46 protein-coding genes and 1 pseudogene are annotated in these 57,671 nt (G+C 68.0%); 30 read left to right on the forward strand and 17 right to left on the reverse strand.

What is annotated here, in order from left to right:
• The first annotated feature begins 235 nt into the window (after positions 1-235).
• Together ACZ63D_RS14040 and ACZ63D_RS14045 are read left to right on the forward strand one after the other, a co-directional pair.
• Positions 236-643 (forward strand): pyridoxamine 5'-phosphate oxidase family protein, encoded by a 408-nt coding sequence (locus ACZ63D_RS14040; RefSeq protein WP_465354679.1) that lies wholly within the window; start codon positions 236-238, stop codon positions 641-643.
• Positions 640-1,887, forward strand: a complete 1,248-nt coding sequence (locus ACZ63D_RS14045) for a cation:proton antiporter (protein ID WP_465354680.1) — start codon at positions 640-642, stop codon at positions 1,885-1,887. The genes ACZ63D_RS14040 and ACZ63D_RS14045 overlap by 4 nt, the downstream gene beginning before the upstream one ends.
• A 171-nt stretch (positions 1,888-2,058) precedes the next feature.
• Here the strand turns inward: ACZ63D_RS14045 and ACZ63D_RS14050 are convergent, their stop codons facing one another.
• Genes ACZ63D_RS14050 through ACZ63D_RS14060 form a run of 3 tightly spaced genes read right to left on the reverse strand, consistent with a single transcriptional unit; the run spans position 2,059 to position 4,910 of the window.
• Entirely contained in the window at positions 2,059-2,961 is a 903-nt protein-coding gene (locus ACZ63D_RS14050) for a hypothetical protein (protein WP_465354681.1), read from the reverse strand.
• A 20-nt stretch (positions 2,962-2,981) separates the two neighbouring features.
• Positions 2,982-3,719, reverse strand: a complete 738-nt coding sequence (locus ACZ63D_RS14055; protein WP_465354682.1) for a class I SAM-dependent methyltransferase — start codon at positions 3,717-3,719, stop codon at positions 2,982-2,984.
• Between the two features lie 42 nt (positions 3,720-3,761).
• The gene (locus ACZ63D_RS14060; protein WP_465354683.1) at positions 3,762-4,910 is read right to left on the reverse strand and encodes a nucleotide disphospho-sugar-binding domain-containing protein; all 1,149 of its coding nucleotides are present in this window, start codon (positions 4,908-4,910) and stop codon (positions 3,762-3,764) included.
• Between the two features lie 129 nt (positions 4,911-5,039).
• Between ACZ63D_RS14060 and ACZ63D_RS14065 the strand changes: the two genes are divergently transcribed.
• Positions 5,040-5,750: an SDR family NAD(P)-dependent oxidoreductase gene (locus ACZ63D_RS14065; protein ID WP_465354684.1), complete on the forward strand. Its 711-nt coding sequence runs from the start codon at positions 5,040-5,042 to the stop codon at positions 5,748-5,750.
• On the opposite strand, the gene ACZ63D_RS14070 is transcribed toward ACZ63D_RS14065, so the two are convergent.
• Positions 5,691-6,656 (reverse strand): NAD-dependent epimerase/dehydratase family protein, encoded by a 966-nt coding sequence (locus tag ACZ63D_RS14070; RefSeq protein WP_465354685.1) that lies wholly within the window; start codon positions 6,654-6,656, stop codon positions 5,691-5,693. The genes ACZ63D_RS14065 and ACZ63D_RS14070 overlap by 60 nt on opposite strands.
• 235 nt (positions 6,657-6,891) lie before the next feature.
• Between ACZ63D_RS14070 and ACZ63D_RS14075 the strand changes: the two genes are divergently transcribed.
• Positions 6,892-7,638 carry a tyrosine-protein phosphatase gene (locus ACZ63D_RS14075; RefSeq protein ID WP_465354686.1) on the forward strand — a complete coding sequence of 249 codons (747 nt, stop codon included), beginning with the start codon at positions 6,892-6,894 and terminating at the stop codon, positions 7,636-7,638.
• A 55-nt stretch (positions 7,639-7,693) separates the two neighbouring features.
• Here the strand turns inward: ACZ63D_RS14075 and ACZ63D_RS14080 are convergent, their stop codons facing one another.
• The 4 genes from ACZ63D_RS14080 to ACZ63D_RS14095 form a co-directional block, all read right to left on the reverse strand.
• Positions 7,694-10,144: a PEP/pyruvate-binding domain-containing protein gene (locus ACZ63D_RS14080; RefSeq protein ID WP_465354687.1), complete on the reverse strand. Its 2,451-nt coding sequence runs from the start codon at positions 10,142-10,144 to the stop codon at positions 7,694-7,696.
• A gap of 97 nt (positions 10,145-10,241) precedes the next feature.
• Positions 10,242-10,814, reverse strand: a complete 573-nt coding sequence (locus ACZ63D_RS14085) for a PadR family transcriptional regulator (protein WP_465354688.1) — start codon at positions 10,812-10,814, stop codon at positions 10,242-10,244.
• Between the two features lie 162 nt (positions 10,815-10,976).
• A complete protein-coding gene (locus tag ACZ63D_RS14090; RefSeq protein ID WP_465354689.1) occupies positions 10,977-11,984 on the reverse strand; it encodes a methyltransferase in 1,008 nt (335 codons plus the stop codon).
• Positions 11,975-12,991: an LLM class flavin-dependent oxidoreductase gene (locus ACZ63D_RS14095; RefSeq protein ID WP_465354690.1), complete on the reverse strand. Its 1,017-nt coding sequence runs from the start codon at positions 12,989-12,991 to the stop codon at positions 11,975-11,977. The genes ACZ63D_RS14090 and ACZ63D_RS14095 overlap by 10 nt, the downstream gene beginning before the upstream one ends.
• Positions 12,992-13,059: 68 nt before the next feature.
• Between ACZ63D_RS14095 and ACZ63D_RS14100 the strand changes: the two genes are divergently transcribed.
• Genes ACZ63D_RS14100 through ACZ63D_RS14130 form a run of 7 tightly spaced genes read left to right on the forward strand, consistent with a single transcriptional unit; the run spans position 13,060 to position 20,277 of the window.
• Positions 13,060-14,247, forward strand: coding sequence for a cytochrome P450 (locus ACZ63D_RS14100; protein ID WP_465354691.1), 1,188 nt, complete (start codon positions 13,060-13,062; stop codon positions 14,245-14,247).
• Positions 14,248-14,267: 20 nt separating this feature from the next.
• Complete coding sequence (locus ACZ63D_RS14105) at positions 14,268-14,636, forward strand: SchA/CurD-like domain-containing protein (protein WP_465354692.1); 369 nt, start codon at positions 14,268-14,270, stop codon at positions 14,634-14,636.
• Positions 14,603-15,097, forward strand: coding sequence for an anthrone oxygenase family protein (locus ACZ63D_RS14110; RefSeq protein WP_465354693.1), 495 nt, complete (start codon positions 14,603-14,605; stop codon positions 15,095-15,097). The genes ACZ63D_RS14105 and ACZ63D_RS14110 overlap by 34 nt, the downstream gene beginning before the upstream one ends.
• 19 nt (positions 15,098-15,116) lie before the next feature.
• Positions 15,117-16,322, forward strand: a complete 1,206-nt coding sequence (locus ACZ63D_RS14115; RefSeq protein ID WP_465354694.1) for a cytochrome P450 — start codon at positions 15,117-15,119, stop codon at positions 16,320-16,322.
• A gap of 29 nt (positions 16,323-16,351) precedes the next feature.
• A complete protein-coding gene (locus tag ACZ63D_RS14120) occupies positions 16,352-17,788 on the forward strand; it encodes a peptide MFS transporter (RefSeq protein ID WP_465354761.1) in 1,437 nt (478 codons plus the stop codon).
• Between the two features lie 24 nt (positions 17,789-17,812).
• Positions 17,813-19,216, forward strand: coding sequence for an NAD(P)/FAD-dependent oxidoreductase (locus tag ACZ63D_RS14125; RefSeq protein WP_465354695.1), 1,404 nt, complete (start codon positions 17,813-17,815; stop codon positions 19,214-19,216).
• The gene (locus ACZ63D_RS14130; protein WP_465354696.1) at positions 19,213-20,277 is read left to right on the forward strand and encodes an NAD-dependent epimerase/dehydratase family protein; all 1,065 of its coding nucleotides are present in this window, start codon (positions 19,213-19,215) and stop codon (positions 20,275-20,277) included. The genes ACZ63D_RS14125 and ACZ63D_RS14130 overlap by 4 nt, the downstream gene beginning before the upstream one ends.
• A gap of 665 nt (positions 20,278-20,942) precedes the next feature.
• Here ACZ63D_RS14130 and ACZ63D_RS14135 read toward each other — a convergent pair.
• A complete protein-coding gene (locus ACZ63D_RS14135) occupies positions 20,943-22,214 on the reverse strand; it encodes a vanadium-dependent haloperoxidase (protein ID WP_465354697.1) in 1,272 nt (423 codons plus the stop codon).
• 113 nt (positions 22,215-22,327) lie between these two features.
• Between ACZ63D_RS14135 and ACZ63D_RS14140 the strand changes: the two genes are divergently transcribed.
• Genes ACZ63D_RS14140 through ACZ63D_RS14160 form a run of 5 tightly spaced genes read left to right on the forward strand, consistent with a single transcriptional unit; the run spans position 22,328 to position 25,338 of the window.
• Positions 22,328-22,909, forward strand: a complete 582-nt coding sequence (locus tag ACZ63D_RS14140) for an RNA polymerase sigma factor (RefSeq protein ID WP_465354698.1) — start codon at positions 22,328-22,330, stop codon at positions 22,907-22,909.
• Positions 22,906-23,586, forward strand: a complete 681-nt coding sequence (locus tag ACZ63D_RS14145) for a QcrA and Rieske domain-containing protein (RefSeq protein ID WP_465354699.1) — start codon at positions 22,906-22,908, stop codon at positions 23,584-23,586. The genes ACZ63D_RS14140 and ACZ63D_RS14145 overlap by 4 nt, the downstream gene beginning before the upstream one ends.
• A gap of 38 nt (positions 23,587-23,624) precedes the next feature.
• Entirely contained in the window at positions 23,625-24,029 is a 405-nt protein-coding gene (locus ACZ63D_RS14150; RefSeq protein ID WP_465354700.1) for a cupredoxin domain-containing protein, read from the forward strand.
• The gene (locus ACZ63D_RS14155; RefSeq protein ID WP_465354701.1) at positions 24,026-24,964 is read left to right on the forward strand and encodes a metallophosphoesterase family protein; all 939 of its coding nucleotides are present in this window, start codon (positions 24,026-24,028) and stop codon (positions 24,962-24,964) included. Before ACZ63D_RS14150 ends, ACZ63D_RS14155 begins: the two co-directional genes overlap by 4 nt.
• Positions 24,961-25,338, forward strand: coding sequence for a hypothetical protein (locus ACZ63D_RS14160; protein ID WP_465354702.1), 378 nt, complete (start codon positions 24,961-24,963; stop codon positions 25,336-25,338). Before ACZ63D_RS14155 ends, ACZ63D_RS14160 begins: the two co-directional genes overlap by 4 nt.
• 863 nt (positions 25,339-26,201) lie before the next feature.
• Here ACZ63D_RS14160 and ACZ63D_RS14165 read toward each other — a convergent pair.
• Positions 26,202-29,297, reverse strand: coding sequence for an RICIN domain-containing protein (locus tag ACZ63D_RS14165; RefSeq protein WP_465354703.1), 3,096 nt, complete (start codon positions 29,295-29,297; stop codon positions 26,202-26,204).
• Between the two features lie 445 nt (positions 29,298-29,742).
• Here ACZ63D_RS14165 and ACZ63D_RS14170 point away from each other — a divergent pair, with 445 nt between their 5' ends.
• The 6 genes from ACZ63D_RS14170 to ACZ63D_RS14195 all read left to right on the forward strand — a co-directional run bounded on the left by ACZ63D_RS14170 (position 29,743) and on the right by ACZ63D_RS14195 (position 44,155).
• Complete coding sequence (locus tag ACZ63D_RS14170; RefSeq protein WP_465354704.1) at positions 29,743-30,627, forward strand: hypothetical protein; 885 nt, start codon at positions 29,743-29,745, stop codon at positions 30,625-30,627.
• A 154-nt stretch (positions 30,628-30,781) separates the two neighbouring features.
• On the forward strand, positions 30,782-35,017 hold the full coding sequence (locus tag ACZ63D_RS14175) for a DNA/RNA non-specific endonuclease (protein WP_465354705.1): 4,236 nt from the start codon (positions 30,782-30,784) through the stop codon (positions 35,015-35,017).
• 43 nt (positions 35,018-35,060) lie between these two features.
• Positions 35,061-35,654, forward strand: a complete 594-nt coding sequence (locus tag ACZ63D_RS14180) for an SMI1/KNR4 family protein (protein ID WP_465354706.1) — start codon at positions 35,061-35,063, stop codon at positions 35,652-35,654.
• A 1,001-nt stretch (positions 35,655-36,655) separates the two neighbouring features.
• The gene (locus ACZ63D_RS14185; RefSeq protein WP_465354707.1) at positions 36,656-37,831 is read left to right on the forward strand and encodes a hypothetical protein; all 1,176 of its coding nucleotides are present in this window, start codon (positions 36,656-36,658) and stop codon (positions 37,829-37,831) included.
• Positions 37,828-42,510, forward strand: a complete 4,683-nt coding sequence (locus tag ACZ63D_RS14190; RefSeq protein ID WP_465354708.1) for a hypothetical protein — start codon at positions 37,828-37,830, stop codon at positions 42,508-42,510. The genes ACZ63D_RS14185 and ACZ63D_RS14190 overlap by 4 nt, the downstream gene beginning before the upstream one ends.
• 1,069 nt (positions 42,511-43,579) lie before the next feature.
• Entirely contained in the window at positions 43,580-44,155 is a 576-nt protein-coding gene (locus ACZ63D_RS14195; RefSeq protein WP_465354709.1) for a TetR/AcrR family transcriptional regulator, read from the forward strand.
• Positions 44,156-44,168: 13 nt separating this feature from the next.
• Here ACZ63D_RS14195 and ACZ63D_RS14200 read toward each other — a convergent pair whose 3' ends face one another.
• The 5 genes from ACZ63D_RS14200 to ACZ63D_RS14220 form a co-directional block, all read right to left on the reverse strand.
• Entirely contained in the window at positions 44,169-45,275 is a 1,107-nt protein-coding gene (locus tag ACZ63D_RS14200) for an alpha/beta hydrolase (RefSeq protein ID WP_465354710.1), read from the reverse strand.
• Positions 45,276-45,589: 314 nt separating this feature from the next.
• A complete protein-coding gene (gene mhpA / locus ACZ63D_RS14205; protein WP_465354711.1) occupies positions 45,590-47,095 on the reverse strand; it encodes a bifunctional 3-(3-hydroxy-phenyl)propionate/3-hydroxycinnamic acid hydroxylase MhpA in 1,506 nt (501 codons plus the stop codon).
• Positions 47,092-48,978 carry an acyl-CoA synthetase gene (locus tag ACZ63D_RS14210; RefSeq protein ID WP_465354712.1) on the reverse strand — a complete coding sequence of 629 codons (1,887 nt, stop codon included), beginning with the start codon at positions 48,976-48,978 and terminating at the stop codon, positions 47,092-47,094. The genes mhpA and ACZ63D_RS14210 overlap by 4 nt, the downstream gene beginning before the upstream one ends.
• The gene (locus ACZ63D_RS14215; protein WP_465354713.1) at positions 48,975-49,910 is read right to left on the reverse strand and encodes a fumarylacetoacetate hydrolase family protein; all 936 of its coding nucleotides are present in this window, start codon (positions 49,908-49,910) and stop codon (positions 48,975-48,977) included. The genes ACZ63D_RS14210 and ACZ63D_RS14215 overlap by 4 nt, the downstream gene beginning before the upstream one ends.
• Positions 49,907-51,031, reverse strand: a complete 1,125-nt coding sequence (locus tag ACZ63D_RS14220; RefSeq protein WP_465354714.1) for a VOC family protein — start codon at positions 51,029-51,031, stop codon at positions 49,907-49,909. Before ACZ63D_RS14220 ends, ACZ63D_RS14215 begins: the two co-directional genes overlap by 4 nt.
• A gap of 119 nt (positions 51,032-51,150) precedes the next feature.
• Between ACZ63D_RS14220 and ACZ63D_RS14225 the strand changes: the two genes are divergently transcribed.
• Together ACZ63D_RS14225 and ACZ63D_RS14230 are read left to right on the forward strand one after the other, a co-directional pair.
• On the forward strand, positions 51,151-51,807 hold the full coding sequence (locus ACZ63D_RS14225; protein WP_465354715.1) for a TetR/AcrR family transcriptional regulator: 657 nt from the start codon (positions 51,151-51,153) through the stop codon (positions 51,805-51,807).
• 281 nt (positions 51,808-52,088) lie between these two features.
• Complete coding sequence (locus tag ACZ63D_RS14230) at positions 52,089-52,292, forward strand: hypothetical protein (protein ID WP_465354716.1); 204 nt, start codon at positions 52,089-52,091, stop codon at positions 52,290-52,292.
• Positions 52,293-52,312: 20 nt separating this feature from the next.
• Here ACZ63D_RS14230 and ACZ63D_RS14235 read toward each other — a convergent pair whose 3' ends face one another.
• Positions 52,313-52,492, reverse strand: coding sequence for a hypothetical protein (locus tag ACZ63D_RS14235; protein WP_465354717.1), 180 nt, complete (start codon positions 52,490-52,492; stop codon positions 52,313-52,315).
• A gap of 373 nt (positions 52,493-52,865) precedes the next feature.
• Between ACZ63D_RS14235 and ACZ63D_RS14240 the strand changes: the two are divergent.
• A pseudogene (locus ACZ63D_RS14240) lies at positions 52,866-52,946 on the forward strand (hypothetical protein); the annotation flags it as partial.
• Positions 52,947-53,351: 405 nt separating this feature from the next.
• Here ACZ63D_RS14240 and ACZ63D_RS14245 read toward each other — a convergent pair.
• The gene (locus ACZ63D_RS14245) at positions 53,352-54,005 is read right to left on the reverse strand and encodes a FadR/GntR family transcriptional regulator (RefSeq protein ID WP_465354718.1); all 654 of its coding nucleotides are present in this window, start codon (positions 54,003-54,005) and stop codon (positions 53,352-53,354) included.
• 26 nt (positions 54,006-54,031) lie between these two features.
• Here ACZ63D_RS14245 and ACZ63D_RS14250 point away from each other — a divergent pair, with 26 nt between their 5' ends.
• From ACZ63D_RS14250 to ACZ63D_RS14270, 5 genes are all read left to right on the forward strand, one after another.
• A complete protein-coding gene (locus ACZ63D_RS14250) occupies positions 54,032-54,400 on the forward strand; it encodes a fumarylacetoacetate hydrolase family protein (protein WP_465354719.1) in 369 nt (122 codons plus the stop codon).
• Positions 54,401-54,417: 17 nt separating this feature from the next.
• Positions 54,418-55,179, forward strand: coding sequence for an alpha/beta fold hydrolase (locus ACZ63D_RS14255; protein ID WP_465354720.1), 762 nt, complete (start codon positions 54,418-54,420; stop codon positions 55,177-55,179).
• A gap of 118 nt (positions 55,180-55,297) precedes the next feature.
• Entirely contained in the window at positions 55,298-56,455 is a 1,158-nt protein-coding gene (locus tag ACZ63D_RS14260) for a metal-dependent hydrolase family protein (RefSeq protein WP_465354721.1), read from the forward strand.
• A gap of 91 nt (positions 56,456-56,546) precedes the next feature.
• Positions 56,547-57,041 (forward strand): DUF1636 family protein, encoded by a 495-nt coding sequence (locus ACZ63D_RS14265; protein WP_465354722.1) that lies wholly within the window; start codon positions 56,547-56,549, stop codon positions 57,039-57,041.
• Complete coding sequence (locus tag ACZ63D_RS14270; RefSeq protein ID WP_465354723.1) at positions 56,965-57,627, forward strand: hypothetical protein; 663 nt, start codon at positions 56,965-56,967, stop codon at positions 57,625-57,627. The genes ACZ63D_RS14265 and ACZ63D_RS14270 overlap by 77 nt, the downstream gene beginning before the upstream one ends.
• The last annotated feature ends 44 nt before the right edge of the window (positions 57,628-57,671 follow it).

The following is a 57,671-nucleotide window of genomic DNA, read 5'->3' on the forward strand; positions in this document are numbered from 1 at the left end:
GGACAGAGGCCCGAGGTGCTCGGCCATTTTCAGCAGCTGTGCGCGTCAGCACGGTCTGAGCTCGCGCTGCACCTGACTCTCATGCCCGCCCCGACCGCGTGTTCCGCGGCTGCGTCAGTCTGCGGGCGGCTGCGGAGTCGCGAAAATGAGCGCCGGGGCAGCAGCCGCGGTCCGTGCTGGAACCGGTTGTGATGGGTTTCGGCATCGCCGACCGCTAACGGAAAGAAGCAGAACAGTGCTGAGCGATCATGAGAAAGACGTGTTGAGGTCCACAAACTTCGCAAAGGTGACTGCGGTACATACGGACGGTTTCCCACATTCGGCTTTGGAATGCGCCGACCTCGACGAGGAGAATGTCGTGTTCACCGCCGGAGCCGGGCGCGTTAAGGAACTCGTTCTGCGGGAAAACCCGACTGTTTCCGCAGCCATGCTCCACCGGGACTCGCCTTTTCACCCTCTCAGCCTGTCCGGGCACGGCCGCGTCGAAGCCGGCATCGATGGGAAGACCACGGGCCGGATCGCTCTGAAGTGCTGGGGCCGCGAGAAATACGCGTTCCGTAAGCCTGGGAAGCAGCGTGTCGGGGTGCGGGCAGTCTCTCGCAAGGTCCGCCGCACCGAGCCGGTTCCGGTGGCGGTGCGATGAACGCGGTCTGGATCCCGCTGGCGCTGGCGGCGGTTCTCACGGCGGCCGCGCTGGGCAGGACAGGCGCGCGACTGGTGCGCCTGCCGTCCGTTGTCGGTGAGATCGCGGCGGGCCTGCTGGCCGGTCCCTTTCTCGTGGCGCTGGCCGACGTCGGCTTGCCCGGGTTCCGCCTGGACCTGATCCGCGCTGTGCTCCAGGCGATCGGCGAGGGCGCGCTGGTGTTCTACCTGGTCGAGCTGGTTCGGGACCTGCGCGCACGTTTCCCGGGCGGAGGGCGCGGCACCGTGTACTGGGTCACGCTCTGCTCCTTTCTGCCCGCACTGCTGACCGGAGTGGCGTTCGCCGGCCTGGTGCTGCTCCTAGCCTCCCCAGCGCTGCGCGGGACTGCACCGCCATCGGCGTTGGTGCTGTTCCTCGGCGTGGCGTTCTCGGTGACCGCTGTTCCCGTGATGGCCCGAATCCTGACCGATCGCGGGCTCTCCGGAACCTCGGCAGGCAGACTGGCGCTGGCCGCGGCCGTTTTCACTGATTCGTTGGCTTGCCTGCTGTTGTCGATCGCTGTCGGCCTCAATGCCGGTGACGCGGCTGGGTTTGTCGGGACGATGATGGTGTTTGCCGGCGGCGTCTTGCTGGCTTTCGCGGGCCGCAGGGTGGCAGCCGGACTCAGCACCTGGTGCCGCCGCGCACCCCGGACGGCGGCCATGCTGCTCATCGTGGTCGCGCCGGCGGTGGGGTTCACCATGGAAAACCTGGGCCTGACAGCGGTTTTCGGTGCGACGCTTGTCGGGCTTGCCCTGCCTGCGGACGAACATTCACCGTGGGCGGTCCCTGTCCGCGCCGTGACGAGGCTGAGCAGACCGTTGCTGCCCGTGTTCTTTGTCAGCACCGGGTTGGCCGTCTTCGCGAAGGGAATTGGAACCACGCTGTGGTTCCTGCCGCTCGTGGCGGTGCTGCTGGGCTGTGCCGGGAAGCTGCTGGGCGGCTACCTCGGAGGCAGGCTCAGCAGCCGGAGCCGCGCTGATTCTTTGCGGATCAGCGTGCTGCTGAACACCCGCGGCCTCACCGAGCTCGTCGTTCTCCAGTCCGGGTACCAGCTGGGCATTGTGACCACTCCGGTCTTCCTCTCCGCTCTCGTCATGGCGCTGGTGACAACCGCGCTCAGCGGGCCGATGCTCTCGTTTGTCGACCGGCTCGAGACGAGGTACGCGGGCCTGCGTGCGGCGCCTCTGTCGTCGCCGTCTTGACACGTTCGGGTGTAGAGCGTCCACTTCGGAGGTGGTATATGCGGGATCGCACTCGTCCGCGACGGGTACGAGCAGCAGTGACCGACGAAACCTTCGGCCGGCGAGAGCAATTCTCACCGACCGAAGGTTGCAGCCGTTTCTTGGGCGCTTTGAGCAACCGCTCGGCCGCGGTCAGCCGCTCAACCGAGACGCCGGTGAACCCGGCGCGGCCGTGGTGCGCAAGGGCAGCTGATCGCGGACCAGGTCAGGTTGGTGGCGGCCGTAGTCCGGATGGTCGAACAGGTGCAGCTGGTAAACGTGGTCAGCCCACGGCGGGCTGAAAGGGACGCAACCGCGCAGGCCGAAAACCGGGCCGGCGAACCGGTTCCGGTTTTCGGCATTGAAGTCCGCGAGCGCCGCGAACTCCCCGATCCCGCCGACCAGCCCCAGCAGGTCGTCGAAGTAGCAAAGGATCCTGGGCAGCATCTGCGCGGCGAAGTCCTCGCCGAGCGCGTTGAGCGCTGCCAGGGTGGACGAGTAGTAATCCATGTCGAAGGCCAGAAACCCGATCGGGTGCTCGGCTCCATTGTCGGCGAGGAACGCCGGGACCGTCTCGGCCACGTCGCCGAGCACCAGGCGGGCCGGGCCGAGCCGTTTCGTCAGCTCGTCCCGGTTCATCGCGTAGAAGCCCTTGTCGAACAGGTACGGCAAGTCGCGATGGTCCGTCGGCGCGGGCAACCCGTCCCCGAGGTCGAAGCCCACCACGTCGACCCGCAACCCTGACGAAGTGCCGAAGTACCGCGCGTATTCGGCGAGCGCCAGCAGCCCATTGCCGCCCGCGACCCCGAACTCGGCCACAGTCACGCCGCGGTGGCCGAGCCGGCTCGCTTCGGCGACCGCCTTACGGACGCCGTAGGCATAGGCCGGCCGGTCGACCAGCCCGAACCGGTGCCGGGTCGGCAAGCTCAACCGGAGCCGCCGCGCGCAGCTCTGCAGCAATTCCTGCCGTTCGCGCGGCACCGCGAGCCGCCAAAGCGCGTCGGTGACGCGTCCGGCGAGCGTGGTTTCTCCGCTGCCGTTCCGGCCGGTACGCATGTGCACACTCCCTTGCCGCCTCACGGCGCGCAGACGAAACCCATGAAATAGTCCTGCACTTCGACCTCGTGCACTGTGCCGAACACCCGCTCCAGGATCGCCTTCCCCTTTTCCGAGGTGATCATCTGGGTCCGGTAGGCACGGGTCTTCCACCACCCGCCGGAAAGCCGGATGGACAACGCCGTGCCGAGGAACGCGGCGGTGCGATACAGATGCCCTGCGCCACCGTAGCGTTTACGCTCGAACTCGTGGAAATGGTCGCCGATCCACAGGTTTCCGATGAAGACACCGCCTGGTGCGATGAACGTCTTCATCCGATTCAGCACCTGCTCGACGTCGCCGAGATGGTGGATCGCGTCCAGGCACATCACCACCTCGGCGGCGCCGAGGTCGTTGTCCTGCCAGAAGTCGCCCTGTACCAGGCGAAGGTTCGGGTGCCGGACATGAGCACGCGCTCGCTGCAGCGCGTCCGCCGAGATGTCCAGCGCCGTGATGCCCGTGGCCTGCGTGTGCTCCGCGGCGAGTTGCGTGAACGCGCCGGTGCCGCAGGCGAACTCCAGCACGCTCTCGGCGTCCCTTCCGTATTTCCGGATGTATTCGGCGATCGTATCTTTTTGCAGGAGAAATTCAGGCCCCAGGACCGGATGGCGTTCCGCGGAGTCTCGATCCCAGAACCGCGCTGCCCAATAGTCCTTGCCGTCCGGCGGAACGCCGTCCAGCAGCGCGGAACCACAACGAGCCATCAGCTCGGCAAGCATGCGATGTCCTCTCGTCGGAAAATCGATTCGTGCCGCCGCGGTTCAGCCCGCCGCCGCGATCAGGGACTCGAGCCAGGGAACAAGTTCTGCCGGGCCGGGCTGGGCGGCGATCTCGGCGGCGACCTTGGCGGCCGCCCGCCGTGCCTCGCCCTCGCGCACCATGCGCGAGGCATCGGTCCTGATCCGTTCGGCGGTCGCCTCCGGACGCGGGATCAGCGCACCCGCACCGGCCGCCGCCACCTGCCGCGCGTGGGCCCGGTGATCCGGCAGCTGCGGCACGAGCAGCAGCGGAACCCCGCAGGACAGCGCGGTAAGCGTCGTTGCCGCGCCACCGTGTGCGATCACCAGATCGCAGCCCGGCAGCACCGAGTGCAGGGGAGCATCGACGACAACCCGGACCGACGGATCGACCGGCCCTAGGAGTTCTCGCTGCGCGGCGGAAAGCGCCACGACGATTTGCGCAGGCAGGCCGGCCAACGCGCGCACCACCTCGCCGGCGAAGAAACGTTCGGCGCCCAAGCGCGCCATGGTGTGGCCCCAGGTGACACAAATTCGCCCGGACTCGGCAGGCGCCAAGGACGGTGCCCGGCCGGGCCCGTTGAAGGGGACGTATCGCATCGGCTGCCGGGCCTCGCCGCCGGGCAGCCGCAGCGACGGCGGAACCGGGTCGATCGACGCCGTGCCGGTGAGGTCGGCGTTCGTGATCCCGGATCGAAGAGCAAGGGGCTCAACGAGATGCTCGGCGACATCCATGAGCGGGTGCTGGAGGTCCAAGCCGTGGAAGCAGCGGATGGCCGCGATGCCGGCGGCCTGTGCGGCGATCGGCCCCGCCCAGGCCGTCGGGTCGAACACCACGGCGTCTGCGCGCCAGTCGCGGACCAGTGCGGCCAGATCCGCCAGCATGGCTTCCGCGTTGGCCAGCAACATCCGGAAGGCCCGCGGCGCCATGCGGCCCGGCGGGGCCGGCTCCGGCGGCCGGTCGGCCGGGAGCGCGTACTCCCGGACCATGCGCACCGAATCGACGTCCTCGCCCACCGGCTGGACGACACAGCCGGTGCGGCTCACCTCGGCCTCCAGCGCGGGCGGCACGGCGGCCACCACGTCGTGGCCGGCCAGCCGGCAGCTCCAGGCCAGTGGCACCATCGCATGCCAGTGCGACGGCCACGCCCAGCTCGTGAAGACAAGGCGCACCGATTTACCTCCAGACCGTGGCCGGCCGCCTGCGACCGGCCTGTTTCGATGATGGCGAGCACCGCTGGTCGGCCAAGCAATGCCCGATCACCAAGCGGCACCAGGGTTTTTCCAACGGTCTCGGCGACGATGACGGGATTCGTCGAGGAGGTCGCCTTGCCGGACAACAGGGTCGCACTCGTCACGGGAGCCACCCGGGGCCTGGGCCGCGCCGTGGCCGCACGTCTGCACGGACTGGGATTCCGGGTGATCGTCGCCGGCCGAGATCTCGACCGGGCCGCGGCGACCGCGGCGTCATTCGGCGACCAGGCCCGGGCGGTGCGGCTGGACGTCACCAGCGAGGAGAGCGTGCGGGCAGTGGCCGCCGAGCTCGGCACGGTCGACGTGCTGGTGAACAATGCCGGCGTGCTGCTCGACGCAGGCACGGACCCGGTGGCGGTTTCGCTCGCGGATGTGGAGAAAACCATTGCGGTCAACGTGCTCGGTACCTGGCGGGTCACGAAAACGTTCTTGCCCGCGATGATGCGGCGTGGCTGGGGGCGGGTGGCGATGGTGTCCAGCGGGACCGGATCGTTCAGCAACGGCCTGTATGCCGGAACGCCCGGCTACTCGGTGTCGAAGACCGCGCTGAACGCGCTCACCGCGATGTTCGCCGCGCACTGCGCGAATTCCGGGGTGCTGGTGAACGCGGTGAACCCGGGCCGGGTGCGGACGAGGATGATGCCGGACGCGGCGGCGTCGCCGGACGAGGCCGCCGCCGGCGTAGTGGCTGCGGTGACGCTACCGGACGACGGTCCGACCGGACGCTTTCTCCGCGACGGCGAACCGATCGGCTGGTGAACCGGCACGGGACCGCCAGGTCGCGAGCAGCCCGTCCGGCAGGCTCACCTTGGGTCGCCAGCCGAGCACCTCCCGCGCACGCCGGATCGAGACCCAGACTCGAGCCCGGTCGAATGTCCGGCTTTCCTGACGCAGCAGGGCATGCGGACGGCCGGTCGCCTGCTCGAACGCCGCATGCAGCTCGGCCAGCGTAGTCCCGGCTCCCGCCCCGATGTTGAGAATCATGCTCTGCCCTGGCCGGACCGTGGCACGCAGCCGGTCCTCCTGCCGGTGCACCGCCGACATCGCCCGCACCACGTCGTCGATATACACATAGTCACGGATGTCGTCGGCGCGGCCGATGAACGGCAGCGGTTCGCCGGCGAGAGCACAATCGGTCCACGCACTGATCACGCCGTATCCCGCCCGCCCAGCGTTGTTCACCCCGTATACGTTGGTCAGCCGCAGAATCACCGGCAGTACCGCTCGCGCGTGGCCGGCCAGTTCCTCTTCCAGCTGCAATTTCGCCCGGCCGTAGGAATTCGTCGGTCTGGTCGGCGAGGTTTCGGTGTACGGCGGGTCGGCGAGCACGTCGTACACCGTTCCCGCGGAAACACCGAGCACGACTATCGGTCGCGTCCGGCTGCAGGACATCAAATCCATGAAACGTTCGAAAACCCGCAGATCCGCCGCGGCCCGTTCCGGGTGCCGTGCGGCGATCCGCGGGTTGATCGTGGTGGCCAGGTAGAAAATGATGTCCGACCGGGCGGCGTCCGGATGGAGCGCGTAGTCCCTCACGGCGGGACGCGACCGGGTGAACCGGATACAGGTCCCGCCCGCTTCGTCGAGCGCGTCGGCGAGGCTGCGTCCGATGAATCCTTCCGCACCCACCACCGAAACCAGGCACCGGTTCGCATCAGCTTTCATTTCGCCATCGTGACAACCGGCACTGGCCGCCTTCTGGGGAACCGAGCATCGCGCACTGACTTTTCGGTCGACGAAAACACCGGCCGTTTACCAGCGAAGCGCCGGTTCGGTTTTCCCGGCCGGCGCTATATTGCTCCAGCGCGCGCAGGCATCGGTCCCTTGTGGACATCAGCGGCGAGGTCTGGGGGAGTCGCCGCGCGCCGGCCAAGTTTCGATCAACCTGGAGGAAGCATCCATGCGTAAAGCAAGAAAGCTCGCCACCCTGCTGCTCACGCTGCTGGCAGCATCGCTGCTGCCGTTGGTCGCCAACGCTGCCGAGCGGGCACGGTACGCGCCCACGGTGCTCATGGTGGATGGAGCGGCGAACGTCCGGGACATCGGCGGGTATCCGGCGTCCGGTGGCAGAACCGTGCGGCCCGGCATCGTCTACCGTTCCGGGCAGCTGGGCTCGATCACGGCCGACGGTCTCGGCGCCCTTGGCGTGCTGCACCTCGCGGACGTCGTCGATCTGCGCAGTGATCGCGAAATCAACTACTTCGGCGCGGACAAGGTTCCGGCAGGTGTGCCGGTGATCAACGAACGGGAGACCCTGCCGGCGCCGAACACCGAGGAGATCGCGCTGAGCGACTACCGGCAGATGGTCGACAACGCCGACATCCGCGCGGCGACCGCCGCCACCTTGCGCCTGATCATCGCGAAGAAAGGCGCTCCAGTGCTGATCAACTGCACCGGCGGCGTGGACCGAACCGGCTGGACCATCGCGGTGCTGGAAAGAATTCTTGGCATGTCGGCCGACGACGTCATGTCGGACTACCTGTACTCCAACACCGTCCTCGGCATCACCGCGGCCCAGCCTCAGCACCTGCAAGCCGCACTCGACGAGACGGTGACGAACTACGGCTCGTTCATCGGCTACGTGCGCAACGGCCTCGGCCTCACTCCGATCGAGACCACCAAATTGAACCAGCTGCTTGCCAGCTGAGCGTGCCCCGCGGAGACGACGGGCGTCTCTCTGCCGTCTCCGCGGAGGCCGCCGCTCAGCCGACCACTTCGACCTGTCCCTTCGCGCCATCGACGGTGACGATCTGGCCGTCGCGCAGGATCTCGGTTCCGTCGCCGGTGCCCACCACCGCGGGAATGCCGTACTCCCGCGCGATGATCGCGGGATGTGACAGCAGGCCGCCGATGCTCTTGTCCGTGACCAGTGCCTTGACCAGACCGAACAGGACCGACCACTGCGCGGTGGTGTCGGGGCAGACCAGTACGTCACCGCGCTTCACCCGGTCGAACTCGGTGAGGTCGTGGACGATGCGCACCGGCCCGGTGTAGCGGCCGGTGGAGACACCGACGCCGCTGAGCCCGCCATCGCTCGCGTCACCGCGGGCCCCTTGGGTCGAGGCCACCCAGGCGTTCAGCTTCTGGATGTGCCGCAGTTCCTCCGGCAGGTCCGCGGGCGCCGCGCCGGCACTGGCGCCGCCGTGCGGGGCGCCCGCCGGCGCCTCTCCGTAGCTCACCGGCCCGGGGTTCTCGTCGATCCATCGGCGCTCGCCGCGCCGCCGGATGATCCGGTCGCGCAGGTCGAGCGGCTCGGTGAAGCCTTCCAGCAGTTCGGCATGGTCGAACAGGAAAGCGTCCTCCGGCGCGAGCGCGTGGCCGCGCTCGACCATCCGCCTTCCGATTTCCAGAGCCGTATAACGGGTGTAGGCGTGCGCGATCATCAGGTAGTAGTTCGTGTCGTCGCGCACGGGGTAGGCGTCGCGCGCGTTGGCGAGCGCCTCGTCGAATCGGGCGAGGTCCGAACCGGACCGCTCGGCGAGCGTCGTGCGAGCCTGCTCGAGCACGGCAGTGTCGGTCGGTTCGGCGCCGGTCGCGGCATCCTGATCGAGTTGCTGGGCGATCAGGTTGAGCACCAGCGCCGGCTGCTCGGCGATCGTCGGATCGGTGATGTAGAGCTGCATCAGGCGGCGACCGTAGCCACGCAGGTAACGGTCGAACTTCGCGGCGAACTCCGGTGCCACCCCGGCGATCCGGGCGGGTGTCGTTTCGTCCGCACCGGACAGCAGTTCGCGAACCTCGGGCAGTGCGGCCGCCTCGGAGGCCAGTTCCGCCAGCCGCTCCGACGGCTCGGTGGTCTTCGACGGCACCCCGGTCAGCTGGCCCAGCACAGTCGCCGCGTCCCAGCCGACGAGTTCCTCGGCCACCAGACCGAATTCGGCGACCACGAGTGCCGCCTCCGCCGCCGCGAGGAAGTGCACGTCGATGGTGTGCTTGTTGAGTTTCTCGACTTCGCCCAGATGCGCGACGAGATCAGCGTCGGACAGGGTGGTCAGGTCCACCGCGCCGATGCGGTCGATCCAGTCGACCAGCTCCGGCTCCCACTCCTGCCTCCACCGCCGCACGATCGCGGCTCGCTTGTTGTCGCGGATGTCCGCGATCACTTGCGCGCGCTGCTCAGGCGTCGGCGGTTGGAAGGTCATCTGGCGGTAGAGCCAGCCGCCGATCTCCCGAGATTCGAACCGCGGTCCCAGCGCGTTGGCGAACAGGTGGCGCATCGACTGGTTGAGCTGGTCGAGATACATCGAGCTCTGCAAGCGGCACATCGGGCGCGTGTAGAACATGTGCTTGCGCCAGTGACCGGGCGGTACCTCGATCGGCACCGGCACCGGGTCGGGCTGGGGCTCGGGCAGGGTGGTGATCGGACGTGCCTGGAGCAGCCAGACCTGCCCGTCCTTGACCGCCCACTCGATGTCGTACGGCGTGTTGCCGTAGTGCCGGGAAACCTGGCGTACGAGGGCGGCGACTTCGGCCGCGACATGCGGACCGACCGCCTTCTCGGTGTCCGGACGGGTGCGGACCTCGCTGTCGCCGAACGTCCATTCCTCAGGCGTCGCCTCGCCGGAGACCAGTTTGTCGCCGAGCCCGGCGACCGCGCTGACCACGGCCTCCTGCCGGTTTCCGGTGACCGGGTTGGCGCTGAACGCGACCCCGGCGGCGTCGGCGTCGACCAGCCGCTGGATCAGCACGGCCATTTCACGGCTTTCCGCCGCCGCCGCGTTCAGCTTCTGATAGCTGGCCACCCGCGCCGAGAAAGCGGACGCCCAGCAGGTCCGCACCGCGTGCACCATCGCGTCCTTGCCCCGGACGTCCAGCACTGTGTCGTACTGCCCGGCGAACGAGCTGTCCGCCAGGTCTTCGGCGATCCCGGTCGAGCGAACCGCGACCGCGACGTCGTCGAACGCCTCAGCGACGGCCGCGATCGCGGCGTCGATGTGCGTCGGCAACGCGACGGTCCGCAGCTCTTCGGCTGGTGCACCGTCGATGGTCGCCAGCACTTCGTCCAGCATGGTCTTCGGCAGTACGAAACCGTCCGGGACGGTGAATCCGGCCTGCATGAGCTCGCCCAGCTTGGCAGCCTTGCCGCCGATGAGCGGAAGGTCGTCGGCCGAAACGCAGTGCAACGGAATCGGCTCGTAATGATTGGCAGGCATTTTCCCACTTCCCCACGCGACGAATCAGGGCAGGCGGCATCGCGGGCTCGGCGCCCCCGGCCGTTCCCTGAGCTATTGGGTGATCAACAAGAAATGACTAGGGTGCTTCCCAGCCGATTCGACCGGTCTCGATGTCCTGGATCAAGCCGCGGACCCACGCCAGCTCGGCCTGACGCATGGCGCGGGTGTATTCGAGCTCCAGCAAGTTTCCCCGGTTCATGTGCGCCGCCAGTTCCTGGAGCAGGACACTGAACTTGCCGATCTCCGATTCCAGCAGCACGACTCGCCGGACTAGCTCGGCGGCCGCCTCCTTGGCAGGGAGATGCTGGATCTGGCTGAGCGCCCCGGTGAACCAGGGCCGCTCGTTGGTCGGTTCGGCAAGCATTTCGCGAAGCCAGTCGAGCAGCACTACCTCGCCCTGATCGGTGAGCCGGTAGACGGTCCGCTCCGGGCGTTTCCCGTCCCGGCTGGTTTCCACCGCGACGATCAGCTCGGCTCGTTCCAGCCGCTCGATCGTGCGGTACAGCGAACCGCGCCGCAGATCGAGCAGTTCGTGCTTGTGCCGGTACCGGATCAGCCGCTGCAGCTCGTACGGATGCATCGGCCCTTCCCGCAGCAGGCAGAGCACGATGACCGACCACAGGTTCGGCGTTATCTCACCACGTGCCATGACCGGTCCGCCTGTCCACTCGATTGGCTCCAACGAAATAGCTACATGCAACTATACGCACGTAGCTAGGCGGTCGGCAAACACGGGCCCGGAAGCGGGCAAGCCCGGGACAGCAAGCGGTCCGGCCGGCACGCGCCGACCGGACCGAGATGCCGGGGCCGATCAGCCGGCGAGTTTCCCGACGACGACCGCCGTGTCGACGTCGCCGACCGCGAACGTCCGGGGAGCGGAAAACCCGCACGAGGTCAGCCACTCGCAGCAGCGGTGCACCGGATATTCGCTTCCCGGGCCGACGAGTTGCATCTGCAGGCTCTCCAGCGGCGTGGACAGCGCCGTGCGGCGAGTGCCGTCGGCCATCATGTCGTAGACGAGCACGGCGCCGCCGGGGGCAAGCGTGTCGAACGCCTTGCGCAGCAAGGCCAATCGCTGCGGAGTGCTCCAGTTGTGCAGCACGTGCCCGAACACGAACACGTCGGCAGGCGGGAGTGGATCGGCGAAGAAATCCCCGGCGTGGAAACGAACCTGGCCGGTGGTGCCGCGGTCGGCCATGTGCTCCTCGAACAGCGACGCCACCTGCGGCAGGTCGAAACAGCCCGCGCGCAAGTGCGGGTGCGCGCTCACCAGCTCCGAGACCAGGTTGCCGCGGGCGCCGCCGACGTCGATCACGGACGAGTAACGGCCCCAGTCAAGGCACTTCGCGAGGTCCTGCGCGATGGCAGTGTTCATCGAGTCCATCGCGCTCATATAGGACCGCCACGCCCTCTCGGAACGGGACGTCTTCACGATTTCGTCGGTTTCCTGGACGACCGGCGCCTCGCGCCACGTCTTGCCGGAGCGCAACGCGGGAGTGAGGCGGTCCCAGGCGATGGTCCTCAACCGCAGCATGTAACCGAGGAACTGCGGCGCTCTCGAGTCCAGATACCGGGCCGCCACTTCGGAAACCTGGTAGTGCCCGGCCGGCGTTTTCACCAGCAGGTCGAGCGCGGCCAGTCCGTCCAGGAAATCGCCCGCGCCCCGGGCGTCGATGCCAAGCCGCGCGCAGGCGTCCGCCGCGCTGAACCGGCCGTCGCCGAGCACCGCGAACAGGTCGAGCTCGATCGCCGTCAGCACGAGTTTCGTGCCGTAGTAACCACGGAACAGTTCCAGCACCGGCTGAGGGGTCAGGTCCATGGGGCACTCCACGCTTTCGTATCCGCCGTGACTCCGATTTCGCTCAGCACCGCGGCCAATCCCTCGAGCTGGCCGATCTCGCGTCCGCAGGGCATGAAGATCAGTTCGTCGCAGCCAGCCGCGCGGTAGGTGGCGGCGGTGTCGGCAATTCGTCCCGGGTCGGTGAGCACGGCGGAGGTGATCCGCTGGCATGGGTGAGGGCCGAGGAAGCCGTAGTACTCGCTGATGTAATCGGCCGCGGTGACCTCAGCGTCCGATCCCAGCGCGAAATAGCACAACGCGGTGAGCCGGGGCGGCCCGGACCGTTCCTCGCCTGCCCAGATCATCCGCAACCGGTCGGCCAGTTCCGCGAACCCGTGCGCCGAACTGCCGCCGCAGATCCAGCCCTGACCGAACCGGGCGGCCCGGCGCAGCGCGATGTCGGTGTGCCCGCCGAACAGCAGCGGTGGTGCACCGCGCCACGGCCGGGGCCCGATCCGCGTCTCCGGCGTGTTCCCGTCGCCGCTCCAGACCCGGAGCATCTTGCGGGCCATCAGATCCAGGCGCGCACCACGCCTGCGGAACGGCGTGCCGGCGGCGAGGAAGTCGTCTTCGCGGCCGCCGGCCACGAGCCCGACGACGAGGCGGCCGGCGCTGATCTGGTCGATGGTGGCCAGCTGCTTGGCCAGCAAAGCCGCGTTGCCTCGGTACGGTGCCACCAGCGCGGTCGCCGTCAGGCGGATTCGTGTGGTGACCGCCGCGGCGGCGGCAAGGCAGGTCAGCGCCTCGAAGCTGCCGTAAACCAGGCGGTCCAGCACGGCCAGCGAGGAAAAGCCGGTCCGATCCGCCTCCGTCGCCCACCTGCTGAGCAGATCTCCGGACATGCCACGCACTGAGACCGGAAGTCCGATTCCCATTTCCATCAGCCGTTCTCCCTTGGCCGGCGGGATTTCCTCCGCACGTTGCCAGGCCCGGCTCGCGGTTTGCTGGTCGCGCCGATGCCCGCCGGGCACACGGGAATCAGTCATCGGATACCGAGGGTGGATTCGCCGGTGCGACGCTGCACGAGTCAGCGCAATCGCGGCGAGGAGTCATCGTGGTCCAGTACGCACTGCCTGCTTTTCCGTTTGCGGCTGCCGATCCGCTCGAACCGCCGGGGGAGTACGACGTGCTGCGCGAGACGAACCCCGTGGTGAAGGTCATGCTGCCGTCGTCGGATCCGGCATGGCTGGTGCTCCGGCACGCCGACGTGCGCAAGGTGCTGGCAGACCCGCGATTCAGCCGGGCGGCGATCACCCGGCCCGGCGCGCCGCGCATCCTGCCGATCGCGAAGGAGTCGAAGTCCATTTTCGTGATGGATCCGCCGGAACACGGCAGGTTGCGCCGGCTTGTGTCACGCGCGTTCAGCCCGCGCCGGATCGAGGGTCTGCGCCCTCAGGTGCAGGTGATCACCGACGAGTTGCTCGACGCGCTCACCGCACCCGCCGATCTTATCGACGGGCTCGCTCAGCCGCTGCCGATCATGGTGATCTGCGAGATTCTCGGTGTGCCGTATGGCGATGTCGACCGGTTCAGGCAGTGGACCGACCTCATGCTGAACTACGATCCGAAGCGTTCGGCCGAGGTCGTGGCGGCCCGCGACGCCATCAGCGAGTACCTGCGCAAGCTGATCGCGATCAAGCGCCGGGAACCGGCCGACGATCTGCTGACCGCGTTGATCGAGGCCAGTGACGATGGCGACCGCCTCTCCGAAGAGGAACTGCTCGCGTTCGGCTACACATTGCTGGGCGCGGGGTATCACACGACCACCGCGACCATCGCCCACGCCGTGCTGACGTTGTTGCGGGATGGGAAAAAGCTGGCGCGGCTGGTCGCCGACCCTGCGCTGGTCCCGGTCGCCGTCGACGAGTTGCTCCGCCGTTCGCAGGCGGGCGGCGGGATCGGCGCGTTGCGCATCGCCGTCGAGGACGTTCGGGTCGGCGGCAGGCTGATCCGCCAGGGCGACGCGGTGCTTCCGCTGATCAATGCCGCGAACCGGGACGGCGAGGTGTTCGCCGATCCGCACGGCGTGGAGCTGGACCGATCCCCGAATCCTCATCTGGCGTTCGGGCACGGCATTCACCATTGCCTCGGCGCGCAATTGGGAAAGGCCGAGCTGGAGATCGCGCTCGGCACGTTGCTGCGCCGGTTTCCGCGCGTGCGGCTCGCCTGCGACGAGCGAGAGCTGGCCTGGAACGCACGAGCAGCCTTCAGCCGTCCCGACACGCTTCCTGTCACCTGGTAGCCGACGCCGAGGAGAACGACATGGCATTCACCGCGATCACCTACGACATCAAACCGGGGTGCGAAGACGCCATCGCGGCGATTTTCAGGGATTTCAGGAGGGTCACCTCTTCGAAGGTCACTGATCGAACCGGACGCGAAGCCGGCCGGGTCGTCGCCACCTCTCTGTTCATCAAGAACGACACGATGGTGCGGTTCATCGAATACGACGGCGATTTCGACGCGGTCGCCGAATTCATGGCGCACCAGCCCGGTGTCATGGAAGTAGAGGCGAAGCTCAAGCCATACCTGGCCAAGCCGCGGAACACCGGGACGCCGGAGGGATTCGTCTCCACCTTCAAGAACAGCGTCATGCGATGTATTTCCCGGCTGCCGCCGGAAGGGAACTGATTTCCGTGCTCGTCACCGTGCTCGGGATACTGGGCGTCGGAGGCAGCGGCGTCGTCGCCGGGGTGCTGATCGCGGTCGCGCTCAGCATCGTCCCGGCACTGCGGGCGATGCCGGCGGAAAGCTATATCAGCGCGCACAAACTGCTGGGCCGGAACTGGGACCCGACAATGCCGATCCTGGTGCTCGCCTGCACGGCGGTGGAAATCGCGCTCGCCTGCCTCGCACCCGGTCCGGCGCGGAAGCTGCCCTTCCTGATCGCCGCGATCCTGCTCGCGGGCGTGTCCGTCGTCTCGCACTTCTGCAATGTGCCCATCAACAGGCAGGTGCGCGCGGTCGATCCGGCACGCATCCCGGACGGCTGGGCCGACCCCCGCCCGGTATGGCGAGCCTGGCATATGTTCCGCACGGCACTGGCGATTCTCGCGGTGGTCGCCGGCGGAATCGGCGCCGCGGTGCACTGAATCTCTCAGGGGAGGAACGATGGTGAAGCCGATGACCACGGCCGGGTTCGATCCGTTCGACCTCGCGTACCGCGCCGATCCTTACCCGGGCTACCGGCGCCTGCGCGACACAGCGCCGGTCTGCTGCGATCCTCGCGGCCACTGGCTGCTCACGCGGCATCGCGACTGCGTCCAGGTGCTGCGCGACCAGCGGTTCGGACACGGCAGCGGGGACCTGTTGCGGCAGAACACCTTCCGTCGTCCGGTGGACGGGAGGAGCAGGCCGTTCATCCTGCTCGATCCGCCCGAGCACACCAGGTTGCGCTCGTTGGTCAACAAGGCGTTCACCCCGGCGGTCGTCGCCCGGCTCGCGCCGAGGATCGAGCAGATCGTGCACGGGCTGCTCGACGAGGCGATCGAGGCCGACGACGTCGATCTCGTGGAATCGCTGGCCTATCCGCTTCCGGTTACGGCGATCAGCGAGCTGCTCGGGGTTCCGGTGCGCGACCACGTCGAGATCCGCGAACTTTCCCGGATCGTCGCGCGCGGCGTCGACCCGGATTTCCAGTACACGGACGAAGAAAAACGGCGCCGCGCGGAGGCGTTCGCCAAGTTCGACGAGTTCTTCACCGACCTGCTGGACTTCCGGCGCCGCCAGCCTGCGGACGATCTGCTCAGCAAGCTGGTCGCGGCGCGCGACGGCGGTGAACTGCTGAGCCGAGGCGAACTGCTCACCACCTGCGTGTTGCTCTATGTCGCCGGCCACGAAACGACGATGAACCTGATCGCCAACGGCGCTCTGGCGCTGCTCCGGGCGCCCGACCAGTTCCGCCGGCTGGCGCGGGACCCCGAGATCACCACGCGAGCCGTGGAGGAACTGCTCCGCTACGACTCGCCTACACAGCTGTCGCGTCGCACCGCGCTGTCCGATGTGGACCTGGCAGGGCAGCTGATTCCCCAGGGCGCGCAAGTGGTGGTGATCCGCGGCGCGGCCAACCGCGATCCGGAGGTGTTCGGCTCGCCGGACCGGCTCGACCTCGGCCGGGTCCGGAACCCGCACATCGCGTTCGACGGAGGAATCCACTACTGTCTCGGCGCCCCGTTGGCCCGGCTGGAAGGCCGCATCGTCTTCCGCGCGCTCGCGGACCGGGCGCCGGGCATGAGCCTGGCGAGCGAGGAGCTGTGTTACCGGGACAATCTGGTGGTCCGCGGGCTCGCGGCCTTGCCGGTCCGGATGCGGCCGTGACGCGGCGAAGGCGTGTGCAGCCGTGGTTCGTGATCCTGTTCATGTCCGACGTCTGGGAGCGGTTCGGCTTCTACGGGCTGCAGGCCACCCTGGTGCTTTTCGCGGCGGCACCGGGCGCGCAGGGCGGGCTCGGGCTGGAGCCCGTCGAGGCCACTGCGCTTTTCGGCGCGTGGATCGGCGTGGCGTTCATGCTTTCCCTGCCCGGCGGCTGGGCCGCGGACCGGCTTTTCGGTGCCCGGCGGGCATTGCCGGCCGGGGCGCTCGTCCTGGCCGCCGGCTACCTGCTCCTGGCGCTGCCGGGCGCCGCGCTGCCCGGCCTGCTGGTGATCGCGGCGGGAACCGGGCTCTACAAGCCGAACCACCAGGCCATGGTCAACGCCCTGCTGGGCGATCGCGGCCAGCGGGAAGCCGGCATCTCGGTGCTCTACGTCGCGACCCAGGCCAGTGCCCTGCTCGCGCCGTTGCTCATCGGCTATCTCGGGGAGCGGATCGACTGGCGGCTCGGGTTCGGGACGGCGAGTGCCCTCATGCTCGGCTGTGCCGTGCAGTTGTATTTGGCGAAGCCGGTCTTCCGCGGGATCGGAGAGGTGCCGGATCGTCCGCTCGGCGTGCGCGGGCGCCGGCTCGCGTTCCGGTACTTCGCCCCGGCCGCCGGCGTCGTGTCGGCGCTCGTCGTGGCCGGAGCGGCGGCCGGGTGGTTGACCGCCGGGCGGGCGGTGGCGATCGTCGGGGTGCTCAGCGTCGTGCTCCCGGCCATCGCATTCATCGTGCTGTACCGGAATCCGAAGCTCGACCGCGCGGCGCGGCGACGGCTGAGCACCTTTCTGTGGGTGTTCCTCGGCTCCACGCTGTTCTGGCTGCTCGTCGCCCAGGACGGCTCGGTGCTCGCCTTGTTCGCCAGGGATTTCACCGACCGGGCATTGGGCGGGCTGACCGTTCCGGCGAGCTGGCTGCAGGCATGCACGCCGCTGTTCATTCTTGTGCTCGCACCGGTTTCCGCATGGCTGCTGCCGAAGGCCGGGCGCGACGCCCACGCGGTTCCGGTCAAGTTCGCCACCGGGCTGGCCATGGCGGGCGCCAGTTTCGTGATCATGGCTTTCGCCGCGGAAAAGGCGACCACCGGACCGGTTTCGCCGCTGTGGCTGATGGCCGTCTTCCTCTTGCACGCCTGCGGCGAACTCGTGATTTCCGCGGTGGGCATCGCCGCCATCGCCGAACTCCTGCCTGCGGGCTTCCTCTCCCACGCACTCGGCATGTGGTGGCTGTTCGCGGCGCTCGGGGGAGGACTCGGTTCACAGCTCGTGCGTTTGACCGCGGTCGTTCCGTTGAGTGGCTACTTCGCCGCGTTCGGCGTCGTCGCCTGTGCCGTCGCGGCAGTCATGTTCCTGGCACGCAACAGGATCCGGCGCGGACTGGCCGAGACGGCACGCGTCGGGCCGGGCGAGCCGGAACTGGTGGATCACTGAACCCCATGAGAAAGGTGCGATTCGATGCGCGACAAGACGAAGGTTCTCGTCATCGGCGGCGGCCCGGCCGGCTCCACCGCGGCCACACTGCTCGCCAGAGCCGGGGTCGAAGTCACTTTGCTGGAGGCGAGACAGTTCCCGCGCGAGCACATCGGCGAGTCGATCCTCCCGTCGGTGCTCCCGATCCTGGACCTGATGGGCGCCCGGGAGAAGGTCGAGGCGCACGGTTTCCAGCGCAAGGGCGGTGCGTACTTCTTCTGGGGCGACGAGGAATGGGACGTCCGGTTCGGCGAACTCGGCGGCACCGGCACCTACTCCTGGCAGGTCGTCCGCTCTGAGTTCGACGCGCTGCTGCTGAACCATGCCCGCAGCCAGGGCGTCGAGGTCGTCGAAGGCGCGGCTGTCAAGGAGATCCTGTTCTCGGACGGACGGCCCGTCGCCGCCACCTGGAAAACCGCGTCCGGCTCGGGCACGATCGGCTTCGACTTCCTGGTGGACGCCTCCGGCCGCAACGGGGTGATGGCGAACAAACACCTCCAGAGCCGACGGTTCCATGAGGCGTTCAAGAACATCGGCGTGTGGGGCTACTGGCGCAACGCCGCTGCGCTCGACCGCGGTCCCGAAGGCGCGATCACGGTGAGTTCGGTTCCGAGCGGCTGGTTCTGGCTCATTCCGCAGCACACCGGCCTGGCCAGTGTCGGCCTGGTAAGCAGCACGGCCTCCTTCACGCAGCGACGCGCCGAACTCGGCAGTACCGAAGCGGTCTACCACGCGACGCTCGCGGAATGCCCGTCGATTGCCCGGCAGCTGGCCGATGCCGAACTCGTCACCGGGCTGACCGCCGAGCAGGACTACTCCTACGTGACGGACCGGTTCAGTGGGCCCGGCTTCGTGCTCTGCGGCGACGCGGCGTGCTTCCTCGACCCGCTGCTGTCCACGGGAGTGCACCTGGCCACCTACAGCGCCATGCTGGCCGCAGCCACCCTGATCAGCGTGCTGCACGGTGAAGTCGGCGAAGAAGCCGGGCGCGAGTTCTACGACACCGCGTATCGGCACGCGTACGAGCGCCTGTTAGTGGTCGTGTCGAGCTTTTACCAAGCGTACCGCGGCCGCGATCACTACTTCTGGCAGGCACAGCAGCTCAGCAGCGCCGACCGCCGCCACCTCAACCTGCACGAATCCTTTTTGTACATCGTGTCCGGCATCGAGGACCTCTCGGACAGCCGCGACGCCGCCTATCTCGCCGCGGTGCGGGAGATGTCCGGAGCCGGCTCCGGCAACCCGAACCCGCTGGCCAACCACAACAAATCAGTCGAGCAACGGGTCGCGCCGATTCGCCCGGAAACCGCGCTGCGCGGCCTTTACCTCGTCACCGAACCCAGCCTCGGGCTCCGCTGGAGCGAGCCAACGGACGCGGCTGTCCGATGAGGATCCTGGTGACCGGCGGGGCCGGCTTCATCGGCCGCAGGGTGGTTCGGGCGCTGGTCGCCGCCGGGCACGAGGTGCGAGTGCTGGACGCGTTGCTCCCGCACGCGCATCCCGGCGGCAAGCCGCCGGATATGCCGGAGAGCGTCGACTTCCGCCGAGGCGACCTGCGTGAGCCCGCGACGGTGGCGTCGGCGCTGCGCGGCATCGAGCTGGTCAGCCACCAGGCCGCGATGGTCGGCCGGGGCAGGGAGATCCGGGACGCCGTCAGCTACGTCCGGTGCAACGACGAAGGCACCGCACGGCTGCTCATGTCGATGACCGCGGCTGGCGTGCCGAGGCTGGTGCTGGGCAGTTCGGTAGTCATCTACGGGGAAAGCCGGTACGACTGCGTCGAACATGGCCGCGTCCGCCCGGAATCCCGTTCGCGGCAAGCACTGGACGCCGGGCAGTTCGAGCCGGCCTGCCCGCAATGCGGCCGTGCCGTCGTGGACAGCGCGGTAGAGGAGGACGACCCATTGGACCCGCCGCGCAACGTCTACGCCGTGACCAAGCTGGCTCAGGAGTACCTCGTCGGTGCCTGGGCCCGAGAGACCGGCGGGCAGGCAGTGGCACTTCGTTACCACAACGTCTACGGGCCCGACCTGCCGTTCCAGAGCCCGTATTCCGGCGTCGCAGCGGTCTTCCGCAGTGCCGTCGAGCGGGCGGAAGCACCCGAAGTCTTCGAAGACGGCCGGTCGCGGCGCGACTTCATCCACGTCGAGGACGTAGCATCCGCGAATCTGGCCGCACTCGGCTGGACCGGCGCGGGATTCCGCGCGTTCAACGTGGCCACCGGCCTGCCACACGGTATCGGTGACGTCGCCACCGCGCTGGCGGCCGCGCGGGGCACCCCGCCTCCGGTCGTCACCGGCCGATACCGTATCGGAGACGCGCGGCACATCGTGGCGTCTCCGAAACGGCTGATGACAGAGCTTCGCTGGCGGCCCCGGACGGATTTCGCCACGGGTATGACCGAGTTCGCGCATTCCCCGATGCGCGGCGCACTCCTGTCGTCGCGCTAGCTCTCATTCGTGTGAACAGTCCGGGGGAGGCCAAGAGTTCGCTGCTCGACCTGTCGGATGGTGCCGAGTGATGTCGGACAAGACATTCTCACGTGGTCGCGGGTCTCCATGGGTTGGTGCGGTGTCAGCTGCTGGTGTCGTGTGGTCGAGGTTCAGGGCTCGCCTCGGGCTCGCAAATGCCGGGTCGTGCCGCGTGATACCGGTGTGTGGGTAGCGCCCTTGGACGCGTCGGCGGTCGATTTGACGGTGAAGGCGTTGCTCGTGGTGGTTCGGCGGCTGGTGGTGTCCGAAGCTGGCTCGGCGAGTGTGCAGCGGGCAAGGCGGTTGCCGGTGGGTGCGAGCGCGGTGACGTTGGCGTTGCATGTGGCTGAGCGGTCGATTGCCGGAGACTGGCCGAGTGTCACCGCGGCGGCGCTACCAACCTCGCCAGCACCGGACATCTGGCGGCCTGCTCCGGCATCGCCCCCTCACCCATGTCTCCGGCGCCAGTGTCAAAGGCGAACACCCCGCCCGGATCGGCGAACCGCAACCATCACTGCCCACCAGCCTCTCTCCCGGTTGCTCTCCTTCGTGGGCGAGTGGGCTGCAGCCCATCCTCGCCTTGGCACCGGCGTCGTCGGCATACACCTCCGCCTCTTCGGTTCGCGGATCCTCATCCGCGAAAGTCAGGAACGCAGGACGAACTCGGCGACGTCGAGACCAAGCTGACGCCCAGCGTCGTGATCAAGCCGGGAGTGCACGCCCGCGGGGATGCGGCTCAACCCCGCTTCGTCGGCCGCGTCCTGGAATGTGCTGAACCGCCGGACCACGCCCGGCGTCGCCTCGGACGTCACCTCCAGCGCCCATCGCGGCCCGTACTCCTGGCGCAGGACCCGTGCGCCCGCCTGCGAAATCACGCTGTGCGCGCCGGGGTACGCCGGGTCCGCCGGGGTGGTGGCGAGGCTCGACCAGTCCGGAATCCCTTCGGTCGCCGGGTTTCCGTCGTCGGCGGCGAGGCGGACCGCGGTGATCGGCCGCCAAATCCGGTAGTGGTATTTCGCTTCGTAGAACGCGATCACGGCGTCGGCGAAGGTCAGGTTCAGCCGTGCGAACACCCGCGCCGCGACGAGCAGGCTGCTGTGTGAGCCGCCGACGACCGATTGCGTGATTTCGTTCCAGTAGTTCCAGATCGGGGCCGCCCAGAACCGCGCCTGCACGGTCTGGTCCGCGGTGCGGGTAGTGCTCTTGTCCCGGCCCGTCGCGGCGACCTCGTTCAGCGCTCTCGCGTACCGGGCGCTGTCCAGCGCGGGGTATGGGCAGGGCCGGAACTGCCCGGCCCAGTCGAGCACGAACGGCGTCACGGCGGGCCAGTGGGTGAACACCGCGGGCGCGAACGCGGGCGGCGTCGGCCGGTACTGCCCGGGGGCCGTGCCCGGCGTCAACACCGGCGGGGTCGCCGCGGAGCCGTCGTCCGCGCGCAGGCCGAGCAGCAACCGGGCCACCAGCCGCCCGGCTCGCACTCCGCGGTCGCGTGCGGCCGGCGGTATGCCGGTCAGTTGCCCGGTCAGCAGGCTCGCGAATTCGGCGGACCGGGTGGGGTAGAGCGCGGTCAGGACGTCGTGTGCGGCCTGCGCCGCTGCCGCCTCCGGTGCCGCGAGGCCTCGGACATCGAGGGTGAATAGGTAGGGATGCCCGTTGCCGGTCGTCGCGACGACGGCGTCGTGCATCGCCGCGTGCAGCAGCGCGAAGCTGCGCGTCGGGTGCACGGTCGCAGGCTGGAGGCCGGGCGTGCGCACGATCGCCAGCAGTTCGCGGTTCCAGGCGAGGACGACGTCCGCGCCGCCTGGCCGGATGGGCGTCGCCGCGGCGGCGGGCCTCGGCAGGCCGGTGGTGGCGAGCACGGCAGCGGCCGCCCCGCTGGTGACGAGCAGTTGCCGGCGTGACATCGATGTGGTCATTTCGCTCCCCGGGTCGTCGGAAATTCCGCCCAGGGATACGGTCTTTGGTTACGGCGTAACCCCGGTTCGTATCCCTGTAGTGGTGGGAAGAACCGGTGGGGAGAAGGCGGGCGGTGCCGGTGGCACAGCGGTTCCGGCGCAGACGCGCCGAACAGGACGAAGCGGGCGCGGCGCCTCGCACGCGGCTGCACGCGGTCGGCGCGGACGTCTACCCGGACTGGGAGGCGGTCTACCGCGACAACGTCGACCGCGTGTTCCGGCTGATGTTCTCGAAGGTCGGCAACCGGCCCGACGCGGAGGACCTCACCACGGAGGTCTTCCTGACGGCGTTGCGGCCGCTGCGAGTATCGGCGAGCGTGGGCGAGGTCCGGGCATACTTGCTGGCCACCGCGCGAACGGTGCTCGCCGGGCATTGGCGGCGCACGCTCGGCCGGGAGATCACCGCACTGGACGAGGAGCGCGACATCGCCGCGTTCGAAGCGGACACCGTGGACCCGGGCGTGCTCGCCCGCGCCGAGGCGATCCTCGCGCAGCTGCCCGAACGCTACGGCCGGATCCTGCGCCTGCGGTTCCTGCAGGCATGCTCGTTGAAGGAGGCGGCGGCCGAGCTGGGCACCACCGTCGGCAACGCGAAGGTGTTGCAGCACCGCGCGTTGCGCCAGGCGGCCCAGCTGGCGGAAGGGATGGAGACGTGAGCACTCGAGGCGTCCGCCGGTTCGTCAAGGACCTCCTGCGCCGACGCAGGCCGCGCCCGTTCGAGGCCGGTCCCGGCGACGAGGCCGAGCTGCGGACCGCGGTGCTGCTGCGCGCCGCCCGCCCCGGTGGTGCGGCGGCGAGCGAGGAGTTCGTCGCCGCGCTGCACCGCCGGCTCGCCCAGGAATTGCGCGAACCGGAGCCCGTGCGAGGCGGCAACCGGCGCCGGTTCATCCAGGTGTCCTCGGCCGCCGCGGTGGCGGCCGCGGCGGGCGCGGGCGTCGAATACCTGGTGACGTCCGGGGCCGAACCGGCCGCCGCGCCCCCGGAAGAGAAGACCCTGCGGCCCGAGAACGGCCAATGGCGAGCCGTTGCCGCGGCCCGCGACCTGCCCGAAGGCGCCGTACTGCCGTTCGACTTCGGGGCTGTCGCCGGGTTCGTGCAGCGTTCCGGTGGGCAAGTGCGCGCTGTTTCGGCGACGTGCACGCACCTCGGCTGCCGCCTGAACCTGGACGCGCCGGCCCGACGGCTGAACTGCCCCTGCCACCGGACGTCGTTCGCCGTCGACGGCGCGGTCCTCACGCACCAGCTCCCGGTGACCCCGCCGCCGCTGCCGCATCTGGTGGTGCGCGAGTCCGGCGGCGTCGTCGAGGTCCTGGTGCCGGCCGAGGGAGCGTAACCCCCGCGCGTATCCCTGGTATGAGGAAATCCGTTGGGGTGAAACACTTCCTGCTTATCATCGCGGCCGCGCTGGCGTTGACGGCCTGCGCTGCCTCGCCTCCCGCCACGCCGCCTCCCGCGGCACCGATGACGTCGATGCCCGGGATGACGCAGTCGCCGGCACCGACCGCGACCGCCAACTCGACGGCGAATGCCGTGGCCATCAAGGACTTCGCGTTCGCGCCCGCCGCGACGACAGTGAAGAAGGGCACCACCGTCACCTGGACCAACCAGGACCAGGACGCGCATACGGTCACCAGCACGGGATCCGGTGGCCCGCTGCGGTCGCCAACCCTCCAAACTGGACAGTCCTATCAGTACACCTTCAGCACGCCCGGGACTTTCGAGTACCTGTGCACCATCCACCCGTTCATGACGGCGACCGTGACGGTGACCCCGTGACCGAAGACGACCACGGCCCCGAAGGCATGACCCGCCGCCAGCTCCTACGCCACACGGCATGGTTCGGCGCCGCGGTGGTCCTGACCGTCACCGGTGGCGAAGTCATCAGCCGAATCGCCGCGCCGGGCGACGCAGCCGCCGACGGCGACCCGAACGCGCTGCGTTTCGTCCAGATCAGCGACAGCCACCTCGGCTTCACCGGGCCCGCGAACACCGCCGTCGAGTCGTCGTTTTCCGAGGCCATCACGCAGATCAACGCGCTCGGCTACCGCCCGGACTTCGTCATGCACACGGGCGACCTGACGCACCTTTCGACGCCCGCGCAGTTCGACCAGGTCAAGCAGATGATGAGCACCCTCAACACCGGGCACGTGTCCACGGTGCCCGGCGAGCACGACTCGATCGACGACGCCGGCCAGAAGTACCGCAAGGCGTTCGGCGCGGGCACGGCGGGCGACGGCTGGTACAGCTTCGACGTCAAGGGCGTCCACTTCATCGCGCTGGTCAACACGCTGGGCCTGGAAAAGCTCGGCCACCTGGGCACAGACCAGCTGGAGTTCGTGCGTAAGGACGTAGCGAAGCTCGGTTCGGACACGCCGATCGTGGTGTTCAGCCACGTCCCGCTGTTCGCGATGTACCCGACGTGGGGCTGGGGAACCGACGACGCGACCCAGGCGCTCTCCTACCTGCGGCGGTTCTCGTCGGTGACCTGCCTCAACGGTCACGTGCACCAGCTTTTCACGAAGACGGAAGGCAACATCACCTTCCACAGCGCGACGACGACCGCGTACCCGTTGCCCCAGCCGGGATCGCGACCGGCGCCGACGCCAGTGACGCTGCCCGCGGGCAAGCTCAAGGACGCGCTCGGCATCCGCGAGGTGACCTACCGCGCGGGCGGGCCGGGCCTGGCGGTGAAGGACGTGAAGCTGGCATGAACACCGCCCTCCGCCTCGCGACGGCGATATGCCTCGCGGCGAGCGGCTATCTCCACGCGCAGCTTTACGTCGGCGGCTATCGCGTGATCCCGGTGATCGGGCCGTCTTTCCTGGTTCAGGCTTCCGCGGCGTTCGCAGTGGCCGTACTGGTCGCCCTGGGCGGTCCATTCTTACTGCGGCTGGCGGCTGCCGCGCTGGCTGCGGGTGCCTTGGCGGGCTTTGTGCTTTCGCGGACGACCGGGTTATTCGGCTTTTCCGAACGGGGTTTTCAGCCCGCGCCGGAGGCTTTGCTGAGCGTCTTGGCGGAAGTTGCGGTGCTCGTCCTGGTCGCGGTTACCTTTTACCGGATGCGCACGCCGACAGCCCACCCCTGAACTCCGGCGGCGCATCGCGAGCAGCGGGCCTGTGGTGTGCCGCCGGTTCACGGCCTCGCGACGGGCATCTGCTTCGTGGTCGCCGAACTGGTCGAGGGCAGTCGCGTGGACCGGTGCCGATGCTGCGTCGCACGATCTCTCGCGTGCCGTGCCCGCGCTGCCATCGCCGACCCATCCGCGCCTTTTCGGTACATCGATGATCTGACCCCGGGCTTTCGCGCAGGGAAGCGCTTTCGCGGGTCACTCCGGTTGCTGGTGTCTCCGCGGAGTTCGCCCGCGATTTCCCGTATCGCGACGGGACATAGCACGGCTCGCGTGGGGAGAACGGCCCGATCGAGGCGATCGTGGAGGCGATCGCGGGATCACCCGCGCTCGCGAGGGAGAACGCGCCGAACACTTGCGAGTTGCGGAACGCTTGGGGACCACCCCCCGCTCGCGCGAGGAAAACGCGGCCGCGATTCCGGCGGTGATGCCGCCCGCAGGACTACCCTCGCTCGCGCGGGGAAGACTCTTCGTGAATTGGGTTATACCTGGCACCGGGCGCGTTCTCGCTCACTTTCTTCTGGCGATTGAGTTGGTCCTCCGTGCTAGTCGGCGTGGTGGAGAGGGCTGGGTTGGTCTTCAAAGGGCGGGGGTGGGATCTCTGGGTGATGAGTTGTCGGTGTGTTCAGCGCGGTGATGGGGACAGTCAGACCCGGAGGAAGGTGTCCTTCAGCGTAAAGGCCGGTCGGGGCGAGCAGTGCCGGTGCGGAGACCCGTTTGCGCTCGTACGCGTAAAGCGCGCTGTCGGCCGGACTTTGCATGAACGACGAGAGCCGGTCGCCGCGCAGTGGCGGCGACCGGCTCATCGCGGTGCTGTGCGGTTAGACGGTGATGATGGTCCATTGCTGGTTGGGGTGCACAAGGTCCATCCATTGCTGGACGAGTGTCGCGTTCCCCGTCTGGTTTCCTGCGGCTTCGATGACTTTGCCGGAGGCGACGTTGCGGAGTGCGACGGCGCTGCCGGGCGCGGTGGTGATTTCCCATTGCTGGGGTGCGCCGTAGTGGCAGGTGTACTGGGCGATGTTCGCGCCGTTGTCCGCGCCCGCGGCGTAGAGGTCGAGGCACTTGCCGGAGTTGCGGTTCTGCAGGGCGTATTTGCTGCCGCCGAGGTCGACGACGTCCCAGATCTGCTTGGGCGCGGAGGGGAAGCAGTCCCAGAGCTCGGCTCCGGCGAAGTCTGCCTTGGCGCCGTCGCCGACTCCGGCGATCTGGATGCAGCGGCCGGACTGGACCCCCTTGAATTCGACGGCCTTGGCGGTGACGGCGACGAGGGAGTAGGCGATGGTGAGGCTGCTTTCGCTGCTGTAGTCGATCCGTCCGCCGGCGAAGGTGTTGCGTCGGCCCTTAGGCAGGGGCAGTTCGTCGCTGGTCGGGAAGCCCAGGAAGGACTTCTCCGCGCCGAGCGAGAGCCACTTGAGCCGGATGTCGCCGTAGACGGCGTGTGCTCCGGTGGCGGGGGACCAGTAGATCGAGGCTCCGTTGCTGAGGGTGATGAATTCGCCCTTGCCGTCGGCGGTCTTGGCGGTGTCGGCGACGGGGTAACCGAGGATTCCGGTTTCCTTGCCGAATTCCGCGTATTTGGCTCCGATGGCTCCGTAGACGGCCATGGCTCCGCCGGCGGGGGTGTAGTAGATGGATCCGCCGTCGAAGCGCTGGACGAGGCCGCCGTTGGAGCCGAATGGGGTGGCTTCGGTGACGGGGTTGCCCAGTGGGCCGCTTTCGTAGTTCAGCGCGGCGTATTTCTTGTGGATCTCCCCGGTCACGACGCGCGTTGCGGCTTGTGCGGGGAGGTAGTAGATCGACGCGGTGGTGAAGTGGTTGTAGAGGGCTCCGCCGGTGGGAGAGGCGGTTTCGTCGGTCGTCGGGTAGCCGAAGGCCGGTTGCCAGCGGTTGGCGATCTCGCCGTGGAACTCGTGTGCTCCGCTCTGCGCGCTCCACGCGATGTGCAGCATGGCTTTGTCGGCCGGGCGGAGCACGTTGAGCGCCTGGCCTTTGGTTCCGACGAGGTCGAAGTCGTACTGGTCGTACACGGTTTGCTGGAGCAGCGTGTTCCCGAAGACGGCGAGAAGCTTGTCGAGCACCGGTCCGTTGTAGACGACCCCGACCGTGGCGCGTCCGTTGTCGCGGGTCAGGTAGATGCGCCCCTTCTCGTAGGGGCGGTAACCGGTGACGTCGGCGGTGAGGACCGGATCCCCGGCCGGCTTGCCGAGCTTGGCCTGGATCTGCTTGTCGGCGTTGTAGTGCCGGTCGAAGGGCGTGGGCGCTTGCGGGACCTCGACGAACCAGGACGCGGGGGTCTCAATGCTGCGGAGCGTGGAGACACCGGGAACGTAGAGCCAGGCGTCGGGCGCGCTCGCGGGGCTGATGACGATCGTCCGGGTGCTGTCCTTGGCGTACTTGACGCACCAGGTCGATTCGTTCCGGAAACCGGGGCTGCCGTCCGTCGGGGCGACGTCCACGTCCGCGTGGTCGCCCGAGGCGGGCCTCTGCCAGTGCAGGTAGGAATTGGGCCGGACGGTCGACTCGAACGAGAAACAGCTCGGGTCGCCCAGGCCCGGGGTGACGTTCCAGGTCATCTCCTGGTGAGTGCCCGGGGTCCATTTGGCGAGTGCGGCGGTGCCGCCGGTGTCGGACAGGTAAGTGTCCGAGTCGGGCCGGACGTCGGTGCGGATCGTCTGGCGCTGGTGCAGGTGCTGGCCGGTGGCGACGAACTTGGTCCGGTCGAGGGGCTGCCCGGCCAGTGCCGCGTCGGCAGCGGCGACAAGGTCGGGATGGACGAGGCTCTTGGCAGCCCGGGTCCGGATCTCGGTGATGGCGGTGATGTTCGCGTCGTCCGCCTTCTTCATCTCCTTGTCGGAGTCGCGTTGGGCGGCGGCTTGCGCGCCGGTGTCGACGTAGGCTTTCCAGTCGGCCGGGTTGGTGCTGAGGAACGCTTCGTAGGCGGCGACGTAGACCTCACTGTCCTTGGGCGCGCGTTTGAGGACTTCGCGCAGGAAGTTCTGGTCGGGCAGTTTGGCCAGGTCGTCGTCGACGGTGATGCTGATCTTCAGCGCGTAGGAAGCCGCGGTGACCCTGGCTTGGCGGGCTTTCGCTTCGGCCTTTTGCGCTTCGTCGCGGGTGGTGTCCTCGTCGATCAGGCGCTTGGTGTCCTTGTCGTGCTCGGTGATGATGCCGTCGGTGAGGAAACGCCACTGGTCCTCGGCGCTGCCTTTCAGCGCGGCGCGGGCGGCGGCCTTGACGGCGGTGTCCTTGTGGTCGTCGGCTTTGAGGTCGAGCAGGACGATGAAGTCGTAGACGGTCTTGTCCAGGTCGGTGTTGGTGACGGCGACACTGATCACCTTGGCGGCTCTGGCTTTCGCTTCGCGTTCTTTACTCTGCGCTTCGCGGCGGTCGGTGTCGATCTTCTGGTCGACGGCGTTGGCGGCGGCCATTCCGGTCTTGATGTAGGCGGTGGCGGCGTCGTCGCCGGCGATGATCGCGTCGATCGCGCGTTCGCGCACGGTCTGGTGCAAAGGCTCGAGCGGGCGCGGCTTGTCCAGGTCGGCGGCGGCCCGGTACATCGCTGCGACGAAGTCGCGGTCGGACAGGATCAACAGCTCGGGCCCGGCCACGATGCCCAGCAACGCGGCCGCGTTGCCCTTTTCCACCTCCGAGGACTGCGCTGCCGGTGCCGGGTCTTTGGCCGGTGCCGAGGTCAGGTCGCCGCCGACGGCGAGGCGGGCGTCCGGGCCGCCGTTGGACGCTTTGGGCGCGGGCGTGCCCTCGGCTGCCGCGCTGGGAGGGTGCGGGGCTGCGGCCGCGGTGATCGGAGCCGCGGTGGCGAGGACGCCTGCGACGAGAGCGACGGCGGCCGCGCGGGCGAGATTCTCGCGCGGCCGCCTTGAGCGCGGAGCGGATAACGAATCAGAACGTGTCACGAAACTCCCCCTGCCAGGATAAATGGCGCACAAGAAATGCGCGCGTGAACGCGCGCTAAAAAGAATGCTCGACGCCTCCGGATAAACGGAGCGAGGCGGGTAATCACACCTTTACCGAGAGTGTGATCGGTCTAGACCACAGCGGCGTTACCTGCTGTGACGGTCGTCACATACACTCTTTCGAGATGCCGTTTTCCTGCCATTGTTCTCACGTTCGGGTGATCCTGGGTTGAGGGGAAGCGAGGGGGACTCGGTGTTTTCACGTGCTCTTGCCGCCGGTGCGGCGGTCGTGACATTGCTGGCAACCGTGAATGTTGAGGATTCCGCTGCGAATCCGTTGACTGGCAGCGGAATTCAAGTTTTCCGGATTTCGGGGATCGAGGATTCGACCTGGTATCCGATGGTCAGGCAGATTGCTCTGTACAACTCCGAGATATTAGTCCGAGTGGCGGCATGGAATGCGATTCGGTCGCCCGAGGGGGAGGCCGCGCTGAAGGCGTTCGTGCTGACCGGGTTCGCGGAGGCCCGGCAGCGGTCTCAGCAGAATGCGGCCCGCAACCGGGATTTCGCGCAGCGGGTGCTGGTTTCCTACAGCGCGGCGTACTCACCGCGGGTGCACGAGGCCGCTGACCGGGCGCTGCGCGGCACGGACGCGGACCGGGAAGCCTTCGCCCGCACGGGTTTCGCCGAGGCCAGGGCATTGGACACGCAGGCCCGCGAAGCCGACGAGGCGCATCGGCAGGAGATCGCGCAGGCCGACCGGGACTTCGTGGCATCGCTGGCGCAGAACGACCCGGGCGAACAGGTCCGGCTCGCGGCGCAGCACGCGCTGCGCCAGGGCAGCACGGACGCCGACATCCGGGAGTTCTACGCGACCGACTGGATGGCCGCGGCGGAACTGGACGTCGAGTTCTTCCGGCAGCGCAGCCAGGAAGCGGGAGCGCGCTACTACGCGCTCATCCCCGGTCTGCTGGCCGATGCGCGGGAAGCTGAGCAGGAAGCGCTCGCCGCCAGCGGCGCGGCCGCGGAGCAGGCTCGCGCCGTTGCCGCCCGGGCGTGGGCAACGACCAAGGACAAAGCCGAATCCGCTCGCACGGCATGGGACGCCGAGCAGCGGCTGTGCGCCGAGCAGGCTCGGCATTGGCAGTCCGTCGTGGACCGCTACGCCGGGAAGACCGACCCGGTCTGGGCCTCGGTCACCGCGTCCGCGAACAAGAACCGCACTGCCTGGTCCAGCGAAGACTCGTTCGCGACCGGGCAGACCGTGCACTGGACCGACATCTCGGGCCAGGCCCAGGCGGGTTTCGACCGGATGTCGAAACCCGCCTGAACCCGTTCTCCGCTGATCTTCCGCGGCTCCGCCGGGGCGGTGCCGTGCGCTCTGTTCTGTCGACGAGGGGTGCGTTGCTGTGCGCAAACTGTCCAGAAGACCGAGAAGACACGCCGCGGTGATCTCCGGATGGCATCGGGGCCTCGTCGTCGCGATGACATCCGCTCTGTTGGCCGTGACCGCGGGGGAAGGCGAGAACGCCGTTGCCGCGTCGGCGGCAACGGCGGTTCACGGGCAGTGGCAGCCGCCGGACAAGAAGCCTCCGGCCGTCGCCGCGCATGCGGCCGCGGGGGAGCTGGATCCCGAGGACGCTGCGCTGATCAAGCAGATGCAGCGGGACTTGGTCACCGACATCGCCGATCATGACGAGGACCAGGAGGTCCGCGATGCCGCGCGGGAGACTCTGCGCCGCACGGACGCCGGCGACGCGGGTGCGATCGACGAGTTCTTCGCGCACGGCAACATGGATGCCAGAGCCAAGGCCAGGAAACGGAAAGCCGATGCGGACGCGGCCAACCGTGCGCTGATCGAACCGCTGGCCGGACAGGGCGGCCCGGCGTTCAACGCCGCCGTGGAACGGGCGCTGAAGGGAGACGCCCGCGCCCGGGAGAACTTCCTCGCCTACGAGCGCGACATCGCCGCGGAAGAGGACCGCCGGAACAACGCCTACGACCAGGAGTACAAGTCCCGGCGTCGCGGATACGTGCAGATGGTCGCCGACCTCGGCGGACCGGAAGTCTCCGCCGCGGCGAAAGCGGCTTTAGCGCAAGGGGATGCAGCGATCGAGCAGTTCTTCGCGACCGGGTATCTCGAGGCCGCCAAACGCGACGCGGATGCGCGCGAGAAGCATCTGGCGGATTTGGAGCGGCAGCGCAAGGAGGCTGAGGCCGCGTCCGATCTCGCGCAGCGCACGGCGCGGGCGATGACCGCGCGCCGGTACCTGCTCTCCGCCCACGCCGACGGCGTCCGCGCGCTGGAACGGGCTGCGAACGACATGACCGCCGCCGCGAACACCTCACGCGACATCGCGAAAACCCTCGCGGCCGACCAGGCCGGCCACAGCTACCACCCGGAGCTGTACCAACGGGCGAAGGACGAGGTCGCCCGTCACGTCGCCAACGCGGCCACCGATGCCCAGAACGCTCAGGCCGCCGCGGGCGCGGCGGTGGCGCAGGCGAACATCCTGGTGCAGAACGGGATGCCGCACGGTTCGGAATGGGCGAAGGTCGTGCAGTCGATGGGCGCGTCCGCGACCGCTGCGAAACAAGCAGCGGACACCGCTTCGCACGCCGTGGACGCGATCGCCGCCGACGCGGCGGCCACGGACGCTTCGGAGAAGGCCAAGGCGCACGAGGAAAACGCTCGCCAGTGGCGTGCCAACGCCGAGGTGAACGCGGCCGCGGCCCGGCAGTTGGCCCAAGCCGCCGCCGACCAGGCCGCCGCCGCGGCCACTGCAGCCGCTCGGGCCAAGCAGTCCCACGCCGACGCGCTCGCCGCCCTGCACCAGGCGCAGCAGCACGCGCAGAACGTCAAGGATTCCCGCGCCGCCGCCGAACGCGAACGCGACACCGCCGCGACCAAACGCGCCGAAGCCGAATCCAACCGGCAGCAGGCCGCAGCGAAGCGCGCCGAAGCCGAGGCCAAGCAGCGCGAAGCCGCCCAGCAACGCGACGTCGCGTTGCGCGAAGCCAACGTCGCCGCCCAGAAACGCCGCGAAGCCGAAGGACAGGCCGATATCGCCGCACAGAAACGCGGTGATGCCCAGCACCAGGAACAGATCGCTGCCGACCGGAGCAAGGACGCCCGACGCCAGGAAAAGACCGCCCACGACGCCGACGCCGACGCGCAAACCCAGGAAACCAACGCGCACCAGGCCCGCGACTACGCCGCCGAGGTCGGGAAATCGGCGGAGACCCTCAAGCGTAAGGCCGAAGTCCTCGAAGCCCTTGCGCAAAAGGCGCAGGGCATGGTCGAAGTCGCCCAGGGCGACAAAGACCGTGCCTGGAACGCCGCGCACCAGGCCCGCGCCGACGCCGACCAAGCCGCCGCAGCCGCGAGGCAAGCACGGTCGGACGCCGACGCCGCCGGCACCGCCGCCGCGAACGCCCGTAGCGCGGCGATCCAGGCGAACTTCGCGGCCAGCAACTCCCGTGCCGCTGCCGACCGCGCCCAGGCCGCGGCCTCCCAGGCCCGTGCTGCCGCTGACGACGCGGAAGCTGCGGCCGAACGGGCCCGTGTCGCCGCCACCGAAGCGCAGGCCGCTGCCGCGCGGGCGGACCAAGACGCCACGCGCGCTGAATCCGAGGCCGCGCTTGTCCACCAGGCGGCGATGCGCGCCAACGCCGCCGCCGCCGACGCCACCGCTGCGGAAGCCCGGGCTGCGCAGAATGCCCGCAACGCTGCCGACCTGGCCCAGCAGACGGCGGTCAAGTCCGCCCAGGCGCTAGAGGCCGCGCAGCGCACCCAGGACGAAGCCAACGCCTCCGCTGTGGAGGCATCGACCGCCGCGCTGCAAGCGGGCATCGCCACCCGTGCCGCCAGCGCGGCGGTGCAGTCCGCGTCCGGCATCGCCAACCCGGCCGACTCCGCGATCGGGATGGCCGCGCCGTTCGCCGGCACCGATGTCGACGCCGACTTCGCGCAGAACGTCGCCAACCGGGCTCGCGACACCGGCGCCAGCCAGGTCGACGCCGCCCAGGCCGCGGCCAACGACGCCGCCGAACGCGCCCGTATCGCCGCCGAAGCCGCGAAAAACGCCGCCGGCGAAGTCGCCCCCGCCTACCAAGCAGCCGCCGACGCCGCCAACTCGGCCTCCGCCGCCGCACGATCCGCCGCCGACGCCCAGGCTTCCGCCGCCGAGGCCGCCAAGGAAGCCGCCGGGGCCCGTCAAGCCGCCGCCGACGCCAATGTTGTCGACACCCAGGCCCAGGCCGACGCCCAAGCCGCCCGCGTCGCCGCGAACCAGGCCGCCGCCGACGCCGCGCTGGCCGGGCTGTCTGCTGACCAGGCCGAAGCCGACGCCCGCGCCGCCCGCACCGCCGCGGACAACGCCACCCGGGCCGCCAACGAAGCCTCCGCTGCCGCTACCCGCGCCGCCAACGACGCCGCCGCGGCGCAACAGGCGGCAGCGCAAGCCGCCAAGGATGCCGAGGCCGCGCGTGCGGCAGCCGACCGGGCGGAGCAGCACGCCAAGGACGCCAACGACGCGGCCACCAACGCCGAGAACTACGCCCGCGACGCCGAAACTCGCGCGAAGAACGCCGCCAACGACGCCAAGGACATCCAAGCCGAACTCGCCAAACTCCAGGAGGAGTTGCGCAAGGCCGACGAGGAGGAGCAGCGCAAGGCCGCGGAAGAGGCGATCAACGACGACAGCGAGGTCCCCGCGCTCACCGCGGACGAGGAAACCGTCCTCCGCAAGGAGAAGGGCCAGCAAGGAGTCGACGACTACAACAACAACCGCGTCAAGGCCAACGCCGGCCTCATGGGGTTCATCACCGAACAAGGCGGGCAGGTCCTGCTCGACCTCATCGGCTACACCGACGCGAAGAAGTGTTTCACCGAAGGCGACTTCATCGCCTGCATCATGACCGTTGTCAACGCCTTGCCCCTGTTCAAGTTCATCTCCGTCCTCTCCAAGATTCCCGACGCCGTCTCGGCCACCGTCCGCATCGTCAAGGGCATCCGGTCGTTCAAGGACGCCGTCGTCGCCGCCCGACGCATCACCACCAACCTCCGCAACTATGTCCGCGGCCTCATCAAATGCCGCGCACCCGCACTAGCCGGTGGTGGGGGAGAGACTTGCACCGTCGTCGACAAAGAAGCAGAACTCAACAAACCCGCCCCCAGAGTCGACCCCGCACCCGGAATCCGGCTCGACCCCACCAAAGACAAGAAGAAGCTCGACGACTGCGCCAACGGCACCATGAAGCCCGATGATCCCAAGAACGGGGACATGGAACCCTTCACCTACCTCGGCGACCCGGCGCTACGAGCGACCAGCGGAATCGTCTGCGCCACCAGACTCACCAAGGACGACAGAGACCGGCCGCAGCCGGCCGGATACAACAGCAACATCTTCCACGCCGGTCACCTTGTGCCCGCCCGGCTCAGCGGACCGAACGTGATCGAGAATATGGTCAACGAGTACCACCAGGTCAACCTGTCCGACGTCAAGAGGGTCGAGAACGCCGCCGCCCGGGCCCTGAAGTACAAGACCGACACCGAGATCATCTACCGTGTGTGGGTCCAGTACCCGAGCAGGACCGCGTGGGCGCCGCAGTGGGTCTTCATCGACGTCATCGGCAACAACGGCTACCGTTGTCAAGCCACCATCGAAAACATCAAAGACGGTCATTCTCCGAACAACGATGTCAAGTTCTGCTACTGATAGCCGACCAGTACGTCCGTCCGAGTGAGCCAACGAGGATCTTATGAGTTCAGCAGACCCATTGCCGGCGGTCGACGAGATCGCGCGAATCGCACGATGGTACGGCCAGGTCAATCCTGGTCGCGCCTGGTCCACGGTCGAACAGGACATCGGCACAGTGCTGCCGGATGATTACAAAGAACTGCTGAACCGATTCCCGTCGGGTACGTACCGAAACGTGATCACGGTAGTGAATCCGATCGACAGGCGGACGGACTACGCCGATTTTATTCGAGAAGAGATTCACGGAATTCTTGAAATTCTCAGAGACGACGATCTCGAATACCTTGAAGACACGAGCTACCGGGTTTTTCCTGAGCCGGGAGGGCTCCTGCCTTGGGGGCACGACGGCCAGGGCGGCATGCTCTGCTGGATCACCGAGCCGTCCGACCCCAACCGATGGCGCGTTACCTACTACAGCCAAGGGGGCGGCTTCTGGCGCGAACATCCCGGGCCGATGACAAAGGTCATCGCGGAAGTGCTGACTGGTCGCGAAAACATTTTCCGATGGGCGCTCGACGGCGAACCGGCTGTGTTTCGCGTGCCGTCCACGCTTCTCGCGGACGGCCAGTGGCTGCCCGATCCTGAGTATCGATAACTTCACGACTCTAACGGTCAGAACCAGCAGCCCGGCGAAGACTGATCTCGACTGCGCGGCAGGGCTGTGCGGATGCGTCGTAGGCGGGGCCCCGAACTTCGACGAGGACATCCCACCGCAAGCGGACGAACGAGCAATCATTGAGCGCGCTCTTGGCTCAGCCTCGGAGAGAAGGAGCCGCTCATCGTGCGGCTCACCAGAAGCCGATATCCGCCGACACCTTGCGCGCACCCGGCTCGGGGTGGGGCCGCTCGGCCCTGTACGTGCCGAGAAATGCGTCCGTACAGGTCAAGGGTCATCGGCGGGTGACCGCTCGCGGTCCGGCATGATCGCGTCTCGTGCTGGTTCGCTTCGTCTATCTTGCCGTTGTCCATGTGTTCGCGGTGTTGCGGCTACTGTCGATGGCCGACCGGGAGAAGGCCGTTGAGATACTCGCCCTGCGCCGCCAACTGACCATCTTGCAACGACAGCTCGGTGATCAGCGCCCCCGACTTCGGCCAGAGGACAAGATGTTCCTTGCCGCGTTGCTGGTGCCGCTGTCCCCCGGGGGGGGGGCGTCGGCTCCGGCTCTTAGTCACCCCGGACACGGTGCTGAGTTGGCATCGCGACCTGGTGAAACATCGTCACGCCCGCGTGAGCGTGAACCGAGGGGCCTGGGCGTCCGCGTACTCTCGCCTCGGTCCGCCGCTTCGTCCTCCGTCTGGCGGCCGAGAACCCCTCGTGGGGCTACCGGCGCATCCACGGTGAACTCGCCGTTCACCGCGCGGACCGGCCTGCAAACGAATACTTGCTGTTATGCAGCACCATTTTCGTGGACTCGCGCCATTTTCGCGATGCGAAAAGAACGGCAAAAGCCGCCGAGGTATGGCAAACGGCGGGCCGGCCGCCGCATCGCGTGGCTGCGGTCGCCGCGAGGGTGAAGAGATCATGGCTCGTAACAGCTGGCATGCACTGGCCGACTCCCTTCTTGCTGCAGGATCGATGCACTGGGAGTGAGCCATATGAGGGTCGTGTTCGTGCACGGAACTGGGGTACGCAAGCCCGCGTACGACGTGACATTCGACGAGGTGCGCGCTGGCCTTGAGCGCATCCGTCCTGGGTCCGTGCTCACCAGCTGTTACTGGGGCGATGCGCATGGCGCTCGGCTCGAAGCAGGCGGCGTAACGATCCCGACCTCCACTACGCGCGGGATGACAGACGGAGACGAACCCGATTTTGCTCTCTGGTGGGCGCTTCAGAACGACCCGCTGTTCGAACTGAGGATGATGGCGTCGCCCGGCTCGGGTGGCAGAGGCGGCCTAGATTTACCTCCGTCCGAAAGAACGACCGGGGAGCGACTTGCGCACGCTGCCCGGAGTCTGCCCGGCGATCGCCTCGCGGCGCTCCTGTCTGAAGCTGGGCTCTCCGACGCGTTCGCTGAGGCAGTCGGCACTGTGCTCGGCGACAATGTGTGCATGTCCGCGCTCCAGCGAGCTGACGAGCCAGGTGTGGCGGTCGGCCCCCCTCTGGCCCGGGCGATCGTCGCGCAAGCCGTCACCGCCACCGCGGTCGACGGGCCCTCCCTCGACGGTGACACGCGGGACGAGCTAGTTCGCGCCGTTGTCGACGCATTGGGCGAGGCTGGACGCGGGCTGGGAGCCGAAGCTGGCAAGCTAGTGGTGAACCTCGCGATGCGCGCCGGAGGCAGCCGATTCGTCGATCGCAAGCGATCCGCTTGGTCGGAGGCTGCAACGCCGATGGCTGGCGACGTAGTGAAGTACTTAGCCCGCGGGCAGGGCCTCCGTGATTTCATCGCCGACCGGGTTGTTGCGACGCAAGGCCCAGTAATTCTGCTCGCCCACAGCCTCGGCGGCATCGCGGCAGTGGAGCTCCTCGCGATGCGCGTGCTTCCCCAGGTCACATTGCTGGTCACTGTCGGCACGCAGGCCGCTTTGCTCTACGAGCTGGACGCATTGCCCCAATTGCCCTACGGGCGGCCGCTGCCGCCTACCTTTCCGCAGTGGGTCAACATCTTCGATCATCGCGATCTGCTGGCCTACCGCGGCAGCGGAGTCTTTCCCAATAGGGTGACCGATCATCGGGTCGACAACCGGACTCCGTTTCCCGGCTCGCACACGTCCTATTTTTGCCGGAAGAACAGCCGCTTCTACCGCTTGCTCGACGAGGTGCTGCCGTGATCGGCCGTCCGGACCGGACGGTCGCCGTCGTGGTGGGGATCGAAGAGTACGTGGCGGGCGAACTTTGGCGCCTCGACGGTCCGGTGCCTGACGCGTGCCGCTTCGTCGACTGGCTGCTCGACCAGGGCGTGCCACCCAAGAACATCACGCTGCTGAGCGCGCCGATCGAAGCCAACCGTCATCTGGTCGAGAAAGAGAAAGCGAAAGGCGTCGAAGCTGTCGCTGCGAGCGGCGAGACGATCCGAAATCGGTTCGCGACCAGGCTCCCTAAAGAGAACAGCGACTTGCTATTCATTCAGTGGGGTGGGCATGGCGTGGTTGACGACCACGGAATCAGGCGGTTGATCTATCCGGAAGCTGTCACCCATGACCGGCGTAACTTGAACCTCACCAGCCTCTTGGCGGCAATGCGGACTAACGCATATTCCGGACACCCTCGCCAACATGTGGTGATCGATTCCTGTCTGACGTACGCGAAGACGATGGGTTGGGAGGCGGGACTGCCCGACGAGGGATTCGTTCGGGCCGACGAGACCTTCCGTGATCAACGAGTGCTGTTCGCAGCGAGCGACGGTGAGAGGGCGGGAAACTCGGACACCCGGCAGACCGGCCAGTTCTCAGAAGTCGTCCTTGAGGCGCTGCATGCTTACGGCGGGAACACTTGGCCGGTTGACTTTGACTCCGTGCGCGACGCAGTCAACGCCAGGTTCAGGGAACTGCAAGCAACAGGAGATGCTCGCCAAACTCCCAGTCACATATGGTTTAAGGCAGGCAGCGACGAGGACGAGACGTTGGTCTTCTCGGGCACGCCCGCGTCACAGGCGATGCCCGACACGAGTCGCCCGCCGTGGTTGCGGCCTCTTCCCACGGAACGGCCCAAGCTCTATGTGGGCCGGGGCAGAGAGCTCGAGACCGCACGCTCGTTTGTTTCAGCGGGCAAGGTGATCTCCGTCGTCGGCCCTGAGCATATGGGGAAGAAGACTTTCATCAACCGGCTGCTGACGGACGACAGCTTCGCCCGCTTGCTGCCGCACGACCGGCCTTGGGCGTACTTGGGACTGGATGTACCAGGCGGCGGAAGCCAGTTTCCGGTTTCCCGCCGCTTGGCGAGCCTGATCAAAGCAGACTTGTTCACGGTCGAGGACTTCGACGACATCGGTTCGACGACAAAGAAGATTCAGTTCGCCTTGAGCATCCTTCCCGGCGCGGTCGGCCCGCGGGACTTGGTGACTGTGATCGACTGCGCGCGGTTCGGGGAGGACGTTGCCGACCTCGAGGCTGACCTCGATCAGGTTCTGGCCAATTCGGCGTTCGGCCGGTCGGTAGTGCTGATCGCGAGCACAACGGAACTGGACGTCGACGGCGAGCGGCAGTTGCGCCGCATGCCACCGGTAGAGCTTCGAGCCCTGACCGAAGTAGAGGCAGCCGAACTGCTGACGGCCGAACTCGGAAAGTACAACATCAAGACCCATGCGCGGGAGGTTATCGGCTCGGCTAACGACCCGCGCGTGCTCCGGCCGCCAATTCTGCTGTTCGGCGTCGACGCGTACACCCAGAGGCATCCGCACCTCGCAGAGCACGCCGCGGATCCAGATGAGTTGGCCCTGGATTTGCTGGACGCGTGCCGAGCCACCGTGACCGCGGAGTTGGAGGCTACCGGATGCGTGCTGGTAGACAGCGACAATGCTCCGTCTGCGCTAGCCCCGCTGATGATTTGGTCGCTCACGCGGGGAGATGGTCTGAGCAAAAAGGCATTCGAGGACGCGGGCCTCAACCGAGATTTGTTCGAGCGGCTGGTCGACCAAAGCGTGCTTGTCGAATTGCGGCCATCTGGCGACGGGCAATACGAGTTGAGCCCCGCGACGCGTGAAGCTCTCAGGAACCTGCTTCTCGTCGCTTTCGGCGGACGCGCAAAGAAGAGACTGCGACCAGGGGAAACGCGTGCGCTCGGACCAGCCGCCTCGGACGTCACGGTGCTCGACGCGGCACTGGCCCGGACGGCGCTCGCGCTCTTCGACAGCGAATTCTCGCGTGTCTCGGAGTACGACAGCGACGAAGCACGCCTTTCTCTCTTGTATGCAGTCGAATGTGCGGTGGGCTGGCTGAAGCAGCACGTCCCGGTCAAGGCGCCGAAGTTGATGCGCCAGCTTGAGCAGCTTGCTAATTCGGCAGATATGGAAGCACTGGTGCTGCCAGTCGACCCGGCCGGAACCTTCGAAGAAGAGGCGCAAACAGACTCAGACCTGATGTCGCCGAGCGCCAGGCTCTACCGTGTGGTCTCCAGCCTCAACGTGCGGATGCGAGAACAGCCGACGGCAGCGGCAACACAGAGCTTTGTCAGCGTATGCGAGCAGGCGGCGGCGGTGTTGAGAGAGCAGGGACCGGACCTGACATCCCAGATGATTCGTGCGCTCGACAGTGCGATGTACTTCGGCGGAAGACGCTTCAATTGCCACCGAGAGCTCCTACCGATCCGGCTTGAACTTGCCAGTACATTGCACGAGAACGCGGCGCGCATCGCAAAAGGAAGGACGGGCCGGATCGCGGCGACAACCTCGTGGTTCTTGAACACTGCCGAGGTCCAGTTGAACGAGCACCAGGCCACGAGCGCTCGGTCGAGTGCCGCGGCGGCGTTCGATCTGATCGCGATGTTGCCTGAACCGATCACCACTGTTGGCCTGGCCAACCGGCTATGGCTCGGCGCTCGCGCGGCGAACACGGTCGCGCGGCTGGCCCGCGACGAACAAGAACGGATCGACGCTCTGCACGAGGCGATGTTCCTGAACAAACGCGGATTGGAAGAGTGCGCGCCAACCATGGCACTCCGATATCTTTGGTCTAAGCGTTATCTGAATGCTGCCAGGAACCACGCGCTCGAACTCCGAAATGACCAGGATCGAGCCGACGCTGCGGACTCGGCGCTTGGCGTGCTGACTTTCCACCACGGGGTTTCGGAGGCCTGGTCACTGGCTATGTGCCGCGCGGTGGCACGCTTTCTGAAGGCCGTCGCGCGGCACCAGGCCGACCCTTCGCTGCGGCTTGACGGAGCGAACTCCGTCGTGAGCCTGCTGCGAGCGCACCATCAGGCCATTCTCGCGCAGTCGGCAAATGGCGACTCCGGCGCTCTGCTTGACCTGGCCGAGGCGGTCGCGTTCAAAGCCGCTGTCCTTCGGGAGAACGATCATGCGCGGCGGGCCGTAGCGGAAGCACGAGAGGCGGAGCGGTACGCCGCGCGAGCAGTGGCAGAATGTGCAAGCGCCGACGGATACCGCGTGTGGCTGGAATGCCTACGTGCACTCGACGATCTGGCCATAGTCAGACGAAGTGACCAGAAGCCTTCGGCAATGCGGCGTCAGGTCTTGAGCAAGGCCAAGCAGTGGCTGAGAAACGAAGACTTCCTGAGCCCCAGGAATGCGGCCTTGGCGCGTCTATGCATCGTGGAGCAATGGCGTCAGGACGGGCGTGGTCTCCGAGGCGTTGTTCAAATGAGCGGGCTCGACGACAACAAGAGGAAGCTGGAGCAGTTGCTCCGTATCTACCGAGACCGGTCGCGTGTCCTGGATGGCCACGAAAAGCGTTACGGTCCGACCGTCGAGACAACATTGCTGCGTACAGATCTCGAGCGAGAGTACTGGCAAACAAGGCCCGCCTATGAACATCATCTAGACGCGGCAAGTACGGGGAAGCACTGCGACAAGGTGCTGGGCATCCTCGATCGGGCGGATGAGCTATGGCCTCACGACACCAGAATCGCTTTTGCTCGCGCGCGATTCCAACGATATCTGTGGAATTACGCCGCAGCGGCCGAAATTTTTGAAGGAGTGATCCTCACTGCACGAAACGGCGAGCACCGGCGTCAAGCCCAGCTTGAGGTCGCGGAGGTGCTCCTCGCGATGGCCCGCTACGGCGGAACCGACGGTGTTTCCGTCGAATCCGTCATGCGCAGGGCAGTTGATCATCTCGCTGAGCCGCTCAGTCACGAGTTCAACCCGAAACGTGTGGTCGTCCTGTACGACCGTATTCTCCTGGAAGCTGGCGGCGAACTCGACTGGAGCCCGATCGACAAAGAATTCCATGACAAGATCGGTGACGACTACGCGGCGAGCATCGGTCAGTATCTTAACCGGCGTCGGCTCCAGTCGGAAGACGCCGACGGCGGATCCGCCGGAGACGGCGAGATCGGCGACAATTTAATCAACACCACCGATAACCTGGCTAAGCTGCTTGACGAACATTTCACCGAAATCGACCTTATTGAAGGCATTGGGCAACTCTACCTGCGGCACTCTGAGCTCCTGTCAGCTGTTGCCGGTCGTTCGGAAACGATCGAGGACTTGGACGCGATGGCGCGAGCAGTCAGATCCGCGCGGCGTGCCTACGATTGTTTCGACGCATGCCGGATCCTGATGGATTTTGTGTACTCAGACGAGCTCTCGGTGAACAAGTTCCGCCGCGCGGAAGCGATCAGGCGAGCAGCGTTGATCGCCGGGACGGCCGATCCGTTTCCGTGGCCGCCGGAGAAGAAGTCGAGCTGGCTCAAGGTCGCGGTAGATCTCTACCAGTCGGTGGCGGCACGTTCGGTCGGAAAATTCGGCGAGTTAGCAAAGGGGAGAGCAGGCGAATCGCATAGGCTCCTGAACGAACTGACAGCCATGATGTCGACCCAAGATCAGGCATAGGTGGTCTGGGCGGTTCCGATGACGCTGTACTCGTCGCTGAGCGGTAGCTGAGCCGGGGCTTCGCAGCCGAGGCCGGTCCATTTCTGCCGGGCGGCGGCCCGGCAACTGTTTCCTCCGGGTAATCATCAAATCTGGGATTGCATACGACGCGAGTTACGTCGGTGTTGTCCGCGATCGGTGAGGTTCGTTCATGGTGACACCGGCGGGTCAGGAACGCTGCGTGAGAGGCATTCATCGTTCAGGAAAGCGCGGTGCCAGGGCAACCGTGTGTGCCGTCTGATAAGGGCAATGGCCTGATTGCCGATTCATCGTCGCATGGGCAACGTTGTAGGACGGCGGGTCCCGCTGCGCGGGCCAAAACCTTACACTGGGCAGAAGTTTGCTCTGGTCCGGCCCGCGCCGGTCTGCTGATGCGGACCAGCGCGCACCAGCCGTATTAACTCGAGGGCGGTGAGAAGCTTGTTGAGTGCGGCCTTTTCGGTTGTGGGGTTGGGACTGGTCGCTCGCAACTGGCATCGGATCGGTTGCCCATGCGCTCGGACCTCGAGCCGGGACCCTCGTGTGTACGGCCGCGCTGCTTGCGTGCGCCGCGGCGGGACTCTTCAGCCGGCCCATCCGCAGGATCGCCCGACCGGCAGGTCGGGTTGCGCGTTCTTGATGGTCTGTCCTAGAGGGCATCGTCTGAACAAGGACAGCGGACGATGGTGCTCGCGCACAAGCATCCCGAGGACCGCGACCCCGTCGAGGAAACCTCGCGACCGTCGCCCGCAGCGCATCGCCGTTCTTCTGCCGCCACCGCATCGTCGACACCGCGGGACACGTGCACCGCGTGCTCGTCGTCGCCGACCGCCTCTACGACAGCACCGGCACCGGCGTTGGCACCTTCGGCTAGGCGGATGGCAGATTCAGTCCAGGTGCGCAGGCTGGCCGATCATGCGGGGCAGCGGCTGCACGTCGAATGGCGACCTTGCCAGAGTGTCCGGGTGCGGTCGTGCCGGGTCGAGATCGTCTGTGGTGCCGTGTCCCTTTACAGTGGGCTTCCAGCGTGACCGATTTGAGCAGGTAGGGGATGCCGCGTAACCGACGCCCGCAGGACCGGGAGGAGAAGCGCGGCGAGATCGTCGCCGCGGCCGCCCGGTTGTTCGTGGAGGAAGGCTACGGCCCCACGACGGTGGCGCGGATCGGGCGGGAGGCGGGGGTGACCTCCAATACCGTCTACTGGTACTTCAAGGACAAGGACGAGGTACTGGTCGCTGTTCTGGACGCGCTGTTCGCACAGTTTCTGTCCGGTGTGGCGGAACGCTCGGCCGAACCGCCGGTCGAGCAGTTGCTGTGGGCAGTGAGCGAGTTGCGGCGGGTCGACCGGCTGATCACGACGGTGCACGCCAGGGTCGCGGCCTCGGAGTCGCTGCGGGCATGGCACGACGGCTTCCACTCGCAGGTGGAGGCGATCCTGCGGTGGCATCTGGCCGCGTTGGGCGTGCCGGAAACCGAGCAGGACGCGATGACCCGGATCGGGGTGTTCGTTGTCGAAGGGATGTTGACGCACGCGGGCGACGCCGCGGGCGATCGCGCCGTCGTCGAGACGTTGGTGCGCAGTGCCCGCGGCATCGTCGCCGTGCCGGACTCTCCTGACCGCAGGTGACGCGGCGGGGCGGCTACCGGCCCGCCGCGGCCGCGAACCGGGCGGCGAGGAACCGGATCTGGTCTGCGACGGCACGCTCGAACAGGTCGCCGACGTAGATGTCGAAGTGGTCACCGTCGTAGTGGTTGACCTGGACGTGGTCCTGCCCGCCCGCAAGGCGGGCCGTGGTGCGCGCAGGGGCGGCGCGGTCGTCGTCGCACACGCACACCAGGGTCGCGGCGGCGATCTTGCGGATGTCCTTGCCCGGCCGGTAGAGCGGCAACCGCAACGCGAGCCGGGCCGCGATCGCGTTGGCACTGTCGCCGCGACCGTCCGGGCCCGTCATGACGCCCCAGATCGAGTCGCGGCCGACAGCGGTGTCGGCGGGGCGGAACGGCGGCCCACCGGTCTCGACGGTCGGTGACAGCCCATTGCCCACGGCCGGGAGGCGGGCGAGGACCGCGGCGGTACGAGGCGAGAGCCGAGACCCCGCGGGCATCAGCTTGGATGCCGCGGCGATCGCGGTCGGCGACACCAGGAAGGCGGGCATCCACCACGCCCCGACCACCGGAGCCAGCACCGGCTTCGCGCCGAATACCGACCCGGCGACATCGAACAGGGCGGCGATGACGAGCCCGGCCATGCTCGCCGGGCTGGACCGGAACCGGGAGAGCAACGACGCCGGGCCGTCGGTGAACGGGCACTGGGCCACCACGGCGGCCACGCCGTGGTCCTCGCTCGCGATCCGCAGCGCGTGCCCGCCGCCGAACGAGGTCCCCCACACCGCGATCCGGCCCTGGTCGACCTCCGGCAGGGACCGGCCGTAGGCCAGTGCCGCCCGCCAGTCGTCGAGCTGGTCGCCGATGTCGAGCAACTGACGAGGAGATCCCTCGCTGGCGCCCAGGTACCGGTAGTCGAACACCAGCACCATCCACCCCTGCGCGGCGAACCGTTCCGCGAACGCGTCCAACCGCCACTCCCGCACCGCGCCCAAGCCGTGCGCCATGACCACCAACGGCCGAGGCCCGCTTTCCCCTGCGGGCGAGTACAGCCACGCAGCGCACTGCACGCCGCCGGACTCGAACCACACGTCCCGCCGCATCGGCGCGGTGTGGCTGTCCTTCTCCGCCGAAGTCTCCATCGCCCACCTTGCTCAGCTCACCTGTGGCTCTTGACTATCAATCAAGAGCTAGTGGCGCGAAGGCTAGGTCTCTCTTGATTGGAAGTCAAGAAACGAGTCCTGCTGCTGCGTCGCCGTTGCCTATCGGCACCGCGGCGGAGCCCCTTTCTCGACGTCCAGAGCGGCCCTGGTGCGCTGTCCAGGCGGGTTGGCCAGGGCAGGACGAGGTCGTCCGTGATCCGCGTCGCGTGAGTTGTTCCCCCAACGGGGTCCTTCCTTCTCGATCGTCGGTTCCGGGCGCGTCGACCGGTGCGGCCGCGCTGTCGCGGCGACGTTCACGGGGTTGCGCGGTAAGGAGGTATCGCCGCGCAGAGGGCGGCCAAGTCACGGCCGGCGCTGTGGACCGTCGCATCGGGACGGACTACGGCGGCGTGGGCGAAGCCGCGGCGCAACCAGCGGTGCAGGGCGCTCCCGGGCGGGGCCATCACGAGCACGGCTCCGCGTTGTTCGATGTCCGCGCGCTGTGCGGGCGACGGCTCGGCGGTGCTGACGAACGCGAACCGGCCGGCTGTCACCTCGTCGAGCCGTTGTCCGCTGCCGACCGGTGCGTTGGGGCATTGCCGGCCGGCCAGGGAATGCCGCAGGGGCGGGCGCGCCACCAGCGCGGAGCGGTGCAGTGCCGGGGTTGCGGTTTCGAGCACGCGCTTGCGCAGGCCGGGCACGAGGTGCAGATGCGGTGCGGCGACGCGGCGGAGGAGGTTGCCGAGTTCGCCGCCTTCGGTCATCGCCGTGCCCATCAGCTTGGCGATCCGGATCATGGTGGTGGCGTGGGGTTTGCGTTCCGTCTGGTAGCTGGCGAGGACGGTTTCGGGGAGCGTGCCGTCGAGCACGCCGGCGAGTTTCCAGGCGAGGTTCATCGCGTCGCGCATCCCGGCGCCCATGCCCTGGCCGATGAACGGCGGGGTGAGGTGGGCGGCGTCGCCGAGGAGAAAGACCCGCCGGTCGCGCCAGCGGTCGGCGACCTGGGCGCGGAAGGTGTACTCGGCGACGCGGACGATCTCGAGGCGGTCGGCCGGTGTCTCCCCGGTCCATGGCTTGAGCAGGGGGAGCAGTGCGGCCGGTTCGCGGTAGTCGTCGGCTGTTTCGCCTTCGGTCAGCTGGAATTCCCAGCGGTAGCGGTTCTTTCCGATGCGCATGTAGGTGGCGGCGCGGGTCGGGTCGGAGACCTGGTGCACCCCTTCCCAGGCGCCGAGTTCGGCGTCGGTGCGGATGTCGGCGACGAGCCAGCGCTGGGTGAACCCGAGGTCGCGCATGACGGCGCCGATCGAGGTCCGGGTCAGGCTGTTCGCTCCGTCGCAGCCGAGTACGTAACGCGCGAGCACCGAGTCCGGTTGACCGGACTCGGTGAACGCGACCCGTACGCCGCCGACCTCCAGGGCGAGCGAGGTGACCTCGGCGCCGCCGCGCAGCGTGACGACGCTGTGCCGCTTGAGGCCTGAGCGCAGGAGCGCTTCCAGTTCGGGCTGGTCGAACATGCTGGCCTCGGGGTAGCCGTGCCTGCCGTGCGCCGCGTCGCGCTGGAACTCCGCGAGCACGCGCAGGTCCCGGTCCACGAGCCGCAACCCGTTGCAGCGCCAGGAAATCGCCGCGAACTCCTCGAAGAGGCCGAGCCTGCCGAGGATGCGGCAGATCTCGTCGTCGAGGTGGACGGCACGAGGCTGGGGGTAGATCGTTTCCCACCGGTCGAGGACGAGGCACTCGACGCCGTACTGGGCCAGCAGGGTGGCGGCGGTGAGGCCGGTCGGGCCCGCGCCGATGATCACCACGGGCACCTCGGTCACGAGGCACCTGCCAGGCGCCAGCCGATCGCGTAGCGGCCGAGGACCGCCTTGACCGCCGGCTCGGCGGCGTCGCCCGAGACCCGCACCACCGCGATGACCGAGCCGTCGTCGACCTCGGCGTCGATGTCGAGGACGCCGGGCAGCCCGGCCAGGGCTTCGGTGAGCTCGCGCCGGGTGGCGTCGGCGCGCAGCGCGGGTTTGTACGGCTTGCCCAAGTCGGTGAGCGGCAGGGCATCGAACACCGTGACGGTCTTCGGCGCGGCTGCGGACTCGGGGACTCGGTCGCGGGCCCAGCCGGCCAGTTCCTGCTCGGTGGCCATCGAGCCGGGAGCGAGCGTCACGTAGGCGACGGGGACCTCGCCGGAGTGGGCGTCCGGCCGCCCCACCGCGCCCGCGGCGGTGACCGCGGGATGGGCGAGCAAAGCGTCCTCGACGATCGCGGGGTCGATGTTGTGGCCACCGCGGATGATGAGGTCTTTGGCGCGGCCGGCGAGGTGGACGAATCCGTCGGGGTCGAGGCGGGCGAGGTCGCCGGTGTCCAGCCAGCCGTCGACGAGCTTGCCGAGGCCGTCGAGCACGTGGCCGTGCTCGTCCTGGCCGGTGACGTAGCCGGGGAACACCGCGGGCCCGCTGATCGCGAGCACGCCGGTGTGGCCGGGTGGAAGGTCTTCCCAGGTGCCGTCCTCGCGGACGCGGACGGTTTTCATCCGCTGGTAGGGCAACCGCTGACCGACCGAGCCGGGCCGGGGCGCGTCGGGGAAGCTGCGCGCGCTGGCACAGGTCGCTTCGGTCAGGCCGTAGCCTTCGACGAGCGTGATGCCGGTGCGGGCCTGGAAGTTTTCGCGGACGGCGGCCGGCAGGGGCGAGGCCCCGACCATGGCGAAGCGCAAGCTGCTGATGTCCGCGTTGACCGGGCACTGCGCGAGCACCGCGTACACGGTGGGGACCGCGCTCATCGTCGCGATCCGGTGGTGCTCGACGATTTTCCAGAACTCGCCGTAGAGCGGGAGGTCGCGATAGCCCAGCGGCCCGGCCCAGACCGTGGCCTGTCCCCTGAACAGCGGCGTGAGCAGGGTGACGACCAGCGCGTTGACGTGGAACAGCGGCAGCGCGGCGAAGAGCGTCGCGTCGTCGAGCAGCGAGTTGGCGGCCAGCATCCAGGCGTCGGCGATCTCCATGGCGTGCGTGTGCGCGGCCAGTTTCGGAGCGCCGGTGGTGCCGCCGGTCGGGAAGAACGCGGCCAAGTCGTCCGGGCGGGGCGGTTCGCCGAAGAACGCCGCGGAGTCTTGCCCGGCCGCCAGCTTGCCGAGGTAGCCGACGCGGATCCCGGGCAGGCTCGGCAGGTCCGGGGCCGGGTCGGCGGCGCCGGTGGGCCGCAGGACCAGGAGGGAGTCGACGTGTCCGTCCTGGGCGAGGGCTTGCGCGGTTTCCCAGATGGCCGGGGACAGCTCGGGACCGGCGGCGACGAGGACCCGCGCGCCGGAACGGCGGAGGAGCTGGGCGAGGTGCTGGTGTGAAAGGCCGCCGTTGAGGGGTGCCGCGATCCCGGCGAGTTGCGCGGCCAGGGTGGCGGGCACAAGTTCGGCGGTGTTGGGCGACATCAGCGCGATAGCGTCCCGTCGGCGGACGCCGATCTCGTGCAGCAGGTTCGCGTATCGGTGGACGTCGCCGAGCAGTCCGGCGAAGGTGCGCTGCTCAGCTTCGCGCCAGCGCGCGGCTTCCGGCAGCACGGTGAGCGCGGTGCGGTCCGGCCAGGTGGTGGCGGCGCGGACCAGCAGGGCGTAGGTCGACGCGGGAAGGCCGCGTGCCGCCAGCGGCACGGCTTCGATCGCGGCGAGGTCGGTGGGGTCGGCGTACTTGGGCCACTGCAGGTCAGCGTTCATCGGGCGTGCCTCACCACCGTGCGCTGGGTGCCCAGGTCGATCGCACCGTCGTCGGTGGCCACTCCGGCCTCGATGACGTCGCCGTCCTGGAGGTACCGGGGATTCCGTCCCTGGCCACGGAAGAACAGCTTCCACTTGAGCGCCGGCGGCAGGAGCGAGCCGATGATCTCCACCGCCTTCGGCGGGGCGGACAACGCCGTGCCCGCGGGGGTGCCGGTCAGGACGAGGTCGCCCGGGTCGAGCCGCTGGAAGCGGGCGAGGGCACGGAGGGCTTCGGCGGGGCGGTAGATCATGTCGGCGACCGTCCGGTCTTGGCGGGTTTCGCCGTTGACGCTCAGTTTCAGCCGCAGGTCGGGGAATCGCTTGAGCTCGTCGGCGTCGAGCAGGACCAGCGCGGGCCCGATGGGGGTGAACGTCGGGTAGGACTTGGCCTCGTAGAACTGGGTCTGGGGCAGCTGGATGTCCCGCGCGGAGACGTCGTTGGCCACCACCAGGCCCGCGACGTACTGCGAGAGGTCGTCACCGATCTCCGTGCCGACCGTGATCTCCGTGCCGATGACGAGGCCGATCTCGACTTCGTAGTCCAGGAGCCGCACGTGAGCGGGCCGCACCACGTCGTCGTGCGGGCCGCTGATCGAGCCGGACGACTTGCGGAAGAACGTCAGCGGCACGGTGCCCGGGTTCCCGCCGGTGTCTTCGACGTGCGAGGCGAAGTTGGTCATCTGGGCGACCACTCGGCACGGAGCGGTGACCGGCGAGACGAGCTCAAGAGTCTCCACCCCGACTGTGCGGCCACTGGCCGCCGCCGCGTCGAGGGCTTTCCGGTCGGCCAGCAGTTGTGCGGTGGTCGTGGCCGGGGTGGCCACTTCGGCCGCTCCGGCGGGGGTGGCGACCCACCAGGCGTCGGCGGTACGGAGGACGGAAATGCTCATGACACAGCTACTTTCAGCAGGCCGCGAAGGCGGTCGAAGTCGAATTCGTTTTCCTCGCGCAGCGCGCCGACGATGGCGCGCAGCTCGCCGAACGCTTCCCGGCCGGGTTTGACGCCGAGGAAGTCCTTGGTGGCGGGCGGGCCCCACTGGGCCAGTCCCGATGCGGTCATCGGCGCCCAGCCGGGCTCGAGCGAGCAGTCGAACAGGTCGCCGTCGCTGAAGTGCTCGACGAGGAATCCGTCGGGGTCGCGCCAGTAGTCGAACAGCTGGCTGCCCTGGACGTGCCTGCCGATGCCCCACGAGCGCCGGTAGCCCCGCTCGAGCAGGTACTCGCCGCCGGCGGCGAGCGAATCGAGGTCGGGTACCTGGTAGGCCGAGTGCACGTACCGGTTCGCCGGTCCGAGCACCATCGCGAGGGTGTGGTGGTCGGCCGGGGCGGCACCGCGGTCGCAGCGGATGAAGCTCATCACCGGGCCACGTGCGCGCTGGCCCGGGTAGTAGAGGAAGTCGCTCACGATCAGGCCCAGGTGGGCCAGGTACCAGTCGAGCGTTTCGCGGTACTTCCGCGTCTGCAGCACGACGTGGCCGAGTCGCTGCACCTTGACCGGCTCCCGCCGCGGCCGCTGGGTCGCGTTCACGCGCCGGACGTCGTGCCCGAAGTTGAAGGTCAGCGGCTCCTGCCCCGGCAACGCCGGAAGGTCGTGCGTGCCGGACACGATCCGCACCCGGGCGCCGCTCGGGTCGCGCAGGTCCACGGTGGCCCCGCCGAGGCTCTCCGGCAGGCGGTTGACCTGGTGTCCGGTCGCCTCCGCCAGCCGAAGCACGTCCGCCGGGTCGGCGGCCCGGAACGCCGGTCCGGTGAACCGTGAGCGCGGGCCGCGGCGGATCAGGACGCAGGGTGCGCCGGGTTCGGTGCCGCGCAGCTGCAGTTCGTCCGCGGTGCGCAGCGACGTGGTGAACCCGAAGGCGTGGGCGAACAGTTCGGCCTTGGCCAGGTCCGGCTTCTCGAACTCCAGCCACGCCAGGTCGTGCACCTTGATGACCGGATTGCGCGCCCTCCCCGGGTGTTCGCCGGGCAACGCGCCTTGCTCGCTGTGCAGGTCGGCGTGGGGATCGGTCATCGCCCCTCCCATCTAGTTGACGATATCGTCACCTGCGAGCATATCGTCAGTCAAGCGATTCTGACGATTTCCTCATTTCTGAGGCGGTCCGCTAGGGTGGCTCCCAGGAGGTGTGGGGCATGACCGAGCAGGGGGTCGGCGACCGGTCGGCGCGGCGCAAGGCGCGGACTCGTGCGGCGCTGCTCCGCGCGGCCCAGGCTTTGATGGCGGCTGGGAACACGAACGTCCCGATCCTGGAGATCACGCAGGCCGCCGACGTCGGGATGGGGTCGTTCTACAACCATTTCGAGAGCAAGGAACAGCTCTACCAGGCCGCGGTCGAGGACGCGCTGGACCGCTACGGCGCCGTGCTCGACGAACTGACCGCGGATCTGGAGGACCCGGCGCTGGCGTTCGCGCAGAGCTTCCGGCTGAGCGGCCGCCTGCACCGGCTGCGTCCCGAGCTGAGCCGGGTGCTGCTGAACAACGGGCTCGCCCTGGCCACGGCCGAGCGCGGGCTGGCCCCCCGGGCGCGCCGGGACATCGAGGCCGCGGTCGACGCCGGCCGGTTCACGGTGCGCGACCCCGAACTCGCCATGGTCACGGTGGCCGGCGCCATGTTGTGTCTCGGCCAGCTGCTGCACGACCAGCCCGGTCGCGACGCCGCGGAGGCGACCGACCAGGTCGCCGAGGATCTGCTGCGCATGCTCGGCTTGTCCGCCGACGAAGCTCGCGAACTCTGCCGGCGTCCGTTGCCTGATGTCGGTGCGGCCGGTTCCCGCGACTCAGCCGCGTAGCTCAAGTTCGCTCATCCGTCTGGCTGGTGCTTTGTCGTGCTGTGCAGTCGGCGTCCCCAGCAGTCACCCGACTGTGGGGTGCGGTGGAGCGTGCGCGGCAAGACATCACGGAGAGGCGCGCTGCGATGAAGCACTCCCACTCCGGTGTGTGCTGACGGCGACCGGAGCAGGCGCCGTTTATCTCGGTCAAGCAGCGCACTGCGCCAGTACCGGCGAAAGCAACCAGGCCAACGGCTGCAGCGCGGGCAGTCTCCCGCTCGAGACGGCGGTGACCTTCAACCGTGGCGGCTCATCGGCTGGCCAGCGGCACGGTCATCGGGACCGGTCGGCTGGCGTACAGCAGCTGGCTGACCATCCGCAGGATCGGCGAGAAGGCCCAGAATACTTGTGCCTACAGCGATTTCGCGCTGGTGAAGGTCGCGGAGAAGGACTACGACAAGGTCAATCCGAGCCTGCCGGTGCACTCGCCCCGGCTGGTGGCGTAGTACTCGCCGAAAATCGGGCCTCAGGCTCTCGCCTGTTGCTCCTGTGCATTAGCTGCCTCGTAGGCTGACTTATTCTCGGCCACGTCATTGACGATCTTCGTCTTATGCAGGAACAAAATATTTGAGTGCTCCTTGACGATGACCTTGCATTTCGAAGCGTCGTCGATGACTTTTACCCAAATGTCCACGTTGGCGCCCACGCGGTCAGCGAACCTCGCTCCAGCTGAATCCCGCCACGAGTCCGCAAGTTCTGCTCGACATCCCCGAGCGCCCTCCGTTTGCCTCCGAGTTCATAGACGAAATCGAGCAACTCATCCTTGAGGCCCTCGACATCGTCCTCATTGTCTGGAGGTCATGAGTCATAGTCGGGCTTAATTCTTAACCAGAGCTTGCTGATTGGCTCTACTATCATTATTCGCCTCCTGATCGCCAGAAAGTGGGACTACACCGCTCGACGGTCGACGCGCTGGGCGTCCGCCTACGGCGGCTGCGCGCGATCGCGACAGCAAGTACACCGGCTCCTTCGACGCCGAGGAGATCGAGGTGCTCCTCGCCGCGCCCCAGGCTCCGTGGATGAATGCTCATTGCGAAAGAGTGATCGGTACCATTCGCCGCGAGGTGCTCGACCACATTCTGGTCATGAGCGAGGCGCACACCGGACGGGTCCTTGCCGAGTATCAGGAGCACCGCAACAGGCACCGGCCGCACCGGTCCGAGGTCGGCGGCCTCCCGACGTCCAGGATCAGCCCGATGTCGTCCAGGACTCCGGGACCCGCAGACTCTTGCGCACCCGGTTCCTCACAGGAGTCATCGACGAGTATCGATACGCCGACTGAGCTGCAGCGACGACTTTTCGAGCCCTACAGGGTCAGGTCTTTGATCGTGACGACATCGCCGTGGCCGGGGGCGACCCAGTCGGCATCGAGCTTCGCGATCCGGTCGAGCGCGGCGAGCCACTGGGTGGTAGAGCCCATCGCCAGGTTCGACACTCGAAGAAGACGGTGTCGCTGGTGAACGCGCCGTACTGCGGAATTCGCGCGCCGGGCGCTCTCGGCCGGTTCAGGGTCGGCCGAGGAGGCTGTCGGCGACGTGTTGGAGGTGCTGGCGCATGGCGGCGCCGGCGCCGTCTGGGTCGCGGTCTCGCAGGGCGGTCACGATGTCGGTGTGCTCGCGGTGGTAGCAGGCGCGCAGTTCGGGGGTCGAGGTGCGGCGTTTGAGGTTGCCCCAGATGGGCAGGGCGCGGGCGGTGTTCATGACGTCGAACATGTTCATGAGCAGGCCGTTGTGGGCGGCGGTGGCGATGGCGCGGTGCAGGGTGGCGTCGGCGCGTTCGAAGCTTTCGAAGTCTGCGGCCTCGCCGCCCATGGCGAGGGAGTGGGCGATGCGGTCGAGGTCGGCTTGCGTGGCCACGCGCGCGGCGAGAGTGGCTACTTGCGGTTCGAGCAGTTGCCGCACTTGCATGATTTCGGCAGGGCTGGTGTCGGCGGGGGCTCCGTCGACCTGGCCGACGGCTGCTTCGGTGAGGAAGGTGCCGCGGCCGACGTGGCGGACGACCAGGCCGTCGCGTTCCAGGGCTTCCAGGGCGCGGCGCACGGCGCTGCGGGGTGCGGAGAGTTGTTCGACGAGGGCGCGTTCGGTGGGAAGTTTCGCGCCGGGGCCGAGGCTGCCGTCGCGGGCGCCGTCGACAACGAAGGCGCGCAGCGAGTGCTCCACCGTGGGGCTACACGATCGTCAACGACGTGACCGCGCGGGATCTGCAGCGGGACCACAAGCAGTGGCTGCTGGGCAAGTCGCTGGACACGCACTGCCCGATGGGTCCGTACGCGGTCACCGCGGACGAGGTCCCGGATGTGACCGCGCTGGAGCTGGAGACCTCGGTCAACGGGGAGAGTCGGCAGCTGGCGTTGGCCAAGGATCTGATCTTCGACATCCCGGAGCTGATCGCGACGCTGTCGGCGGGGATCACGCTGCTGCCCGGCGACATCATCGCCACCGGCACACCGGCCGGGGTCGGGATCGGGTTCGAGCCGCCGAAGTTCCTGCAGCGCGGGGACGTCGTCGAGGTGTCCGTCTCCGGTCTGGGCGCGCTGCGCAACCGGATCGCCTGAGCGGAAAGGAAGCGGAAATGCGGATCAACGGCGCTCAATTGGCGGTCGAAGTCGAGGGTTCGGGCCCGGCAGTGCTGATGGTGCACGGGCTGGGCGGCACGTCGAATTTCTATCAGGTGCAGGCGCAAGCGCTGGCCGAACGGTTCCGGGTGATCCGGGTCGATGCCGCCGGGGCCGGCCGGTCGGGGCTGCGCGAGGGGATCAGCATCGAGTCCCACGCGGACGACCTCGCGGCGGTCCTCGACGCCGTGGGCGTCGACGCCGCGGCAGTGGTCGCGCATTCGATGGGCACGCTCGTCGCCCGCGCGTTCGCGGCCCGGCATCCGCGGCGGGCGACGGCCCTGGCGCTCTTGGGCGCGGTCGCCGAACCGGCCGACGCGGGACGGCAAGCCCAGCGAGACCGCGCCGCGGTCCTGCGCGAACAAGGCACCGCTGCCGTCGCGCCCGGGGTGGTGGCCAATGCCCTGTCCGAGACCACAAGGCGGGACAAGCCCGAAGTCGCCGCGTTCGTGCGGGAACTGGTGATGCGCCAGGACCCCGAAGGCTACGCCCGCAACTGCGAAGCGCTCGCCGCCGCGACCGACCCGGGAGCGGTTCCCGCGGATCTGCCGCTGCTGCTGATCACCGGTTCCGACGACAAAGTCGGCCCGCCCGCGGTGAGCCAGGCGCTCGCTGCCGCGCACGGGGACGCCACCGTGTCGATCCTGCCCGGCGTCGGGCACTGGACAGCGCTGGAAGCCGCCGCCGATACCACCGATCAGCTCACGAAGTTTCTGTAATCGCAACGCTTCTGCGCCTCAATGCCGAGGAGTTCCCCATGTCCGTTCCCGCCAGCAAGACTCTGTTCCGTGACGTGTCCATTCTGGACTCCACCGGGCCGACCCCTATCGCGGCGACGTGCTCGTCGACCACGACCGCATCGCTGCGGTCGGCGCCGTCGACCCCGCCGCGGCCGGCAACGCCCGCGTGATCGACGGCCGCGGCCGCACGCTGATGTCCGGGCTGTGCGACGCGCACACCCACTTCACCTGGAACAACAGCGGCGACCTCGACGGTCTGGCCGCGCTTCCGGTGGAGGAGCACCTGCTGTTCGCGATCGAGTCCGCCCGGTCCTACCTCGATTCCGGCTACACGATGTGCCTCGGCGCGGACTCGGCCAAAGACCGCCTCGACGTCGTCTGCCGCGACGTCATCAACGCCGGCCGCTTCCCCGGGCCGCGGTACCTGGCCAACGGCCCGGAAATCGCGGTCACCGGCGGCGAGCTGGTCAAGGGCATCACCTGGTTCGCCGACGGCCCGGAGGAAATGCGCAAGGCCGTGCGCCGTCTCATCGAGATCGGGGTCGACCAGATCAAGCTCTCCATGACCGGCGAAGAGATCACCGGCACCCAGCGCGCCGAGGACACCTACATGTCCGACGAGGAAGTCGCGGCGGCGGTCACCGAGGCACACCGCCGCGGCAAGCGGGTCTGCGCGCACGCGCGCAGCGCGGAAAGCGTGAAAATGTGCGTGCGCCACGGCGTCGACATCGTCTACCACGCCAGCTTCACCGACGAGGAGGGCATGGACCTGCTCGAATCCGCCAAGGACTGGATCTTCGTCGCGCCCGGCGTGAACTGGCTCGTCGCGACCCTGTACGAAGCAGCCGACTTCGGCTACCCCCAAGAAGCCGCCGAAGCCGCCGGCTACAAACGGGAACTGGAGACGGCCACCGCCGCCATGATCGAAATGCACAAGCGCGGCATCCGCGTGCTGCCCGGCGGCGACTACGGCTTCGCCTGGACCCCGCATGGCACCTACGCCCGCGACCTGCAGCACTTCGTCGAACGCTTCGAGTTCACCCCGATGGAAGCGATCCTCGCCGCGACCGCGCAGGGCGGCGAGATCATGCTTCGCCCCGACGAACTCGGCAAGGTCCAGCCCGGCTACCTCGCCGACCTGCTCCTCGTCGACGGCGACCCGCTCGCCGACATCACCGTCCTGCAGGACAAGACCAAACTCCACGCCATCATGAAGGACGGCAAGTTCCACAAGGAACCCGCCGACCGGCCATGACCCGCCCTCCGGGACGGGCGGCCGCCACCACCCGCGGCCACGGCCGCCCGTCCCGGCACCGTCCCCGCACTCAGCACGCGCCGAGGTATCCGTGACACTGCTTGTCTGCGCCACCTGCCCCCGCTACGACCCCCAGCACAGTGGCGAATTCAGCCACACCCTCGCCCCCGCCATCGCCGAGCACCTCCGCGGCGACAAGGTCGACATCCGCCACGTCCAATGCCTCGGCGGCTGCCCGCGCGACGGCGTCGTCGCGCTCGACGGCCCCGGCAAGGCCCGAGTCCGCTTCTCCGGCCTCACTGTCGACGACACCGACGCCATCCTGCGGGCCGCTCACGCCCACGACGCCTGTTTCACCGGCGTCCCCGGCGACTGGGAAATCCCCGACACACTGGCCGGACGGATCAGCTCGATCACCCTCAAACGCGCCGCGCACACCCCCTTCGGCGCGCCGAGCGGCGACGCGACCCCCGCGTTCGACAGCCCGAACGAGACGAGCAACCGCGGTGGTGTCAGCCAACGTTCTCTCGGCACCCATCGCCAAGCGCGCAGATCTCCTGCAGGACAAAGAGAACCGCACCGCTGAGCATCGCGCTGCGACCGCTCTTCCTGCCGCCGAAGACTGGTTTGCGAGACATCTTTGGCACTGCAAGGACATTCCGCTATCGGTCGCCTACGTCGGCACGGTGTTGCTGTGCCGGTTGTACGTGTTGTTCTTTGTTGAACACGACCGTCGTCGTGTCCACGTCGCAGGGGTGACCGCTCGTCCGACTGCGGAGTGGGTGGTTCAGCAGGTCCGGAATGTGCTGACGGACCTTGACGGTCGCGTGGACGGTCTGCGGTTTCTGATCCGTGACCGCGATGCGAAGTTCACTACTGCGTTCGATGCGGTATTCGTCTTGGTCGGCATCGGCGTCCTGCGCAGTCCTGTTCGGGCGCTCCGGGCGGACGCGATCGCTGAACGCTGGGTGGGCAGTGTTCGCCGCGAGTGTCTGGGTCGGATGCTTGTCGTCAGCCGGCGTCGCCTCGAACAGATCATGGCCGAGTACGTCGTCACGTCAATCGCTATCGACCTCATCGCTCCTTGGGCCAGCGACCGCCCGAACGGCAGGTTCCGGTCCGGATGCGTGATACCGGATCGGTATGTCGGCGCGGTCGGCTTGGCGGTCTGATCTACGAATATCAGCAGTCGCATGATGTGACACAGTTTCGGCAC

The organism is Amycolatopsis sp. NPDC104775, from assembly GCF_055583325.1.

Coding starts and splice junctions, on each gene's coding strand:
- ACZ63D_RS14050 (WP_465354681.1), bottom strand. CDS start 2,961: ATGCGTACCGGCCGGAACGGCAGCGGAGAAACCACGCTCGCCGGACGC.
- ACZ63D_RS14110 (WP_465354693.1), top strand. CDS start 14,603: ATGTATTTCCCGGCTGCCGCCGGAAGGGAACTGATTTCCGTGCTCGTC.
- ACZ63D_RS14180 (WP_465354706.1), top strand. CDS start 35,061: ATGAGTTCAGCAGACCCATTGCCGGCGGTCGACGAGATCGCGCGAATC.
- ACZ63D_RS14090 (WP_465354689.1), bottom strand. CDS start 11,984: ATGGACCTGACCCCTCAGCCGGTGCTGGAACTGTTCCGTGGTTACTAC.
- ACZ63D_RS14070 (WP_465354685.1), bottom strand. CDS start 6,656: ATGAAAGCTGATGCGAACCGGTGCCTGGTTTCGGTGGTGGGTGCGGAA.
- ACZ63D_RS14105 (WP_465354692.1), top strand. CDS start 14,268: ATGGCATTCACCGCGATCACCTACGACATCAAACCGGGGTGCGAAGAC.
- ACZ63D_RS14130 (WP_465354696.1), top strand. CDS start 19,213: ATGAGGATCCTGGTGACCGGCGGGGCCGGCTTCATCGGCCGCAGGGTG.
- ACZ63D_RS14075 (WP_465354686.1), top strand. CDS start 6,892: ATGCGTAAAGCAAGAAAGCTCGCCACCCTGCTGCTCACGCTGCTGGCA.
- ACZ63D_RS14115 (WP_465354694.1), top strand. CDS start 15,117: ATGGTGAAGCCGATGACCACGGCCGGGTTCGATCCGTTCGACCTCGCG.
- ACZ63D_RS14195 (WP_465354709.1), top strand. CDS start 43,580: ATGCCGCGTAACCGACGCCCGCAGGACCGGGAGGAGAAGCGCGGCGAG.
- ACZ63D_RS14125 (WP_465354695.1), top strand. CDS start 17,813: ATGCGCGACAAGACGAAGGTTCTCGTCATCGGCGGCGGCCCGGCCGGC.
- ACZ63D_RS14065 (WP_465354684.1), top strand. CDS start 5,040: ATGACGGGATTCGTCGAGGAGGTCGCCTTGCCGGACAACAGGGTCGCA.
- ACZ63D_RS14080 (WP_465354687.1), bottom strand. CDS start 10,144: ATGCCTGCCAATCATTACGAGCCGATTCCGTTGCACTGCGTTTCGGCC.
- ACZ63D_RS14055 (WP_465354682.1), bottom strand. CDS start 3,719: ATGCTTGCCGAGCTGATGGCTCGTTGTGGTTCCGCGCTGCTGGACGGC.
- ACZ63D_RS14160 (WP_465354702.1), top strand. CDS start 24,961: ATGAACACCGCCCTCCGCCTCGCGACGGCGATATGCCTCGCGGCGAGC.
- ACZ63D_RS14220 (WP_465354714.1), bottom strand. CDS start 51,031: ATGACCGATCCCCACGCCGACCTGCACAGCGAGCAAGGCGCGTTGCCC.
- ACZ63D_RS14085 (WP_465354688.1), bottom strand. CDS start 10,814: ATGGCACGTGGTGAGATAACGCCGAACCTGTGGTCGGTCATCGTGCTC.
- ACZ63D_RS14045 (WP_465354680.1), top strand. CDS start 640: ATGAACGCGGTCTGGATCCCGCTGGCGCTGGCGGCGGTTCTCACGGCG.
- ACZ63D_RS14225 (WP_465354715.1), top strand. CDS start 51,151: ATGACCGAGCAGGGGGTCGGCGACCGGTCGGCGCGGCGCAAGGCGCGG.
- ACZ63D_RS14210 (WP_465354712.1), bottom strand. CDS start 48,978: ATGAACGCTGACCTGCAGTGGCCCAAGTACGCCGACCCCACCGACCTC.
- ACZ63D_RS14175 (WP_465354705.1), top strand. CDS start 30,782: ATGACATCCGCTCTGTTGGCCGTGACCGCGGGGGAAGGCGAGAACGCC.
- ACZ63D_RS14135 (WP_465354697.1), bottom strand. CDS start 22,214: ATGACCACATCGATGTCACGCCGGCAACTGCTCGTCACCAGCGGGGCG.
- ACZ63D_RS14095 (WP_465354690.1), bottom strand. CDS start 12,991: ATGACTGATTCCCGTGTGCCCGGCGGGCATCGGCGCGACCAGCAAACC.
- ACZ63D_RS14200 (WP_465354710.1), bottom strand. CDS start 45,275: ATGGAGACTTCGGCGGAGAAGGACAGCCACACCGCGCCGATGCGGCGG.
- ACZ63D_RS14185 (WP_465354707.1), top strand. CDS start 36,656: ATGAGGGTCGTGTTCGTGCACGGAACTGGGGTACGCAAGCCCGCGTAC.
- ACZ63D_RS14255 (WP_465354720.1), top strand. CDS start 54,418: ATGCGGATCAACGGCGCTCAATTGGCGGTCGAAGTCGAGGGTTCGGGC.
- ACZ63D_RS14215 (WP_465354713.1), bottom strand. CDS start 49,910: ATGAGCATTTCCGTCCTCCGTACCGCCGACGCCTGGTGGGTCGCCACC.